The sequence below is a fragment of the Pseudomonas sp. AC255 genome (genome assembly GCF_979258175.1).
Window position 1 is genome coordinate 1251662 of record NZ_OZ409841.1, and the last position, 57671, is coordinate 1309332.

Sequence of the window (57671 nt, forward strand, 5' to 3'; positions counted from 1 at the left end):
CGCAAATCATTTCGCGCACACGTCAGGCCTGTGACGTCGAACTGCCGCTGCGCACCTTGTTCGAGCACAGTGAACTGGGCGATTACGCCGAGCAGATTCGCCTGATCCAGGCCAGCGGCCGCACCAATCAACAGTTGCCGATCGCAAAAATCGACCGCAGCCAAGCGGTGCCGCTGTCCTATTCGCAGCAGCGCATGTGGTTCCTCTGGCAGATGGAGCCGGACAGCCCGGCGTACAACGTCGGGGGCATGGCGCGCTTGCGCGGCGTGCTGCACGTCGAGCATTTCGAGGCGGCGTTGCAGGCGCTGATCCTGCGCCACGAAACCCTGCGCACAACGTTCCCAAGTGTCGACGGTGTCGCCCGCCAGCAAGTGCATGCCGAGACCGGCGTGCGCATGGGCTGGAAAGATTTCTCCAGCCTGCCGGCAGAAGTCCGGGAGCTACAAGTCCAGCAACTGGCCGATGCAGAAGCGCACCAGCCGTTCGATCTGGAAACCGGACCGCTGCTGCGTGCCTGTCTGGTCAAGACCGCCGAGCACGAGCATTACTTCGTCCTGACCTTGCACCACATCGTCACCGAAGGCTGGGCGATGGACATCTTTGCCCGTGAACTCAGCGCGCTGTATGAAGCGTTCGTCGATGAGCGCGCCTCGCCGCTTGAGCCGCTGCCGGTGCAATACCTCGACTACAGCGTCTGGCAGCGCAACTGGCTGGAGTCCGGCGAGCGCCAGCGCCAGCTCGATTACTGGACCGCGCAGCTCGGTCGCGAACATCCGCTCCTCGAACTGCCCGGCGACCGTCCGCGTCCACCGGTGCAGAGCCATCAGGGCGAGCTGTTCCGTTTCGATCTGAGTGACGATCTCGCCGCGCGGGTGCGGGCATTCAATGCGCAAAACGGTCTGACGTTGTTCATGACCATGACCGCCGCGCTCGCCACGTTGCTCTACCGCTATAGCGGCCAGACCGACCTGCGCATCGGCGCGCCGGTGGCCAACCGCATCCGCCCGGAGAGTGAAGGGCTGATCGGGGCGTTTCTCAACACCCAGGTGCTGCGTTGCCGGCTCGACGGGCAGATGTCGGTCGGCGAACTGTTCGAGCAGGTGCGCCACACCGTGATCGAAGGCCAGTCCCATCAGGATCTGCCGTTCGATCATCTGGTCGAAGCCTTGCAGCCGCCACGCAGCGCGGCTTACAACCCGCTGTTCCAGGTGATGTGCAACGTGCAGCGCTGGGAATTCCAGCAGAGCCGCACGCTCGCTGGGATGACTGTCGAGTACCTGGCCAACGATGCGCGGGCGACCAAGTTCGATCTCAATCTGGAAGTCACCGACCTCGACCATCGCCTCGGCTGCTGCCTGACTTACAGCACCGATCTGTTCGACGAACCGACCATCGCGCGCATGGCCAGGCATTGGCGCAACCTGCTTGAAGCGTTGATCGCTGATCCGCAGCAACGCCTTAGTGAACTGCCGCTGCTCGACAACACCGAGCAACAGCACCTGCTCGACAGCCTCGGCATCGAGCCGGGCGAGCATCGTCTCGATCAGTGCATCCATCATCTGTTCGCCGAACAGGCACTGGCGCGCAAAGACGCACCAGCACTGACTTTCGCTGGGCAGACCCTGAGCTACGCCGAACTCGATGCCCGGGCCAATCGTCTGGCCTGGGCGCTGCGTGAACGCGGGGTCGGCCCGCAAGTGCGGGTGGGTCTGGCGCTGGAGCGTTCGCTGGAAATGGTCATCGGGCTGCTGGCGATTCTCAAGTCGGGCGGCGCCTATGTGCCGCTGGATCCGGAATACCCGCTCGACCGCTTGTATTACATGATCGAAGACAGTCGCGTCGGCCTGCTGCTCAGCGATCGGGCGATGTTCGAAGCCCTCGGTGAGTTGCCGCCAAGCGTGGCGCGCTGGTGTCTGGAAGATGACAGCGCCGGGTTGGCCGACTACCCGGCCAGCGAGTTGCCGTTTATCAGCCTGCCGCAACATCAGGCCTACCTGATTTATACCTCTGGCTCGACCGGCAAGCCGAAAGGCGTGGTGGTCTCCCACGGCGAAATCGCCATGCACTGCCAAGCCGTGATCGAACGCTTCGGCATGCGCCCGGACGACTGTGAACTGCATTTCTATTCGATCAACTTCGACGCTGCCACCGAACGTCTACTGGTGCCGCTGCTCAGCGGTGCGCAGGTGGTACTGCGGGCGCAAGGGCAGTGGGACGCGGAAGAAATCTGCGGCTTGATTCGCACGCATCGAATCAACGTCCTCGGTTTCACGCCGAGCTACGGCAGCCAGTTGGCGCAGTTCCTCGCGACCCAAAATGAAGTCCTGCCGGTGCGCATGATCATCACCGGCGGTGAGGCGCTGACCGGCGAGCATCTGCAGCGCATTCGCGCGGCATTCCAACCGGCGCAGTTTTTCAATGCTTACGGCCCGACCGAAACCGTGGTCATGCCGCTGGCCAGTCTGGCGCCGCAGGTGCTGGAAGAGGGCGCCGGCAGTGTGCCGATCGGCAGCGTGATCGGCGCGCGGGTCGCCTACATTCTCGACGCCGATCTGGCCGTGGTGCCGCAAGGCGCGACCGGTGAACTGTTCGTCGGTGGCGCCGGTCTGGCCCAGGCCTATCACGACCGTCCGGGCATCAGCGCCGAGCGTTTCGTCGCTGACCCGTTTGCCGCTGATGGCGGACGCATGTACCGCACCGGCGACCTGGTGCGCCAGCGTGCCGATGGTCTGGTCGAGTATCTGGGGCGGATCGACCATCAAGTGAAAATCCGGGGCTTCCGCATCGAACTGGGCGAAATCGAAACGCGCCTGCTCGATCACCCTTCGGTCCGCGAAGCAGTGGTGCTGGCGCTGGATGCGCCGAGTGGCAAGCAGTTGGTGGGTTACCTCGTTACGGAGGTCGCCGGGCAAGGCGAAGCGCAACAGGCTGAACTGCGCGAAGCGCTCAAGTCGCACCTCAAGGCGCAACTGCCGGATTACATGGTGCCGACTCACCTGCTGCTGCTGGCGAGCATGCCGCTGACCGCCAACGGCAAACTCGACCGCCGCGCCTTGCCGGCGCCGGATCTGGAGCTCAATCGTCAGGACTATGTCGCGCCAAGCAACGAGCTGGAACAGACCCTGGCGCAGATCTGGTGCGATGTGCTTAACGTCAGGCAGGTCGGCCTCAACGACAACTTCTTCGAACTCGGCGGCGACTCGATTCTGTCGATTCAAGTGGTCAGCCGCGCGCGTCAGCAGGGCATTCATTTCAGTCCGCGCGACCTGTTCCAGCATCAGACCGTACAGACGCTCGCCGCCGTTGCCAGTCGCACCCAGCAAGTGACTGCCGAGCAAGGTTTGGTGGTCGGCGAGTCGCGTCTGACGCCGATTCAGCACTGGTTCTTCGATACGGACATTCCCCAGCGTCAGCACTGGAATCAGGCGCTGCTGCTGGAACCGACTGCGCGCCTTGAGCCGCAACGATTGCAGCAAGCTTTGCAGGCGGTGATCGAACAGCACGATGCGCTGCGTCTGCGTTTCACTGAAACCGATGATGCATGGCAAGTGACGCATCAAGCGCTGACGAATGAGGATGTGCTCTGGCAAGTCAGCGTCGATTCGCTGGATCAGTGCGAAGCCCTGTTCGCCGACGCGCAACGCAGTCTGCATCTGCACAACGGCCCGTTACTGCGCGCGGTGCTGGTCGATGTTGCGGATGTTCAGCAACGCCTGTTCATCGCCATCCACCACTTGGTGGTCGACGGCGTTTCCTGGCGCGTGTTGCTGGATGATCTGCAAACCGCCTATCGCCAACTCGACGCTGCGCAGCCGCTGAAACTGCCGGCGAAAACCAGCGCCTTCAAGGACTGGGCCGCGCGTTTGCAGGCCTACGCCGGCAGCGAATCGCTGCGTGAGGAATTGAGCTGGTGGCAGGCGCAACTGGCCGGGCCAAGCGCTGATCTGCCTTGCGAAAACCCGCAGGGCGGCAGGCAGAATCGCCATGCGCAAACCGTCAGCGTACGCCTCGATGCCGAGCGCACCCGGCAGTTGCTGCAACAGGCACCGAGCGCTTACCGCACCCAGGTCAACGACCTGCTACTGACCGCGCTGGCCCGTGTACTGTGCCGCTGGAGCGGCCAGCCCTCGGCACTGATTCAACTGGAAGGCCACGGTCGCGAAACCCTGTTCGATGAGATCGATCTGACCCGCACCGTGGGTTGGTTCACCAGCGCTTATCCGCTGCGCCTGACTCCGCACAATGTCGAAGAGGCCGCCGGGCAGGGCGCTTCGATCAAGGCGATCAAAGAACAATTGCGCGCCGTGCCGCACAAAGGTCTCGGTTATGGCGTGTTGCGTTATCTGGCCGATGACGGCTGCCGCCAGAGCATGGCCGCGCTGCCACAGGCGCCGATCACCTTTAACTACCTCGGCCAGTTCGACCAGAGCTTCGGCGCCGATGCGCTGTTCCGTCCGCTGGATGAAGCGGTCGGTACCGCCCACGATCCGCAGGCGCCGTTGCCCAACGAGGTGAGTGTCGACAGTCAGGTTTACGGTGGTGAATTGCTGCTGCGCTGGACTTTCAGTGCCGAGCGTTACGAGGCGCAAACCATTAACGATGTGGCCGACGCCTACCTCGGTGAGTTGCAAAGCCTGATCGCCCATTGTCTGCAAGACGAGGCCGGCGGCCTGACACCGTCGGACTTCCCGCTGGCGAAACTGACTCAGGCGCAACTCGATGCGCTGCCGGTACCGGCAGCGCACATCGAAGATGTCTACCCGCTGACGCCGATGCAGGAAGGCATGTTGCTGCACACCCTGCTCGAGCCGGGTACCGGCCTGTACTACATGCAGGATCGTTACCGCATCAACAGCGAGCTCGATCCCGAGCGTTTCGCCCAGGCCTGGCAAGCGGTGATCGCCCGTCATGAAGCACTGCGCGCGTCGTTCTGCTGGAACGTCGGCGAAGACATGCTGCAAGTGATTCACACCCCGGGTCGCACGCCGATCGAGTATCTGGACTGGAGCGCCGTCGCCGAACCCGGGCAGGAACCGAAACTGCAAGCGCTGCTGAAAAGCGAGCGCGAGGCCGGCTTCGATCTGCTCAATCAGGCGCCGTTTCACCTGCGCCTGATCAAGGTCGGCGCGGCGCGTTACTGGTTCATGATGAGCAACCACCACATCCTCATCGATGCCTGGTGCCGTTCGCTGCTGATGAACGACTTTTTCGAAATCTACAGCGCCCTCGGTGAAGGTCGTGAAGCGCAGTTGAGCGTGCCGCCGCGTTATCGCGATTACATCGGCTGGCTGCAACGCCAGAGCCTGGCCGAGGCGCGGCAGTGGTGGCAGCAGAATCTGCAAGGCTTCGAGCGCACCACGCCGATCCCGAGCGACCGGCCGTTCCTGCGCGAACATGCCGGTGAAAGCGGCGGCATGATCGTCGGCGACCGCTACACCCGCCTGAATGTCGAGGACGGTGCACGGCTGCGGGAACTGGCGCAGGCCCATCAACTGACCGTCAACACATTCGCCCAGGCTGCGTGGGCTCTGGTTTTGCGGCGTCTGAGCGGCGATCGCGACGTGCTCTTCGGCGTCACCGTGGCCGGGCGTCCGGTGGAGATGCCGGAAATGCAGCGCACTGTCGGCCTGTTCATCAACAGCATCGCCCTGCGGGTGAAGATGCCGGCGGACGATCAGCGCAGCAGCGTGCGCCAGTGGCTCAGCGCTTTGCTCGACAGCAACATGCAACTGCGCGAGTACGAATACCTGCCGCTGGTGAATATCCAGGAACAGAGCGAATTGCCCAAAGGCCAGCCGCTGTTCGACAGCCTCTTCGTCTTCGAAAACGCCCCGGTGGAAGTCTCGGTGCTTGATCGTGCACAGAGCCTGAATGCGAGCTCGGATTCCGGTCGCACCCATACCAACTTCCCGCTGACAGCGGTGTGCTACCCGGGCGATGACCTTGGCTTGCACCTGTCCTATGACCAGCGTTACTTCGACGAGGCGACGGTCGAGCGCATGCTCAATGAGTTCAAGCGCCTGCTGCTGGCACTGGTCGACGGCTTCCATGGCGATATGGCCGATTTGCCGCTGCTGGGCGACGAAGAACGCGATTTCCTGCTGCACGGTTGCAACCAGAGCGGCCACGACTATCCGCTGGAGCAAAGCTACGTGGCGTTGTTCGAAGCGCACGTCGCGGCGCATCCGCAGCGCATCGCCGCCAGTTGCCTCGATCAGCATTTGAGCTATGCCGAACTGAATCACAACGCCAACCGCCTCGGCCATGCCCTGGTCGCCGCCGGGGTGCGAATGGATCAACCGGTGGCGCTGCTGGCCGAGCGTAATCTCGACCTGCTCGGCATGATCATCGGCTGCTTCAAGGCCGGCGCTGGTTATCTGCCGCTGGATCCGGGCCTGCCGAGCCAGCGTCTGAGTCGCATCATTGAGCTCAGCCGCACGCCGTTGCTGGTGTGCAGCGCCGCTTGCCGTGAACAGGCGCAGACCTTGCTCGAGGAGTTTGGCTGTTCGAATCGTCCGCGCCTGCTGGTGTGGGAAGAGGTGCAGGCGTCGGCGGCAGCGACGCACAATCCGGGCATCCACAGTGGCCCGGATAATCTCGCCTATGTGATCTACACCTCGGGTTCGACCGGGCTGCCTAAAGGCGTGATGGTCGAGCAGCGCGGCATGCTCAACAACCAGTTGAGCAAACGTCCGTACCTCGACTTGAGCGAGGCCGATGTGATTGCGCAGACCGCCTCGCAAAGCTTCGACATTTCCGTCTGGCAGTTCCTCGCCGCGCCATTGTTCGGCGCGCGGGTCGACATCGTGCCGAACGCGATTGCCCACGATCCGCAAGGTCTGCTGGCGCATGTGCAGGCGCAGGGCATCACTGTGCTGGAGAGTGTGCCGTCGCTGATTCAGGGCATGCTCGGCTCCGAGCGTCTGAGCCTCGACGGCTTGCGCTGGATGCTGCCGACCGGTGAAGCGATGCCGCCGGAACTGGCCCATCAATGGCTGCTGCGTTACCCGGATATCGGTCTGGTCAATGCTTACGGCCCGGCGGAATGTTCCGACGACGTGGCGTTCTTCCGTGTCGACATGGCCTCGACGCGCGGCAGTTACTTGCCGATCGGCACGCCGACCGACAATAACTTGCTGTATCTGCTCGATGGCGCGCTGGATCTGGTGCCGCTGGGTGCCGTGGGTGAACTGTGCGTGGCCGGCATCGGTGTCGGGCGCGGCTATGTCAGTGATCCGTTGCGAACGGCTCCGGTATTCGTGCCGAATCCGTTCGGCGCGCCGGGCGAGCGCTTGTACCGCACCGGTGACCTGGCGCGGCGCCGCGCGGACGGCGTGCTGGAATACGTCGGCCGCGTCGATCATCAAGTGAAGATTCGCGGTTACCGCATCGAGCTCGGTGAAATCGAAGCGCGCCTGCACGAACAACCGGAAGTGCGCGACGCGGCGGTTGGTGTGCAGGAGGGCGTCAACGGCAAGCATCTGGTCGGTTATCTGGTCGCGGCCGATGCAGCGCTCAATCCGGGCGAACGCCTGGAGCGGATCAAGCAGCGCCTGCGCGCCGAACTCCCCGAATACATGGTGCCGCTGCACTGGCTATGGCTGGAGCAGATGCCGCTCAATGCCAACGGCAAACTCGACCGCAAAGCCTTGCCGGCCTTGGAGATCGGTCAGTTGCAGAGCGAGGATTATCTGGCCCCGCGCAACGAGCTGGAGCAGACCCTGGCTGATATCTGGGCTGAGGTGCTGAAAGTGGAAAAGGTCGGCGTGCGCGACAACTTCTTCGAACTGGGCGGGCATTCGTTGCTGGCTACGCAGATCGCTTCGCGGGTACAGAAAGCCCTGCAACGCAATGTGCCGCTGCGCGCGATGTTCGAATGCAGCACGGTGGAGGAACTCGCCGAATACATCGATGGGCTGGCGGCCAGCGACATTACAGAGGAGAAGGTTGACCGGTTGAATGATCTGATGGCGGAGCTGGAGGGGTTGTAGTTCTCTAGTGTCTGTACTGGCCCCATCGCGAGCAGGCTCGCTCCCACACAGGATCTGTGGTGTTTACAAAACCCCTGTGGGAGCGAGCCTGCTCGCGAATGGCGTCTGTACATTGCCGTACATTTCCATCCTTGACGATCACCAACCGGCAGCTCAGTCTGCCGGTTCTGTTTTTTCTCGCGGAGGTGGTCGATGCCCTTTTTCACGGTTGACGGACAAGCACTGCACTACATTGATCAAGGCACCGGCCCGGCCGTGTTGCTGGCTGGCAGTTATCTCTGGGATCAAGCGATGTGGGCGCCGCAGATCGCCGCGCTGACCCCGCATTATCGCGTCATCGCCCTGGATCTGTGGGGCCATGGCGAGTCCGGCAAGTTACCTGAAGGCACGACATCGCTGGATGACATCGCCCGACAGGCGCAGGCCTTGCTTGATCATCTGGACATCGACCACGTCACCCTCGTCGGGCTTTCGGTCGGCGGCATGTGGGGCGTGCGCCTGGCACTGTCCGCACCGCAACGTCTCAACGGTCTGGTGCTGATGGACACCTACGTCGGCGTCGAGCCGGAACCGACCCGGCAGTATTACTTCTCGTTGTTCAAGCAGATCGAAGACACCGGTACCATCTCCGAACAACTGCTCGACATCGTCGTGCCGATCTTTTTCCGCCCGGGCATCGACCCGCAGTCGCCGCTATATCAGGACTTCCGCGCGAAATTGAAGGGCTACTCGCCCGAGCGTCTGCGCGACAGCATCGTACCGATGGGACGCATCACGTTTGGCCGCAACGACCTGTTGCCACGCCTGGGCGAGCTGAACCCGGCGACGACGCTGGTGCTCTGCGGCGATCAGGACAAACCCCGGCCACCCTCGGAAGCCCGGGAAATGGCTAAGTTGATTGGTTGCCCGTGTGTGCTGGTGCCGGAGGCGGGGCATATCTCCAATCTGGAGAATCCCGGGTTTGTCACTGAGGCACTGCTGGCGTTTCTCCGCGAGCGCAACTGACACACCGAGTGAGCTTCATTCGCGAGCAGGCTCGCTCCCACAATTAATCGCATTCTTGCTGAGGGAATGCAGTCAACTGTGGGAGCGAGCCTGCTCGCGAAGGGGCCTCTCAGGTCACCATGCAATCACGAGTGTGAAACTCATCTATAAAAGCATTTGATAAGAGAATGACGTGCAACAGTTCTGGTGGCGTGACCTCAGGGATCTTGAGGACAAGTGGGTTGGGTTGAGTATTGAGGTCAACCGACCGAAATCAAGCAAACCGCCGCTTCATCTGCAAAGTGGTAACAACGGGCGGATGAAGTTGATGCTCAATGAAAGCCCACTCTTCTGGGCGACCATTGCCACCTCATATTACGGTGCTTGGCTGGTTCGCAATCCGCGGCCCGTTCAACTGGAATCGCCATCCGTGCCCCCCATCGTTTCGGCTGACGTTCAGGAGCACTTTGAATTACCCGTCCAAGAGCGCTTCCCGCGCTGGTGTCGCTATTTCATCAACCAGTTGATGAACAATCAGGCGGACTTTCTCTATCCCGGCCACTGGGTGGCGCGCCCTTTATTGCCAGCAGTTAGCCGATACAAACCCGTTGCCGGTCCGGATGGCTGGTATTTTTCCACCCCGGCCGAGGCGTCCAGCCATCTGCCCAACTGGTACGCGCGCGGCGAGGGCATTCTCGACAACGTGCAACCGCACACCGTGCATTGGCTTGATTGGGATCTGGGGCACTTGATCGGGCTGCACACGGTGGACCCTTTGGCAGGTCGCCTCAAATGGTGGCGCAAAAAAGCCAGGGAGGGCAGCTTGCCGCCGATCCTGCTTTGGTATGTGGGCGGACTGTGTTCTTACGTGGTCATCGATGGACATTACCGATTGCAGGCCGCGCTCGATGAAGGTGTCAAACCTGATTTCATTGTCCTGAGCTCGACCAAAGCCCAGCAAATCAAACCATGCGAAGTAACGCAACAACGCGTGTTCAGTTCGTTGATGTTGCAAAACGCGAGAAACCCCAAGTTCAACGTTCACACATTCAATCAGGCGCTGATCAATACGTTTGACGACCGTCCCTGGCATTGGGCAGGGACGCACGCTTGGGCCGGTATTCTTTCAGACCAAGCGTGGTGCGCTGAGGTGACAAGCTTTCTCACGGAACAGGGAAAAACCGAGCACTTGCAGGACATTATCGAGCGGTGTGAGTACTGACAGACCCGCACCGGCCAGTGCTTGTAAAGGCTATTTCGGCCCGAGAATCTTCACCAGCTTATCCGGCGAAGGCGCGCCTTGCTGTTGCTGCAGTTCACCTTTGTCATCCATATAGAAAATCGCCGGGGTGGCTTGCAGTTCGAGGTCTTCCATCAACTGCATGTTGGCCGCGAGTTTGGTTTGCACGGCGACCGGAATGTCTTTCAAAGCCTTGAGGGCGCTGCTCTTACCGGCGCTCTCATGATCTTGCAGGGCCTTGGCCGGGTCTTTCGCCGCCAGCAGCGCGGCTGATTTGCCCGGGCTGTCTTCGCGGATGATGCCGACCATGATGTGGCGCAGCTGCACTTTGCCGGCCTTGACCCATGGTCGCGCCTGTTCCCAGAACATGTTGCAGTACGGGCAGTTTGGATCGCTGAACAGGTACACCGTGCGCGGTGCATCCTTGTTGCCGTCCTGAATCCAGTTGCTCGCCTCGAACTTGGCCCAGACTTCCTTGGACATCGGCGCGTAGACCAGTTTCTGCAAAGGCTCGCTGCTCAGGTCCTTGCCGTCGGCATCGTACAGATTACCCACCACGACGTGTTTGCCGTCCGGGGTCAGGTACAGCGCCATGCCGCGATTCTGGTATTGCGCGGCGTACCCGCGCAGGCCATCGGGGGCGTCGAACTGGCCAACGATTTTCGCGCCCTTGGCTTCGATCTTTTTGATTGCGGCGGGCAGTTCTTCAGCAGCCTGCACCGACGGCAAGTGCAGCAGGGCAGTGCCCAGAGTCAGCGTCAGCAGGTGGCGGAGGCGGGGCATGGCAGTTTCCTTGCAGAGTTGGCCGGGGCAACGGCCTGATTCGGGCTTGAAGGCGAAGTGTCGAACGTTTCCAGAGCGCGGGCCAGGCTGGCGTTCGACAGTTCACCGAGGTGACTGGTCAGCAAGCGACCGTCCTGGCTATAGAACAGCGTAGTCGGTAACGCCATGGAACCCACGGCCTGACCGAGACGGCCGCTGCGGTCGAACAGCACGTTGTTCAGGCTCAGGCCCTGGGTTTCCAGGAACGTGGCCACGCTTTGCATGCTCTCGGCCTGATTGACGAACAAGAACGTCAGATCCGGGCGCTGTTGCTGGGCATTCTCCAGTACTGGCATTTCTCGCCGGCACGGCGGGCACCAGGTCGCCCAGAGGTTGATCACCAGCGGCCCGCCCTGATACTCACTGAGCTTGATGGTTTCGCCAGCGGCGTTGCGCAGGGATATATCCGGCAGGCGCGTACCCTGTTCGTAGATATTCAGCGACAGGGTGGCAAGCAGCCAGAACGCCACGCCACTGACCACGCCGAAACCCAACGGTCGACGCAAAGCGGGCCGGCGCCAGCCGCGATACAACGCCGCCAGCAGCAGCACGATCACTCCGGGCCAAGCGAGGAAACCGCCGTCGCGCAGATCGATGATCTGCCACGGGTCATTGCGATAGTGCGACCAGTACAGCGCGACAAACGCAATGCGCGCCGCAAGCATGCCCAGCAAAAACAGGCTGAACAGCGCTGACTCGGGGTTCTCGCCGCCGCGCTTGGCCACTCGCCAGCCGACAAACGTCGCCAGTGCCAGAGCACTGATCAGCAGCAGGTGATTGAGCGCGATGGCGAAAGTGCCGAGGGTGAACGTCAGCATCAGTTGGCGTCTCTGGTGGTGGACCAGCGTTGCAGGAAGGTCTCGGCATCGACCTCGCCGGTGATGCGCTGGCTGCGGCGTTCTTCACCGTCGGCGCCGATCCAGATGAACGTCGGCGGCCCCGGCACTTTGTAGCGACTGAGCAGCTCGCGGCTGGCGGCGTTATCGGCGGTCACATCCAGGCGCAGCAGGCGCACATCGCTCAGTGCCTGCATGACTTTGGCTTCACCAAACACCTTCTTCTCCATCACTTTGCACGACACACACCAGTCGGCGTAGTAATCGAGCAACACCCACTGGCCCTGAGCCTTGGCCGCGTCGAGTTCGCGTTGCAGGGCGGTCGGTTCCTTGATGGTGCTGAAGGCATCGTGGCCACTTGGCGCTGCACTGGCTGCACCGCCGGCGCTGTAGACCTGCAATGGCTGATACGGATCATCGCTGCCACCCGCCGCACCGATCACCAACACGCTGCCCCACAAACCGAGCAACAAGGACAGGGCGCCAAACATTTGCGCGACGTGGCCAAAACCTTCGGATTGTTTCCATGAGCTGTAAGCGGCGATCAGCAGCAGAGCGCCACACAGCCCCAGCCACAACGACGGATCCAGCACCGGGCGCAGCATCAACAATGCAGTGGCAAGAAAGAGAAAGCCGAATATGCCCTTGAGCAGATTCATCCACGCGCCGGGCTTGGGCAGGAATCGGTTGCCCACGGTGACCAGCAGCAACAGCGGCACACCAATGCCGATGCCCAGTGCAAACAGAATCAGACCGCCGTGCAACGCGTTACCGCTCTGCGCGATGTACAGCAGCGCGCCGGCCAGTGGCGCGGTCATGCATGGCCCGACCAACAGACCGGACAATGCGCCCAGCACCCCGGCGCCGATCAGGCTGCCGCCGCTGCGGCTGCGCGACGCATGTTCCAGGCGATCACGCAGCGCCACCGGCAGTTGCAGCTCGAAGAAGCCGAACATCGGTAACGCCAGTATCACGAAAATCGCCGCAAACGCACCGAGCAACCACGGATTCTGTAACCACGCCTGCAAGTTCGCACCGAGCAGCGCAGCAATCACGCCCATCGCCGCATACACCAGTGCCATGCAGATCACGTAGCTGCTGGCCAAGGCAAACCCGCGCCGTGGTGTGGCGCCACTGCCGACGATCATCCCGGCGAGAATCGGCAGCATCGGCAGCGAACACGGGGTAAACGCCAACAGCAGGCCAAGTCCGAAAAACACCAGCAGACTCCAGCCCAGCGCCCGTTGTTGCAGACTGCTGGCCAAAGCCTGATCCGGCGCTTCAGCGCCCGTTACTGCTGCGGCTTTGCCACCCAGATCGATCACCCTGGTTTGCGGTGGATAACACAGACCGGCATCGGCGCAGCCCTGATAACTGACCTTGATCTGACCGCTGGCCGCTGCCGGGATTTTCACTTCCAGCCCTTGGCGGTACACCGGCTGCTCGCCGAAGAACTCATCGCTGTGGGATTCGCCTTCAGGCAACACCGGCTGCTGATCGGCGGCCAGTCCATCGAATTTCAGGCGTTTCTGATACAGGTAGTAGCCGTCGGTGATCTGCCAGAACAGCTGGGTTTCGCCTGAATCCAGACGCTCGGAAGTCAACACGAACGCTTGGTCGACCGGCAAGAAGTCCGGTTTCGTATCGAAAGGATTGTTTCCAGCCTGGGCCAGGCCCGAGATCAGTAACGCAAACAAAACAAAAAAATGACGCATGGAGAAGCCTTGTCCCTGTGCAAGTGAGGTGCACAATGGGCAGCGGCGATTAACCGATGATTAACCGCCATGCCCTTGTCGCAGTGACGTTGGGCGCCATAATGTCAGCTTAATCGGCCAACTGCCTAATCCGCTTTTTTCCTGTGGGATTCACCATGCACGTACTGGTTTGCGAAGACGACGAGCTGATTGCCAGCGGCATCGTTGCCGGCCTCACCGCCCAGGGCCTGACCGTCGAGCACGTCAACACCGCGTCCAAGGCGCGGGCGATGCTCAAGGTCGCCGAATTCGATGTGATGGTGCTCGATCTCGGCCTGCCGGACGAAGATGGCCTCAAGTTGCTGCAACAGTTGCGGCAGAGCGGCCTGGAAATTCCGGTTCTCATCCTAACTGCCCGTGACTCGGTGACCGATCGTGTCGATGGTCTGCAGGCCGGCGCCGACGACTATCTGCTCAAGCCTTTCGACCTGCGCGAACTGTTCGCTCGCCTGCAAACCCTGTTGCGCCGGGTGGCCGGGCGCAGTGTCAATCTGATTGAGCACGGCGCGCTGACCTACGACCCGAGCAGCCGCGAAACCCGTCTGGCCGGGCAACCGGTGGACTTGTCGCGCCGTGAGCAGTCGCTGTTGCAGGCGCTGCTGCACAATCGCGGCCGGGTGCTGTCCACCGAGCAACTGAAGGACAGCGTCTACGGCTTCAACGACGAACTGGAAAGCAACGCGCTGAACGTGCATATCCATCATCTGCGCAGCAAGCTTGGCAAAGGCATCGTCGAAACCGTGCGTGGTCTGGGCTATCGCCTCGGCCCCGCCGATGGCGGAGAGCAAGGCAAGTGATGAGTCTGCGCCTGCGCCTGAGCCTGACGCTCGGCGCCGCCTTCACGTTGATCTGGGCGCTGGCGGCGGCGTGGATGCTCAGCGATCTGCGCAATCAGATGATGTTTTCCCTCGACCAGCGTCTGGTGGCCTCGGCGCGCATGGTCGCCGGTTTGCTCGAGCAATTGCCGACGCTGCCGAGCAAGGGCGAGGGCACCCATTTCAGCGCAGAACAGCTGAATATTCCCGGTGGCATGGCTTGTCAGGTCAGCTCATTGCGCGGCGAGATTCTCGCGCGAAGCCACAACAACCCCGAGCAAGCGCTGGAAGCCGAGAAAATGGGCTTCCACGATCAGATGATCGACGGCGCCCCGTGGCGCAGTTTCACCCTGGCCCGCGGCGATGTGCGCATCACTACGGCGGATCGGCAGATCGAGCGCGAAGCCTTGAACATGTCGATTCTGCTCGCTGCTTCGGTGCCGGTCGGCGTGGCCTTGCTGGGTTGCCTGTGCCTGCTGTGGCTGGGCATCGGTCAGGGTCTGGCGCCACTCAATCGACTGCGCGAGGCGCTGATGCGGCGCAATGCCGATTCTCTTGAACCATTGCAGTTGCAGGCGTTTCCCAGCGAATTGAAGCCGTTGCTGGAAACTCAGAATCAGTTGTTTCAACGCATCGGCAAGACCATCGAACGTGAACGTCGTCTGACCGGCGACGCCGCGCATGAACTGCGCAGTCCGCTGACGGCTATCAAGACCCACCTGCAAGTGGCGCGCATGACCGACGGCAGCGCCCGCGATCAGTCGCTCGCGCGCGCCGAGGAGGGCGCCGATCGCTTGCATCGCACCCTTGAGCAATTGCTGTTGCTGGCGCGGGTCGAAGGCAGTCTGTCGTTTGATGACGGCTCGCAATGCAGCGCCGAGCAAGTGGCCAGACTGGCGATCCAGGACGCCACCGGCGGCGAGCGGCTGCGGATCAAACTGCACGTGCCGGACGACCTATCCGCCGCGCCGCTGCAAATGCCTGCCGTGCTGGCGATTGCTGCACTGCGCAACCTGCTCGACAACGCCTTGCGCCACACGTCTGAAGATTGTGCGGTCGAGGTTAGCCTGGAGAGCATCGGCAATCGTGTGCGTTTTGTCGTGCGCGACCATGGCCCGGGCATTGCGCCGGATGACTTGCAACATCTGACCCAGCGCTTCTGGCGCAACGGGCAGAGCACCGGTTGCGGGCTGGGGCTGGCGATTGTCCAGGCGATTGTTCAGCGCTGTGATTGTGCGCTGCATTTCGACAGCCGCCCGGACGGCTTGCGGGTCGAACTGACCATGCCGTTGCAAGCCCTCTGATCTCACCTCGGATCCCCTGTGGGAGCGAGCCTGCTCGCGAATGCGGTAAGTCATACAACATCGACGTTGACTTGTCCGACGCTTTCGCGAGCAGGCTCGCTCCCACAAAAACATGTTCTGGCACATCAAATGTAACTTCTCGGCGTTCGCCATCCGCCAGTGACGGGGCTAAGGTCAACGCAGCTTTGACTCAAAGGATTGAGGGAACTGCGCCATGGAAGCACCCGTCTGCGTTCGTTCGGCCACTCTGGCCGACACCGGCATCATCAACCGTATTGTCGAGCGCTCGATCCGTATCGGATGTGCACTCGATCACCGCAACCATCCACTTCTGGTCAGCGACTGGCTCAACCGTTCTCCCGCCGATTTCATCAGTAGCCGGCTCGCCGACCCACACTTTAATCTCTGTATCGCTTCGTTCGAAGACAAACCGGTCGGTGTCGGCATGGCCCGGGTCAGTGGCGAAATCCTGCTGTGTTACGTCCAGCCTGAATCCTTTCGCCGGGGCGTCGGCAGGGCGCTGATGCACAATCTCGAGGGCTGGTTGCGCATTCGTGGTGTGCAGCATGTGCACCTCAACAGCACCCGCACCGCCGAGGCGTTCTATCGGCACCTGGGTTACCAACAGGCAGCGCCACCGGGCCTCTCCACCGGCTTGCAAACCGTGCCGCTGCACAAACCTTTGTCCTCACCGGCCTGACAACTCGATCAAGGGTGTAAATCCGCACCGCGCTGAAGCGTTTCCAGAACAGGAAAACCTGCAAGTGCGCCCCGCGACCGGAACGCGCACCTGTCGGTGTGCTGTTCTGGTCACTATCCATAGCGAATTGAGGGGTCGAGAGATGTCAGTCGCCACCAGTCTTATCGAAGCGTCGTCGGCCCGGGTCGCCTCGGCGCCAGCGGAGACGTTGTACGAATTCCACGAATCACCGTTACTGGCGCGCCAGAGTCGCCAGGAATCCAATGCGCGCAGCTATCCACGCCGCATTCCGCTGGCGCTCAAGCGTGCCAAGGGCCTGTATGTCGAGGATGTCGAAGGGCGTACCTTCATCGACTGCCTGGCTGGGGCCGGCACGTTGGCGCTGGGGCACAACCACCCGGTAGTGATTGAGGCGATCCAGCAGGTGCTGGCCGATGAGTTGCCGCTGCACACCCTCGACCTGACCACGCCGGTCAAGGATCAATTCGTCCAGGACCTGTTCGGCTTGCTGCCGACGGAACTGGCGGCGCAGGCGAAGATCCAGTTCTGTGGCCCGACCGGCACCGACGCCGTGGAAGCCGCGCTGAAACTGGTGCGCACCGCAACCGGGCGCAGCACCGTGCTGTCATTTTCCGGCGGTTATCACGGCATGAGTCAGGGGGCGCTGAGTCTGATGGGCAGCCTGGGGCCGAAAAAGCCACTCGGTGCTTTGCTCAGCAACGGCGTGCAGTTCATGCCTTTCCCCTACGATTACCGCTGCCCGTTCGGTCTCGGCGGCGCAGCGGGCGTCAACGCCAATCTGAGTTATCTGGAAAGCCTGCTCAACGATCCCGAGGCTGGCGTGCAATTGCCGGCGGCGGTGATCGTCGAGGCGGTGCAGGGCGAGGGCGGCGTGATACCGGCGGACATCGAGTGGTTGCGCGGCTTGCGCCGGATCACCGAGAAGGCTGGTGTGGCGCTGATCGTTGATGAGATCCAGAGCGGGTTCGCCCGCACCGGCAAGATGTTTGCCTTTGAACATGCGGGCATCGTTCCGGATGTGGTGGTGTTGTCCAAAGCCATCGGTGGCAGCCTGCCCTTGGCGGTGGTGGTGTACCGCGACTGGCTCGACACCTGGCAACCGGGCGCCCACGCCGGCACGTTCCGTGGCAATCAGATGGCCATGGCCGCCGGTTCAGCGGTGATGCGTTATCTGGTAGAGCACAAGGTCTGTGAACACGCCGCTGCCATGGGTGATCGGCTCAGCGAACATCTACACATTCTGCAGCGCGACTTCCCGCAACTGGGCGATATCCGTGGTCGAGGCCTGATGCTCGGCGTCGAACTGGTCGACCCGAACGGCGCGCCCGATGCGCTCGGTCATCCGCCGGCATTCGCGCGTCTGGCGCCGCTGGTCCAGCGTGAATGCCTCAAGCGTGGCCTGATTCTGGAACTGGGCGGCCGCCATGGCGCGGTCGTGCGCTTCCTGCCGCCGCTGGTGATCAGCGCAGCGGAAATCGATCGGGTGGCCGAGATCTTTGGTCGCGCATTGGCCGCTGCCACCGCCGCGCTGTAAATTTTTCCGCGCGGCGAACGTTCTTTCTACATACCCCGGCTGCATCCGTTGTGCAGCTGACCTTACAACGATGGAGAACCAGCATGACGTCAGTATTCGACCGCGAGGACATCCTCTTTCAGGTCGTGGTCAACCACGAAGAGCAATACTCGATCTGGCCCGATTACAAAGCTGTGCCGCAAGGCTGGCGTACCGTGGGCAAGAGCGGCCTGAAAAAGGAATGCCTGACCTACATCGAAGAAGTCTGGACCGACATGCGTCCGTTGAGCCTGCGCCAGAAGATGGATGCGCAAGTCGCGGCGCAATAAGCGACCGGGCATAAAAAACCCGCTGGACCAGTGAGGGTCAGCGGGTTTTTTCATGTCTTGAATTTGTATTGCCTGCACAGCCTCATCGCTGGCAAGCCAGCTCCCACAGGTATTGTGGTTGATCACAAATGTGTGTTCGCCGAAAGCTCTGTGGGAGCTGGCTTGCCAGCGATGAACGATGACTCGGTATCAGCCTGACTACGCTCCGCTCAACCCCTTGAGCAGCAAATCCACATTCCCCTCCAGCTCAGCCAGCGGATCCGCCGCGTCGGTACTCAACACCACCAGACGGCTGCCGGATTCGGCAATCGCCGCTTTCACCGGCTCCGCTGGCTGGCGATGGTGCAGCACCACCGCCACGTCATTGTCCTTCAGCGTCGCTGTCAGCTTCTTCAATTCATCTGGCGTCCACTCGGCATCAGGCCGCGCGTCCTGTCCGGCCAGTTCAAGGTTGAGGCTGCCAATCAGATAGCCGAAGTGATCGCTCAAGCTCATCACACTCAGGTTGTCCGCCTCGGCCAGGCGCGCTTCGGTGTCTGCGCTGAGTTTCAGCAGACGCTGTTTCAACGCCGCCAGGTTGGCTTCGATCGCAGGCTTGGCGCTCGGCGCCAGGCGCACCAGGTCTGCGGCCATCACATCGGCCATGCGCCCCATATTGTTGCTCGCCAGCCATGGCTGACTGTTCAGGCCATCAACCAGCAGGCCCGGTTGCACGGCAATGCCGGGCAGGGCGCCGTCGACCGGGCGCGCTGCGTCGACCTCGACGATACGAATATTGCTGCGCCGCGCGATCGGGTACAGCGGGTCATCGGCCCACAATGAGCGCAGACCGATCACCGCGTCCGCGTCGGTGGCCAGTTTGCTCAGCGCCGGAGCGCCACGGCCGGTGAAATAGGCGGTCTGGCGGCTGCCGGGCAGGTTGGCCGGCGCTGCGCGTTCGAGGTTGACGTCGGTGCCCTTGAGCAATGCTTCGCCCAATCCATAGGTGATCGGCAACGAGGCCAGGACGCGCAAGGGTTTCGCGCTTTCAGCCGCCAGCAGCGGGGTGCAGACCATGCCACACAGGGCCATGGCCAGAGTCAGGTTACGCAGTGAAAAAGCCATTTATCCAAGATTCCCTTTCAGGCTGGGGACGACGCCGCGCGCGATGGCGGCGAGGGCAAAAGCGATGCCGGCGACCAGAATGATCGCGGCGCCGGACGGGATCGGCAGGTCGAAGACGATCGGCGCGAGAATCCCGCACAGCGTACTGACGGTAGCGATCAGCACCGAACACCAGAAAAAACCTTTGAGCGACTGGCTAAGCAAGCGCGCCGCTGCCGCCGGAATCACCAGCAAGGCACCGACCAGAATCGCGCCAATCACCTTCACGGCGGCGACGGTGATCAGGGTCACCAGAATCACGAACAGGTAATCCAGGGTCTTGACCGCTACGCCACGCACCGCCGCCAATTGCGGATTGAAACTGGCGAGCATGATGCGGTTGTACAGCGGCAGGGCCAGGGTCATGACCAGCGAACCGACGATGGCCAGCACCGCCAGATCATTGCCATTGACGGTCAATACCGAACCGAACAACACGTTTTCCAGAATGTGCACGTTGATCTTGCCGGCGAGGATCAACAGCAGGCTCGCGCCCAAGGCCAGCGACACCGAGAGAAACACGCCGATCAGCGTATCCGGTGCCAGCCCGGTGCGGTTGCGCAGGTAATTGAGCAGGATGCCGAACAGCAGGCAGTAGCCGAACAGGCTGCCGTACGGGCCGGTGTAGGGTTCGCCGAGCAGAATACCGATGGCGACACCGGTCAACGCGGCATGGCCGACTGCTTCGGAAAAGAATGCAAAGCGCTTGACCACCACCAGCGTGCCGAGCCCGCCCAGCACCGGGCCGATCAGCAGGCCGGCGAGCAGGGCGTTGACGACAAAACCGTAGGCCAGCGCTTCCGGCAGATAACCGGAAGACGCCCAACCCTGGACCATCAAACGAAAGGCTTCGTAACTCATCAGACCGCGCTCTGTGGATGGGTGGAAAACAGCGTCAGCAGACGCTCCGGAGTCAGTGCCTGTTGCGGTGTGGCATCGAACAGCACGCGGCGGTTGAGACCGGTGACCCGATCGGCCAGCCGACCCACCGCTTCCAGGTCATGCTCGATCCACAGCACGGTGATACCCGCCGCGCGCCAGTCAGTCAGCAGACGTTCGAACACCTGAATCCCGGCCTCATCGAGGGCCGACATCGGCTCGTCGAGCACCAGCAATTGCGGCGCCGGGATCAAGCCCTGCGCGAGCAGTACCCGCTGCCGCTCACCACCGGACAGCGCGCCCATGCGCCGCTTGCGCTTGTCCTGCATGCCGACGCGCTCCAGCGCCTCGCCGATGGCGCCGGCGTAGTGTTTGCTCAAACCGAGAAAGGCCGGACGGCGCTGACACATGGCGGCCATGAAATCGTCGACGGTCATCGGCAAGCCGCGATCGAACTCCAGCGCCTGCGGGACGTAACCAATGATGCCGGGCTCGCCGGGCCAGTGCAGGCTGAGCCGGCCCTGATGCGGCATCTGCCCGAGCAGGGTCTTGATCAGCGAACTTTTACCACCGCCGTTGGGGCCGACCAGCGCATGCACGCTGCCGGGCTGCACTTGGAAGCTGACCTTGTCGAGAATCGTCGTGCGCCCCAAGGTCAGGCTGATATCCGCAAACTCCAGCGCCGGCCCGGTTATCCCCTGTGGGAGCGAGCCTGCTCGCGAATGCGGTGTGTCATTCAACGAAGATGTTGCCTGATCCGGCGCCTTCGCGAGCAGGCTCGCTCCCACCGGGTTATTGGTGTTGTCAGGGATCAGGGTTTCTTTCGACGTCATGCCCCCGACTCCTGAATCGCCCGAACCACGGTGTTGAGGTTGCCGGTCATTTCCTTTTCGTACTTGTCGGCGGTGTATTCGCCGTAGGAAATGTGCGACAGCGGGTACAGCTTCACCCCGGATTCACGCTGGATGGTGTCGACGTAGCTGGACGGGAAATCCATCTCCGAGAAGATCACTTTGACGTCGAGTTCACGCAACTGGTCGATGGTCTTTTTCAGCTGACTCGGGCTTGGCTCGATGCCGTGGGCGGGCTCGACCACGGCCGTCACTTCCAGACCGAATTCACGCAACAGATAGTCGTAAGCCGCGTGCACCGTGGCCACGCGCAGTTCTGCGTTCGGTGCCTGGGTCAGTTTGGCCAAAGCGTCGGCGCGCATCTGCCGCAGGCGTTTGCCATAGGCACGCGCGTTCTGGGTGTAGGTCTTGGCGTTGTCCGGATCGATCTTGCCCAGCTCGCGGGCGATGTTGTTGACCTGGGCGATGGAGGCGCTTATCGACAGGAACGTGTGCGGATTGACCACTTTGCCGGCGCCGCGCGCAGCGACACCGGTGGCCGCCAGCAATGGCACGTTTTCGTTGGCTTCGATGGTTTTGACATTGGGCGTTTCGCTGGCGGCGATCATCCGGTCGGCGAAGTCGTCATGGCCGACGCCGTTGAGCACGATCACGTCCAGTCCGCTGATGCGCTTGATGTCTTCGGCGCGCGGTTCGTAGGCGTGCGGATTGAAGCCCGCAGGAATCAGCGGCACCACTTCGGCCTTGTCGCCGACGATGTTGGCGACATAGCTGTAATACGGATGCAGAGTGATGCCGATACGCAGGCGTTTGCCTTGCTCGGCGCTGGCCAACGGGCTCAACAGGCAGGCGCACAGGCCAAGCAGAAACAGGCGTAACAATGGACGGCGAGGAGATGAAATGGACATGGGCAAGCAGTCTTCTCTCGGATAAAGGCGAGGAATCAATGGCGATGTTCGCGGGTAACCCCGGCATCGAATTGCGCGACGATCTGTTTCCAGCCAGCGGCGGACAGCGCCGCGTCGGACAGATCCTCCGCAGGCGCGAGGTCGGCGCTGCGGTTCAGCCAGATGTCCGTCGCCGCGTTGGCGTCAGTGCCGACACGCATCAAAAACGAACCGGCGACATCAGGCGTCGCACTCCGACCGAAATAGGCACGATCGGCGAACATCTGCCATGCGTGACCGCCACGGCTGACCGAACTGGCATCCTGCGCGAACGGCGCAAAGCCTTCTTCGGCGAGCATTTGTGGTGTCGGCAGGGCTTGTTGCTCTTCGCGCAGCAAGCGGATTTCGTCGAGGGTCACGCGCAGGTCGGCATAGATGCCTTGCTCGGCGGCGCTGAGATCGCGGCGAGCGTCGTACTGGTTGCTGGCGACCGGCTCCGGTTCATGGGAAACCCCGCGCCACGCCACCACCGAGCCGGCGACCGCGAGGATCAGCAGGCACAACAGCAGCACATTGAGGGTTTCATGACCGGCGCCGGCCGGGCGTACCACTTGCGTCGTCGGGCTACTCATGGGGCTTCGATATCCGCCTGGTCGATTTCCACAACGTGGCCGGGGCCAGCGTCGAACAGCACATAGAACTCGCTGCCGGGCTTCTTGAACGTCAGGGTCGAGTCATCACCCAATTTGCCCGGCACCAGAATGGTTTCGTCATAGCCGATCACATCGAGGGTCACCCCCGGCGCGCCGCTGCCGTCGGAGAAACCGCCGGTGCATTTGATCTGTTCGGCATCGATGGCTTTGCATTCGCACATCGGGTTGTGCGCCAGGGCGCTGGCGCTGAAACCGGCGCTCAGCAGCAGCGCGGCGCTGGCGAGCAAACGGGTATGAAGGGGTGAGCGAGTCATGGTTTGGCTCCTTGTTTGTTCAGCCAGGCAACGGTGGCGGGGGAGGCTTGGCTCAGGGGAATCGCGGCTTGGTGCATGCTGCCGTCCCAGCCTTCCATGGTGATCCACAGCTCGGCGTCAGGTTTGGTCTTTGCCGGGATCGGCATCTGCGTGCCCATGCGGTAAGGGGTGCCGAAGAAGATTGTGCCAGCGGCGCGCAGACTGCGCGGTTTGCCGATGCGCAGGTAAGTGGCCTTGACCTGTTCGACGCAGGTATCACAAACGGCGGCAGTGAAATCCTTCATGTAGCCGGCCGGGCCGCTCAGGTGCGGCGCCTCTTCGCGTAACTCGGCCAGACGCAGGCTCCACGGGCCAACCTGAACGGTGCCTATTTCACGCTGGCCCAGGCCGCTGTCGCCGCGAAACAGCGAGGCATCGGCAAAATATTTAGGCATGAAGCCCAGCGGGATCAGCAACAGCAGGACATTGATGTGGAAACGCCACTTGTGCCAGAAACGCGACAGGCGCGACGGCGGTGTGACCGAGATGGCTTTGTTCACAGGCTCGCCTCCGAAGTTTCACGGCGCAGCGCCGGTTGGGCGGTGACGCGGTTTTTCTTGTCCTCGCGTTTCAGCGCATTGGCGGTGGCCAACGCGGTGCGCTTGGTCCAGATCAGCAGGCCGCTGAGGATCATCATGCTCAGCAACAGACCGAAGAAGAACCAGATCAACTTGATCCAGATTCCACCGAAGTCACCGGTGTGCAGCGGGCGCATGGATTCGGTGACGAATTCCAGCGAGGACCGATCGGACAGCAAGCGTGAGGAAGCCATTTCGCCGTTGTACGGGTTGAGAGTCGCGGTCTGATACATCAGCGGATACCAGCCACGGCCGCTGACGCTCATGTGCGAGTAGGCATTGCCCGGCAGGTTGACGTAACTGGCCTCCAGCCCCGGAATCTTCTGCTGGGCGATTTCTATTGCGCGATCCAGGCTGATGCGCGGCGGCGGGGTGCCGGCTGCCGAGATCGGCACACTTTCGCGGGACATCGCCGGGATGATCGGCTCGCTGGAAATGGAAATCTGGTTATCGAACAGGATCGCTTTGATCAGGAACCAGATGCCGGTGATGGAAATCACCGCGATGAACCAGATCGACCAGATGCCGCACAGGCGATGGAAGTCGCCCCAGAAGATCCGCGCACCATGGCGTACACGCAGGGTCGGGCGCAAAAAACCTTTCCAGAAGCGCTTGTAGACCACCAGCCCGGTAATCAGCGACACCAGCATCGGCACGCCGAGCAATGACACCAGATACCAGCCCCAGCTGTAGCCGTTGGTGAACGGCACTAGCCACCAGCCGTGCAGGGCGCGGGTGAACGCCTTGAAATCGAACGCCGGCGCGGTGCCCTGAATGACGCCGGTGTACGGATTGACATAGACCGTCAACGAGCGCCCGTCGGGGTAGCTGACTTCGACGTCGAGGGCAAAGTGCGACTCGTCCGGACGATTGATGCTCTGCACCAGGGTTTGCGGCTCGGCCTGTTTGATCGCGGCGAGGATCTGGTCGTAGCTCAGTCGCGGCGCGTCGTCCGACGGCTGACTGGCGCGCATTTGCGGGTTGGCCAGCCAGACAATCTCCTGGCTGACCACCGCCAGCGTGCCGGTGACACAGACGATCAGCACAAAGAACCAGATCGGCAACGCCAGCCAGCTATGCACCAGGAACCACAGTTTGGAACGGGATTTCTTCGACATGATTGCGCGTCTTGATTGCGGTGGAAGGGGCCGGGCTACGGGCTTCGCAGCACGGAACTCCCCGGGAGACCGTTCGTGGCTTTTGCCTACGCGAACGGCCTGCATTCCTATAAGACGGATGAGCGAAGAAAATCCCGAAAGCGGATATGAAAGTAAATGTTTCGCAATTACATCGGCAGTGTATTTCTGCCGGTTGATCCGAGGTAAAAAAACCTCAACCTTGGTTAAACATCTCCGTCGCCCGCTGGCGAATCTGCTCTTCGCTCAGATCCTCTTTGTGCGTGGCGAGAAACCACAGATGGCCGAACGGATCTCTCAGCGTGCCGCTGCGATCACCATAAAACTGGTCTTTGACCTCGGAGACGCTTTGCGCCCCGGCATCCAGCGCCTGTTGAAAGGATTGGTCGACATCGGTGACATACAGGTGCAAGCCGATCGACACCGCCTGCTGCGGATTGCTCAACGGCCCCTGATCACAAGGGGTGCCAAGCATGATCGCGCTGTCGCCGATGCGCAGTTCGGCGTGGCCGATATTGCCGTCGGGCATGGTCAGGCGCATGACTTCGCTGGCGTTGAAGGCTTTTTTGTAGAACTCGATGGCCTCGGCAGCCTGTTGGATGCCGAGATACGGGGTAATGCTGTGATACCCCTCGGGAATGGGTTTGACGCTCATGACGTTCTCCCTGTTTTTGTTTTCAACAGATGTGGTTACACCGGACTTACCCGGAGCAATCACTATAGAACCGTCCTTACTGCACAGATTTTCCGCCGACGAGCAGCAATCATCATTCATCGCGAAAGTGCGGGCCTGGGCCTCGGTCAGCGAGCATGTCGCCTTTATTGCGTAACGGACACGCTTCCATGGACAGACAGCCGCAGCCGATGCACCCGGTGAGCTGATCGCGCATCAGCGTCAATTGCCTGATTCGTTCGTCGAGCTCGCGCTGCCATTGTTCAGACAGCATTTTCCAGTCCGCCGCCGATGGCGCGCGATCCTGCGGAAGGATCTTCAGCGCTTCGCCGATTTCCGCCAGCGGTATCCCCAGCCGTTGCGCGACTTTGATCAACGCCACCCGGCGCAGGACGGCGCGCGGATAGCGGCGCTGATTGCCGGCATTGCGCTCACTCTTGATCAAACCTTTGGCTTCATAAAAATGCAGCGCCGTGACCGCGACGCCACTGCGCGCCGCAACCTCGCCCACGGTGAGAGGCTTGTGCACCTGGTCCTTGCTGATCATGCGGAAAATACCTTGACCTTGACTTAACTAGAGGTTTTACCCTGCAGCTCTTCGGGTCGCAAGGCTCGCTTCAAGATGAGTGGGGGCTTTCCATGAGCAATCGCAGCTTTACCCAATTGATCGAATTCGAAATCGAACCCCGCCAGCAAGCGGCGCTGGTCTCGGCACTGGCGACGCAGACCGAGGGGCTGGCCCAGCGTTACGACGGGTTTCTCAGCGCCAGCGTGCAAGCCAGCGACGACGGCCGTCGCGTGTTGAGCTTTTGCAGTGGCAAAGTCGCGAAGCGGGCGAGGCGGCATTTCGCAGTTTCGAACGCGGCGAAGAGGATTTCTGGCAGTTGATCCGTACGCATCGGGCGAAAACCGTGACCTTCAACTCGTTCCAGGTGCACAGCAGCATTGCCCGCAGCCACGACGATGCGCTGCACTGCCGTCTGCCGGTCAGCCAGTATTAGTGCCAACCTGATAGCCACTATTGAGAGCGTTGATTTCTGCGCGAGCGTGCCCGGGCGTAGCCTTTCTCCATCGACCCCACATTGCTCGCCAGGACGCTCCCATGAACCGATTACTGACTGTTTCGCTGATGCTCGCTGTTTCCGTACTCGCCGGCTGTGCCAGCCACGTTTCGCCAGAGCTGCGCCCTTATACCGCTGAAGAATCCCGCGAACTGGCGCTGGAAGCGCTGAACCGCAGCGGCTTGTCGTTCGACGAATACCACGCGAAAAAAGCCCGATTGCTCGGTCAGCCGCAGAAGACTTTCGGCTTCGATCAGCAGGGTGAGATGAGCGCCGAACGTGCCATACAGCTGCACGGTCGTCCGAGCTGAAAGCAAACTGTACTGCTTGAAGTTTTCCCTAACTGTCCGTGGGTTTGCCGGGCGGTGTGGGATAGGGTCAACAGCTGAATGACCCTGGATGGACTGCCTCGATGAACCTCTCGCTTGATCTGCTGTTGGCCTTTGCCCTGTTTGCCCTTGTCACCTCGATCACACCGGGGCCGAACAACACCATGTTGCTGGCTTCCGGAGTGAATTTCGGTTTCAACCGCACCATTCCGCACATGCTCGGCATCAGCTGCGGCTTCTTTCTATTGGTGGTAGCGGTGGGCTTCGGCCTTGGCGCGGTGTTTCAGGCCTACCCGATTCTGTATACGGTGCTGCGTTATGTCGGCGCGGCGTATTTGTTGTATCTGGCGTGGAAAATCGCCCACTCCGGCCCGGTCGGCGACAGTGCCCACGGCGAGGCGAAACCGATCAGCTATCTGGGCGCCGCAGCGTTCCAGTGGGTCAATCCCAAAGCGTGGATCATGGCAATCGGTGCCATCAGCACGTACACGCCGATGCAGGGTTATTTCTATAACGTCGTGATCATCGCGGCGGTGTTCGCCATCATCAATCTGCCCAGTGTCGGCCTGTGGGCGGCGTGCGGCACGCTGTTGCGCAATGTGCTGAAAGATCCGCGCTGGTTGCGCGTGTTCAATTGGGGCATGGCAGCGCTGTTGGTGATCTCGCTGTATCCGTTACTTCTGGAAAGCTTTCACTGACGCATTGCTTCAATCGCCGGCCCGATGCCTGTTAAGCTCGGTTTCAGGAGCGTTCCTACGCACTTTTAAATGAAGCCCTACTTCTTTAACGGCATCCGATCAGGTATTGATGACGCTCTCGAACCCATGCACAGCTCACGAGGCTGTGCATTGTCGTTTGCAGACACGAGCCTCCTGATCCCGGAACACGCTCTGCGAGTCCTTTATGAACACACGTCCGTTGTATTTCGATTACGCCGCCACCACTCCGGTGGACGAGCGGGTCATCCAGGTGATGATCGAATGTCTGGGTTTTCACGGTAACTTCGGTAACCCGGCGTCCAGCTCCCACGCTTTCGGCCAGCAGGCCCGGCAGACGGTCGAGCAGGCGCGTCGGCAAGTAGCCGATCTGGTCGGCGCGCAGCCTGAGCAGATTGTCTGGACCTCCGGTGCCACCGAGTCCAACAACCTCGCCCTCAAAGGCGTCTCCCAGGCCCGTGGCATTTCCGGCGGGCACATCATTACCAGTCAGATCGAACACAAGGCCATTCTCGACACCGCGCGGCAATTGCAGGACTCAGGCATTGCCGTGACCTATCTGGTACCGGACGACCAAGGCTTGATCACGCCGCAAGCGGTCAGCGAAGCGATGCGTGACGACACCTTTCTGGTCTCGCTGATGCTGGTCAACAACGAGTTGGGCACGGTCAACGATGTCGAGGCAATTGGCGAGGTGGTGCGCGGTCGGCAGGCCCTGTTTCATGTCGATGCTGCGCAAGGCGCCGGCAAAGTCGCGATCGACCTGAGCCGCTGGCCGGTGGATCTGATGTCGTTTTCCGCACACAAACTCTACGGCCCCAAGGGCATCGGCGCTTTGTATGTCGGCCTGCAGGCGCAGCAACGCTTGCAGGCGCAGATTCACGGTGGTGGTCATGAAGGTGGCCTGCGCTCCGGAACCTTGGCGACTCATCAGATTGCCGGGATGGGCGCTGCTTTCGCTTTGGCCGCCGACGCATTCGATGAAGAGAAAAAGTCCATCATCGCTTTGCGCGAACGCTTGCTCGAACAGCTTTTGAAGTTGCCCGGCGTGCGCCTCAATGGCAGTGAATCGCAACGAATCCCGCACACCTTAAGCCTGACCTTCAGCGAGGGCGAGTTCAACAGCGCCGCGTTGAACCATTCGATCGCGTTTTCCGCGACGTCGGCGTGTAATTCCGCGAGCAACGCACCGTCCCACGTGCTGCTCGCGCTCGGGCACGATGCGCGGCTGGCAGGGCGCACCATTCGCTTGAGCCTCGGGCGGTTTACCACCGTCGAGGATGTCGACAAGGCCGTTGACCTGATCACAACTGCCTGCGCCAGTGCCCCGGCATTCTGGGCGACAGGGCTTTAAACAGACGCTTTCCATGGCCGCGAAGGCTACGAACAATAACGATGACGCGATTAGCAGGAGACATGATGAGTTCCCACACCTTGACCGAAGGATCGGTGCCTCAGCGCTTGGCGCATACCCGTGAACTGATGCGCCGCGAAGGCATCCATGCGCTGCTGGTGCCGTCCGCCGACCCGCATCTTTCGGAATACCTGCCGGGTTACTGGCAGGGCCGGCAATGGCTGTCGGGTTTCCACGGTTCGGTCGGTACGCTGATCGTCACTGCGGATTTCGCCGGTGTGTGGGCCGACAGTCGTTACTGGGAACAGGCGACGAAAGAGCTCAACGGCAGCGGCATCGAACTGGTCAAGCTGCAACCGGGGCAACCGAGCCCGCTGGACTGGCTGGCGGAGCAGACACCCGAGGGCGGCGTGGTTGCGGTCGACGGCGCGGTAATGGCGGTGGCTTCGGCGCGCACACTGAGCAGCAAGCTCGAGGCACGCGGTGCTCGCCTGCGCACCGATATCGACCTGTTGCAGGAAGTCTGGCGTGATCGCCCGAGCCTGCCGAACGCGCCGATCTATCAGCATCTGCCGCCGCAAGCGACTATCAGCCGTGGCGAGAAACTCGCGAAATTGCGCGAAACCTTGCAAGAACGTGGTGCCGACTGGCACTTCATCGCCACCCTGGATGACATCGCCTGGCTGTTCAACCTGCGCGGCGGTGATGTCTCGTTCAATCCGGTGTTTGTTTCGTTCGCCTTGATCAATCAGCAACAGGCCACGCTGTTTGTGGCGCTGAGCAAGGTCGATGCCGATCTGCGTGCCGTGCTCGAACAGGATGGCGTAACGCTGCGTGATTACAGCGAAGTGGCCGATGCGTTGCGGTCTGTGCCGGGTGGCGGCAGCCTTCTGGTCGATCCGGCGCGAGTGACCACGGGGTTGCTGGATAACCTCGACAGTGGCGTGAAACTGGTCGAGGGCCTCAACCCGACTACGTTGGCCAAATCGCAGAAAAGCGAAGCCGACGCTCAACACATCCGTAAAGCGATGGAGCAGGATGGCGCGGCGTTGTGCGAATTCTTTGCCTGGCTGGAATCGGCGTGGGGGCGCGAGCGCATCACCGAACTGACCATCGACGAGAAACTTACCGCTGCCCGTGAACGTCGTCCCGATTACGTTTCGCTGAGCTTCAACACGATTGCCGCGTTCAACGCCAATGGCGCGATGCCGCACTATCACGCTACCGAAGAAGAGCATGCGCTGATCGAGGGCGATGGTCTGTTGCTCATCGATTCCGGTGGCCAATACCTCGGCGGTACCACTGACATCACGCGGATGGTCCCGGTGGGCACGCCGACGCAAGAGCAGAAACAGGATTGCACGCGCGTGCTGAAAGGCGTGATTGCTTTGTCGCGGGCACGTTTCCCGAAAGGCATTCTGTCGCCGCTGCTCGACGCCATCGCTCGTGCGCCGATCTGGGCTGACAACGTCGACTACGGTCACGGCACCGGTCATGGCGTGGGCTATTTCCTCAACGTTCACGAAGGTCCGCAAGTGATCGCTTATCAGGCGGCACCGGCGCCACAAACGGCAATGCAGCCGGGGATGATCACCTCGATCGAACCCGGCACTTATCGCCCGGGCCGCTGGGGTGTGCGCATCGAAAACCTGGCGATGAACCGTGAGGCCGGCAGCAGCGAATTCGGCGACTTCCTCAAGTTCGAAACCCTGACGCTGTGCCCGATCGATACCCGCTGCCTGATTGCTGACCTGCTGACCCACGAAGAAAAGCAGTGGCTGAACGACTACCACCGCGAAGTGCGTGAGCGACTGAGTCCATTGCTGGATGGCGCGGCGTTGAGCTGGTTGAACGAGCGCACTGTGGCCATTTGATCGATTTACCCAAGGCACCGCTCGCGGTGCCTTGGGGCTCGGCTTCAATCCTGGCGCAATGCCTCTTCCACGAAGTCGAGTCGATCCTGACCGAAGAACAACTGATCGCCGATAAACATGCTGGGGGCACCGAAAACGCCGCGCTTGATCGCGGCTTCGGTGTTTTCCTTGAGTGCGGCTTTTACTGATTCATCGTTGGTCAGCGCGATTATCTCTTGGGGATCGAAGCCGTTTTCAGTCAGCACGGCGGCAATGGTTTGCGGATCGTTGAGGTTACGACCTTCTACCCAAAGCGCCCTGAACAGGCAGTCGACGAACTCCGCGAAACGCTGCGGCTGGTGCATCTGCATGCCAGTGACGGCACGCATCAATATCAGTGTGTTGATTGGAAAGTGCGGATTGAATCTGAGCTGGACGCCGTAGCGTTTGGCGAAGCGATCGAGGTCCTGAAACATGTAGCGGCCCTTGGCCGGAATCACTGCCGGCGACGCGTTGCCGGTGGCTTTGAACACACCTCCCAACAGCATCGGGATGTAGATCAGTTCACTTTGGGTATCGGCGCAGATTTGCGGTAGCTGGGTGTGCGCCAGGTAGGTGGTGGGGCTGCCGAGGTCGAAATAGAATTCCACGGTTTTCGTCATGATCAAATTGCTCTCTTATTGTTGTAATGAGGGGGAGGGCTTACCAGCGTTCGTTCCAGGGCCGAAGGTCCAGCTCAAAAGTCCAGGCATCCCGTGGCTGACTGTGCAGATACCAATAGTTTTCAGCGATGTGCTCGGGATTGAGAATGCCGTCCTGATCCTTGGTCGCGTATTTCTCGGGAAAGCTGTTGCGGATGAAGTCGGTGTCGATCGCACCATCAACCACGACGTGGGCGACATGAATGTTCATCGGCCCCAACTCTCTCGCCATGCTTTGCGCCAGTGCGCGGATGCCATGTTTGGCTCCAGCGAAAGCGGCAAATCCAGAAGCGCCGCGCAGCCCGGCCGTGGCACCAGTGAACAGAATCGTACCGCGCTGCCGAGTGACCATGCGCTTGGCCACTTCACGGGCATTGAGAAAACCGGAGAAGCAGGCCATCTCCCAGATCTTGAAATATTTGCGCGCGGTTTCTTCGAGAATGCTGCAGGGCACGTTGGCGCCGATGTTGAAAACAAAGGCTTCGATCGGGCCGACGCGGGTTTCGATGTCTTCGATCAAGGCGATGACGTCTTCTTCCTTGCGCGCATCGCAGGCAAAACCATGGGCCTCACCGCCCTCAGCGATGATTGCGTCAACCAGTGGCTGCAGCTTGTCGGCGCTGCGCCGGGTCACACAGGCTGTAAATCCCTCACTGGCAAAGCGCTTGGCAATGGCCCCGCCCGTGGCATCACCAGCGCCGACAACCAACACGACCTTCTTGTTATTCATGGGTGAATCCCTTTGGGTTAACGATCGTTTAGTTAACGAACGTTATGCTAGGATTCGGGCAGCGTCAAGGCGACCTACTTCAGGAGATGACATGCGTTATTCGGCCGGACACAAATCGGAAACCCGCGAACGATTGCTGCAAAGCAGCGCGCTGTCGGCGAAGAAATCGGGGTTTTCCACGGTGGGCGTGGATGGCCTGATGAAAGCCATCGGTTTGAGTGGCGCCGCGTTCTACAGCCACTTTTCATCCAAGGATGCGTTGTTCGCTGCCATCGTCGAGCGAGAGTTGAGTGAAAGTCTTGAGCGCCTTGGTGGCCAGGGCGGTGCAGATAGGCAGCGGCTGGAGCGTTGTCTGAAGCAGTACCTGAGCATGGCCCACGTCGAGCAACCAGAGTCCGGTTGCGCGCTGCCGACATTGGGCGCAGAGGTTGCCCGTGCCGATATGCAGGTGCGTGAGCAGGCTGAACAGTGGATCTGCCGTCTTCAGCAGGGCTGGGCTGAGATACTGGAAAGCGAGAGTCTGGCCTGGTCGGTGCTGTCTCAATGTGTGGGTGCGTTGGTGGTCGCGCGAATGCTGGCAACACCGGACGTGCAGCGAACGGTGTTGCGCTCGAGTCATGAGCAAATCACTCGTCAGCTCGCTTTGCCACGAGCCGAGTAGTTATTTGCAGATGACGATCATGCTGCGGCTGGTATAACCGGCGGGGTTCAGGCCGAACGGATAATCGCCAGGTTCCTCGACGGCATCCCCGGATTTGGCGATCACCTTGTAACCCTTGGGGGCGCAGGAGTTGGCTGCGCTGGTGTAGCACTTGTCCCATGAGGATGAAAGACCGGAACAGTTGATGTGCAGTCCCTTCTTGCCGCGTTTGACCTGGGTTTCCGAAGTCGCCGCGCAACTCGCGATCGCCAGTAGGGCGATCATTAGCAAAATTCGTTTCATTACCATCCTTAATAGCGGCCGCGAGTCTGGTGCTCGGGTCTGCCTGTATTCGCTCGCGTTTGCAGCGTGGTGCCGTCCTTTGCGAAAAAATCCATGCCTGGCGATGGGTTACGCAGCTAAACATGGCCTAAATGAGCGCCAATTACCAGAGCCACTTTCGCTACGCTTCAGTCAGCCGCGACAGCAGGCTTTGCTCCACTGCCCATCGTCAATGTTGCGCCCACCGAAGCCAGAATAATGCACAGGATGGCCAGCCATTGTGACAATGAAAGGTATTCCTGGAGAAAAAGCAGGCCTGACAGCGCGCCGAAGGCCGGCTCGATACTCATGAGCGTGCCGAAGGTGCGCGCGGGCATACGCGTCAGCGCGACCATCTCCAAGGTGTAGGGCAGGGCGGTGGACAGAATGGCGACGCCGATAGCGATCGGAATCAGTGATGGTGTAAGCAGCGCAGCGCCGGCATGAACGATTCCGATCGGTGCCACGAACAGCGCTGCGATCATTACGCCGAGGGCTGCCGTCGTCACCCCGTTATCGGCGCCGGCCTTTTGCCCGAACAAAATGTACAGCGCCCAGCAGACCCCGGCGCCCAGCGCATAGCCCGCTCCGACGAGGTCAATGCCAGCAGTGGTTGCCCCAGTAGGTATTAATAGGAGCAAACCGACTGCAGCGAGCGCGATCCAGACAAAATCGATGGCGCGGCGGGAGGCATATATAGCTACCGCCAATGGGCCGGTGAATTCCAGCGCAACGGCGATGCCCAGCGGCACTGTGCGCAGCGACATATAAAAGAGGAAGTTCATTCCTCCCAGTGCCATCCCATAGACGATGACGGTACGAAGGGATTTGGCGGTCAACTTTGCGCGCCATGGGCGGAGCAACAGCAGCATGATGACGCTGGCAAAGATCAGGCGCAGCGTGGTTGTTCCTTGTGCGCCGATAATGGGGAACATGCTTTTGGCCAGAGAAGCGCCCGACTGGATGGACGCCATGGCTATCATGAGCAGGCAAACCGGAAACAATGTGGAAGCAAGGGAGCGAGGTTGATCATTCATTGCGCGGCAGCATCCAAGGCAAAAACACAGTATTGTTGTGGTAGTGGGCAATATACTGCGCATTGGATGGGGTCGCGTCTATATATAGAAAGCGTTTTTGCTGATTTGAAAGAAAAGCGAAATTAACGGTTGACGGCAGATTCCAGAGGTCTATAATTCGCCCCACTTCCGGCGCAGTCGAAACGGAAAACTCCTTGAGATTCAAAGAGTTACGCAGTTTTCGATAGCGGCTTGCTTCAGATCATCGAGGCCTGGGAGGAGTTGAAAGAGCAGCGATGTGTAGCTCTTTTAACGGTTCGATCTTCTCGGTCGAAAGCGGAGAAAAAGAGGTGTTGACAGCAGCGATTAACGCTGTAGAATTCGCCTCCCGCTAACGAGAGATCGGAAGCGCAAGTGGTTGAAGTTGTTGAAGAATTCTTCGAAAACTTCTGAAAATAATCACTTGACAGCAAATGAGGCTGCTGTAGAATGCGCGCCTCGGTTGAGACGAAAGATCTTAACCAACCGCTCTTTAACAACTGAATCAAGCAATTCGTGTGGGTGCTTGTGCAGTCAGACTGATAGTCAACAAGATTATCAGCATCACAAGTTACTCCGCGAGAAATCAAAGATGTAACCAACGATTGCTGAGCCAAGTTTAGGGTTTCTTAAAAACCCAAAGATGTTTGAACTGAAGAGTTTGATCATGGCTCAGATTGAACGCTGGCGGCAGGCCTAACACATGCAAGTCGAGCGGATGAAAGGAGCTTGCTCCTGGATTCAGCGGCGGACGGGTGAGTAATGCCTAGGAATCTGCCTGGTAGTGGGGGACAACGTTTCGAAAGGAACGCTAATACCGCATACGTCCTACGGGAGAAAGCAGGGGACCTTCGGGCCTTGCGCTATCAGATGAGCCTAGGTCGGATTAGCTAGTTGGTGAGGTAATGGCTCACCAAGGCGACGATCCGTAACTGGTCTGAGAGGATGATCAGTCACACTGGAACTGAGACACGGTCCAGACTCCTACGGGAGGCAGCAGTGGGGAATATTGGACAATGGGCGAAAGCCTGATCCAGCCATGCCGCGTGTGTGAAGAAGGTCTTCGGATTGTAAAGCACTTTAAGTTGGGAGGAAGGGTTGTAGATTAATACTCTGCAATTTTGACGTTACCGACAGAATAAGCACCGGCTAACTCTGTGCCAGCAGCCGCGGTAATACAGAGGGTGCAAGCGTTAATCGGAATTACTGGGCGTAAAGCGCGCGTAGGTGGTTTGTTAAGTTGGATGTGAAATCCCCGGGCTCAACCTGGGAACTGCATCCAAAACTGGCAAGCTAGAGTATGGTAGAGGGTGGTGGAATTTCCTGTGTAGCGGTGAAATGCGTAGATATAGGAAGGAACACCAGTGGCGAAGGCGACCACCTGGACTGATACTGACACTGAGGTGCGAAAGCGTGGGGAGCAAACAGGATTAGATACCCTGGTAGTCCACGCCGTAAACGATGTCAACTAGCCGTTGGGAGCCTTGAGCTCTTAGTGGCGCAGCTAACGCATTAAGTTGACCGCCTGGGGAGTACGGCCGCAAGGTTAAAACTCAAATGAATTGACGGGGGCCCGCACAAGCGGTGGAGCATGTGGTTTAATTCGAAGCAACGCGAAGAACCTTACCAGGCCTTGACATCCAATGAACTTTCCAGAGATGGATTGGTGCCTTCGGGAACATTGAGACAGGTGCTGCATGGCTGTCGTCAGCTCGTGTCGTGAGATGTTGGGTTAAGTCCCGTAACGAGCGCAACCCTTGTCCTTAGTTACCAGCACGTAATGGTGGGCACTCTAAGGAGACTGCCGGTGACAAACCGGAGGAAGGTGGGGATGACGTCAAGTCATCATGGCCCTTACGGCCTGGGCTACACACGTGCTACAATGGTCGGTACAAAGGGTTGCCAAGCCGCGAGGTGGAGCTAATCCCATAAAACCGATCGTAGTCCGGATCGCAGTCTGCAACTCGACTGCGTGAAGTCGGAATCGCTAGTAATCGCGAATCAGAATGTCGCGGTGAATACGTTCCCGGGCCTTGTACACACCGCCCGTCACACCATGGGAGTGGGTTGCACCAGAAGTAGCTAGTCTAACCTTCGGGAGGACGGTTACCACGGTGTGATTCATGACTGGGGTGAAGTCGTAACAAGGTAGCCGTAGGGGAACCTGCGGCTGGATCACCTCCTTAATCGACGACATCAGCTGCTGCATGAGCTCCCACACGAATTGCTTGATTCATTGAAGAAGACGATAGAAGCAGCCCGAAATTGGGTCTGTAGCTCAGTTGGTTAGAGCGCACCCCTGATAAGGGTGAGGTCGGCAGTTCGAATCTGCCCAGACCCACCAATTTTGTGTGGGAAACGCCTGTAGAAATACGGGGCCATAGCTCAGCTGGGAGAGCGCCTGCCTTGCACGCAGGAGGTCAGCGGTTCGATCCCGCTTGGCTCCACCACTACTGCTTCTGAAGTTTGAAAGCTTAGAAATGAGCATTCCACCGGTACGGTGATGAATGTTGATTTCTAGTCTTTGACTAGATCGTTCTTTAAAAATTTGGGTATGTGATAGAAAGATAGACTGAACGTTACTTTCACTGGTAACGGATCAGGCTAAGGTAAAATTTGTGAGTTCTCTTAGTTGAGAAATTCGAATTTTCGGCGAATGTCGTCTTCACAGTATAACCAGATTGCTTGGGGTTATATGGTCAAGTGAAGAAGCGCATACGGTGGATGCCTTGGCAGTCAGAGGCGATGAAAGACGTGGTAGCCTGCGAAAAGCTTCGGGGAGTCGGCAAACAGACTTTGATCCGGAGATCTCTGAATGGGGGAACCCAGCCATCATAAGATGGTTATCTTGTACTGAATACATAGGTGCAAGAGGCGAACCAGGGGAACTGAAACATCTAAGTACCCTGAGGAAAAGAAATCAACCGAGATTCCCTTAGTAGTGGCGAGCGAACGGGGACTAGCCCTTAAGTGGCTTTGAGATTAGCGGAACGCTCTGGAAAGTGCGGCCATAGTGGGTGATAGCCCTGTACGCGAAAATCTCTTGGTCATGAAATCGAGTAGGACGGAGCACGAGAAACTTTGTCTGAATATGGGGGGACCATCCTCCAAGGCTAAATACTACTGACTGACCGATAGTGAACTAGTACCGTGAGGGAAAGGCGAAAAGAACCCCGGAGAGGGGAGTGAAATAGATCCTGAAACCGTATGCGTACAAGCAGTGGGAGCAGACTTTGTTCTGTGACTGCGTACCTTTTGTATAATGGGTCAGCGACTTATTTTCAGTGGCGAGCTTAACCGAATAGGGGAGGCGTAGCGAAAGCGAGTCTTAATAGGGCGTCTAGTCGCTGGGAATAGACCCGAAACCGGGCGATCTATCCATGGGCAGGTTGAAGGTTAGGTAACACTGACTGGAGGACCGAACCGACTACCGTTGAAAAGTTAGCGGATGACCTGTGGATCGGAGTGAAAGGCTAATCAAGCTCGGAGATAGCTGGTTCTCCTCGAAAGCTATTTAGGTAGCGCCTCATGTATCACTGTAGGGGGTAGAGCACTGTTTCGGCTAGGGGGTCATCCCGACTTACCAAACCGATGCAAACTCCGAATACCTACAAGTGCCGAGCATGGGAGACACACGGCGGGTGCTAACGTCCGTCGTGAAAAGGGAAACAACCCAGACCGTCAGCTAAGGTCCCAAAGTTATGGTTAAGTGGGAAACGATGTGGGAAGGCTTAGACAGCTAGGAGGTTGGCTTAGAAGCAGCCACCCTTTAAAGAAAGCGTAATAGCTCACTAGTCGAGTCGGCCTGCGCGGAAGATGTAACGGGGCTCAAACCATACACCGAAGCTACGGGTATCATCTTCGGATGATGCGGTAGAGGAGCGTTCTGTAAGCCTGTGAAGGTGAGTTGAGAAGCTTGCTGGAGGTATCAGAAGTGCGAATGCTGACATGAGTAACGACAATGGGTGTGAAAAACACCCACGCCGAAAGACCAAGGTTTCCTGCGCAACGTTAATCGACGCAGGGTTAGTCGGTCCCTAAGGCGAGGCTGAAAAGCGTAGTCGATGGAAAACAGGTTAATATTCCTGTACTTCTGGTTATTGCGATGGAGGGACGGAGAAGGCTAGGCCAGCTTGGCGTTGGTTGTCCAAGTTTAAGGTGGTAGGCTGAGATCTTAGGTAAATCCGGGATCTTAAGGCCGAGAGCTGATGACGAGTTACCCTTTGGGTGACGAAGTGGTTGATGCCATGCTTCCAAGAAAAGCTTCTAAGCTTCAGGTAACCAGGAACCGTACCCCAAACCGACACAGGTGGTTGGGTAGAGAATACCAAGGCGCTTGAGAGAACTCGGGTGAAGGAACTAGGCAAAATGGCACCGTAACTTCGGGAGAAGGTGCGCCGGTGAGGGTGAAGGACTTGCTCCGTAAGCTCATGCCGGTCGAAGATACCAGGCCGCTGCGACTGTTTATTAAAAACACAGCACTCTGCAAACACGAAAGTGGACGTATAGGGTGTGACGCCTGCCCGGTGCCGGAAGGTTAATTGATGGGGTTAGCTAACGCGAAGCTCTTGATCGAAGCCCCGGTAAACGGCGGCCGTAACTATAACGGTCCTAAGGTAGCGAAATTCCTTGTCGGGTAAGTTCCGACCTGCACGAATGGCGTAACGATGGCGGCGCTGTCTCCACCCGAGACTCAGTGAAATTGAAATCGCTGTGAAGATGCAGTGTATCCGCGGCTAGACGGAAAGACCCCGTGAACCTTTACTATAGCTTTGCACTGGACTTTGAATTTGCTTGTGTAGGATAGGTGGGAGGCTTTGAAGCGTGGACGCCAGTTCGCGTGGAGCCATCCTTGAAATACCACCCTGGCAACTTTGAGGTTCTAACTCAGGTCCGTTATCCGGATCGAGGACAGTGTATGGTGGGTAGTTTGACTGGGGCGGTCTCCTCCTAAAGAGTAACGGAGGAGTACGAAGGTGCGCTCAGACCGGTCGGAAATCGGTCGTAGAGTATAAAGGCAAAAGCGCGCTTGACTGCGAGACAGACACGTCGAGCAGGTACGAAAGTAGGTCTTAGTGATCCGGTGGTTCTGTATGGAAGGGCCATCGCTCAACGGATAAAAGGTACTCCGGGGATAACAGGCTGATACCGCCCAAGAGTTCATATCGACGGCGGTGTTTGGCACCTCGATGTCGGCTCATCACATCCTGGGGCTGAAGCCGGTCCCAAGGGTATGGCTGTTCGCCATTTAAAGTGGTACGCGAGCTGGGTTTAGAACGTCGTGAGACAGTTCGGTCCCTATCTGCCGTGGACGTTTGAGATTTGAGAGGGGCTGCTCCTAGTACGAGAGGACCGGAGTGGACGAACCTCTGGTGTTCCGGTTGTCACGCCAGTGGCATTGCCGGGTAGCTATGTTCGGGAAAGATAACCGCTGAAAGCATCTAAGCGGGAAACTTGCCTCAAGATGAGATCTCACTGGAACCTTGAGTTCCCTGAAGGGCCGTCGAAGACTACGACGTTGATAGGTTGGGTGTGTAAGCGCTGTGAGGCGTTGAGCTAACCAATACTAATTGCCCGTGAGGCTTGACCATATAACACCCAAGCAATTTGCTGACCTGAAAAGGCACCAGATTGCGGTGTGTGAAGACGAAACGAACCGAAAGTTCGAAGTTCACAAACACCAGCTGTCACATACCCAATTTGCTGAAGCGAGGCCGTCTGGTCCCGAGTCAGTACCCGAATTTCTTGACGACCATAGAGCGTTGGAACCACCTGATCCCATCCCGAACTCAGCAGTGAAACGATGCATCGCCGATGGTAGTGTGGGGTTTCCCCATGTGAGAGTAGGTCATCGTCAAGATTAAATTCCGAAACCCCAATTGCGAAAGCAGTTGGGGTTTTGTTTTGCCTGCGAGAAAGTTTTTAGCCTGCCACCGGGGAAATTCATCCTGAAGTGGATGGCGAGTTTTGGTATGGTGCAGCTCGTTTTTTAACGGACTGATGTCCTGCCCACGGATCGGCACTCATTTACGTCTAAGAGTTGCTGTAGAAATGCCTGAACCAATCCCGATCAAGGACCATGAAAAAGAGACGAGGCTGGTCAACAAACGCTTGATTGCCTGTGCTCTGTTCGTGTTCGCCATCAGCTGCGCTTTGGTGGTGCGGCTGTACATTCTCCAGGTCGTGGAATTCGATTACCACTCGACCATCTCCGAAAACAACCGTGTCCATGTCCTGCCGATACCGCCGACGCGGGGATTGATCTACGACCGCAACGGCGTATTACTCGCCGACAACCGTCCCAGCTACAACCTGACCATCACCCGTGAGCGTGCAACCGACGTCAATCAAGAATTGGACGAAGTCATCAACTTGCTGCACTTGCCTGCTGAAGACCGTACGGTATTCGACAAGGCGATGAAGCAATCCCGGCATCCATTCACACCGGTCACACTGTTTTATGAGCTGACGGAAGAGCAGATCGCCGTCCTGGCGGTGAACGAATTTCGCCTGCCGGGGATTGATGTCGAACCGCAGTTTGTCCGGCACTATCCTCTCGGCGCACATTTCGCTCATTCGATCGGTTATGTCGGTCGGATCAATGAAAAGGAAGCTAAAACCCTCGACTCCGTGGAGTACCGAGGTACGCAGTCCATTGGTAAAACCGGTATCGAGCGTTTCTATGAGGCGCAGTTACACGGCCATGTCGGTTACGAAGAAGTCGAGACCAATGCTCAAGGCCGCGTGCTGCGGGTGCTCAAACATACCGATCCGGTGCCAGGTAAAAACATCGTCCTCAGTCTTGACGTCAAACTGCAGGAAGCCGCCGAAGCTGCTTTGGGTGACCGTCGTGGTTCAGTGGTAGCTCTCGACCCGTCCACCGGAGAAGTGCTGGCGATGGTCAGCAATCCGAGTTTCGATCCGAATCTGTTCGTCACCGGGATCAGTTCGAAGGAATATTCAGCGCTGCGGGATTCCATCGATCGGCCATTGTTCAACCGCGTGTTGCGTGGTCTGTACGCCCCGGGCTCGACGATCAAGCCGGAAGTCGCTATCGCTGGTCTGGACGCCGGCGTCGTGACCCCGCAGACCCGCGTATTCGATCCCGGCTATTACCAATTACCGGACTTCGACCACAAGTATCGCAACTGGAACCACAGCGGTGATGGCTGGGTGGACATGGACGCGGCGATCATGCGTTCCAACGACACCTACTTCTACGACCTGGCGCACAAGCTTGGCATCGATCGTCTGCACGACTACATGGCGATGTTCGGCCTTGGTGAAAAAGTCTCGCTGGACATGTTTGAAGAGTCCCCCGGTCTGATGCCGTCGCAGGCGTGGAAACGCGCTACACGGCGACAGGCCTGGTATCCCGGCGAGACGGTTATTCTCGGCATCGGCCAGGGATACATGCAGGTCACACCGCTGCAATTGGCCCAGGCCACTGCCCTGATCGCCAATAAGGGGATATGGAACCGGCCGCACTTGGCCAAGTCGGTCGACGGTGTAGCACCGGTCGACGAGCATCCAATGCCCAATATCCTGCTCAAGGACCCGCGCGATTGGGAACAGGTCAACCACGGTATGCAGATGGTCATGCACGATGCTCGAGGTATTGCCCGAGCGGCCGCTGCGGGGGCGCAATATCGCATCGCCGGCAAGAGTGGTACGGCGCAGGTGGTGGCGATCAAGCAGGGTGAGCGTTACAACCGCGAGAAAACCCTCGAGCGCCACCGTGACAACGCCCTGTTTGTAGGATTCGCACCGGCCGAACATCCGAAGATCGCCATCTCGGTAATGATCGAGAACGGCGAGGCGGGTGGTCGTGTTGCCGGTCCAGTCGTGCGGCAGATCATGGACGCCTGGTTACTCGATCAGGATGGCCGCCTTAAACCTCAATACGCTGCGCCGAGCAAAGCACCGGGCGATCCTCACGTCTGAGGCGTAACGGTTCACAGCACAGGCTCCGTAAGCGGAGCCTGTGATTAGGCACCCGGTACCGGGCAGCTCATATCACCTTCCTCACATTTCAAATACTGCTTGAGGGTTTCTACTCTGGCCTTGGTTACGTCTGTAAGACAACTACTGTAAACCAATGGATACACACTCCCGCCTGCCACCCCAGAAGCCGAAAACTTGCACTCGGCATCCCGAAAGCTGACCCACGCCCGCTGCGCGTTGACCAGCAGCTTCTTTCCGTCCGGGTTGTCCTTCAGGCGTCCGGTGATCTGCTGATAGAGCGTATTCAGTTCCTTGTCTGCCGCTTTGAAGGCTTGCCCCGCGCATTGATTCATCGTCGCCTGATCGCTGGCGTTGGCGCAATCAACGGCGGCATGGGCGAAAGGGGCAAACAAAAAGGGCGCAGAGGCCAGAAGCAGACGCACTGACATAAGGTTCTCGCTGTATCGAGTGGAAAGAGTGTATCGAGTGTTATGTACGTAGCCGGGAGGCCTCAAGCAAGCGATCCGCAGTGGCGGTGATTTCCTCGCCTTCATGCAACTGCTCCAGCCAGTGCTCGGGAATTGCCCGAGCGCCGTAGTAAGTACCGGCCAACTGACCCACGATAGCAGCTGTGGTATCCGCATCATCACCGAGATTGGCTGCTTTCAGTATCGCGTCAGCGTACGTTTGCGTGTGATGGAAGCACCACAAAGCGGCTTCCAATGATTGCACGCTATAGCCGCTGCCCTTGATTTCGTTTTCTTTTTTGCCGAGATACTCACCCCGCGCGATCGCAACCACCTTGGGTTGGGAATACTCTGCAAGTAGCGATTGGCGCAGTTGCGTTTTGTCGGCTCCCTCAAGCGCTCGTGCGATCAGATCAGCCAGCAATTGGCAGCACTCGATTGCCTCCGGCGCCGCATGGGTTGTGCGCGAACTGTCGGCGGCGTGGATCTGGATCTGTCTAGCGTCGGGAAAATAAAACAGTACGACAGGAGCCAATCGCATCAGCGACCCGTTGCCAGCAGTCAATGGATCAGTCGACCCCACGAAAGGCTTCCCGGTTCGCTGAAACTGTTCCAGCGCCTGGCTAACGGTCATGCCGATGTCGAAACATTCCCCGGTGGAGCTCAGGTATCCCCATTTCCACCAATTGAGATAGCGGCCCATCTGATCAGCCGCGTCGAAACCGTTTTTGCGCAGCAGGCTCTCGGCCAGGCAGAGTGCCATTGAGGTGTCATCGGTCCATTGCCCGGGCTTGAGCTGGAACGGGCCACCGCCGACCATGTCGCTCAGCGGCTGGAATGATCCTCGCGGCTGGAACTCAACTGTTGTGCCGACCGCATCGCCGCAAGCCAGGCCGAGGAGGGCGCCGCGATACCGATCGGCAAGAGAGGGCTGCATGATTCGTCCTTGTTTCTGCGGATTCGCTGGAAAGATAACAGGTCAAGCGGCGCCGATCACAGAGCGCAAACTACCGCAGGATGTGTCCGCTCGAATCGATGCCTGCAGCGCCTGGATACAACTTCGCATTGGACATGTGGTCATACAAGCCTAGTGTTCAGAACAGGAGGTGACGTATGAAACCAGTACCTAACAGTTTCGAACGCAAGATCACGCTCAAGGCGTCGCGTTCCCATGTCTGGCGCGCATTGGTCGATGCAGAGGCGTTCGGCCAGTGGTTTGGCGTGGCACTTGAGGGCCGGCGCTTCATTGCCGGTGAGTGGACGCAGGGCCAGGTCACGTACCCCGGTTATGAACACGTATTGTGGAATGTGCTGATCGAGCGGGTCGAGCCGCAGCAGTTGTTTTCTTTCCGCTGGCACCCGTATGCGGTCAACCCGAAGATCGACTACTCACAAGAGCCGACCACGCTGGTCAAGTTCGAATTGCAGGACTTCGAGGACGGCACTCTACTCAAGGTCTCGGAGTCCGGCTTCGCGCACATCCCTGATATCCGTCAGAAAGAGGCGTATTACATGGACAGTCGCGGCTGGGAGGAGCAGTTGAGCAGGCTTGAACAGTTTCTCGCCGAAAGCGCCAGGGCTCGTGAAAGCGGCGGTGCCTGACGGACCTAGGGGTTTTCGGAAGTGTTTGTATGGCGAATGTCTTACACGCGTTGGTAGCTTTTACGACTATTGCTGATTGGATCCACTGGGTAATCTACACACATCAACTGAGACACAGGGAGTGTTTCAGGATCATGGACGATCGACCATCGCAAGGATCGCTGCCGACAGGGAGTCGATAATGGTCTTGGGAAAAACCCGCTTCGGCGGGTTTTTTTTCGCCTGAATGTAGGAGCCGCCGAAGGCTGCGATCTTTTGATCCTGCTTTTAAAAGCCAGGTCAAAAAGATCACAGCCTGGGCGGATGTCATCCCGTCACGAAGCAATCAACTGCCGCAACACATAATGCAGGATCCCCCGGATTTGAAGTACTCGACCTCATTCAGCGTATCAATGCGGCACAAGACTTCGATTCTCTCCTGACGCCCATCCTCCCGAGTGATAACCAGCGGCAGGTTCATCCGCGGCCTCAGCTCGACGCCGGTCAATCCCAGAATCTCGAACGTCTCTTTGCCGGTCAGATTGAGACTCTTGCGATTCTGATCAAGCTTGAACTGCAACGGCAGCACACCCATGCCGACCAGATTAGAGCGGTGAATACGTTCGAAGCTCTCCGCAATCACCGCTTTGACGCCCAGCAGATTGGTGCCTTTCGCGGCCCAGTCACGGCTCGACCCGGTGCCGTACTCCTGACCGGCAATCACCACCAACGGCGTACCCGAAGCCTGATATTTCATCGCTGCGTCATAGATCGCCATTTTTTCCCCGGTGGGAATGTAAAGGGTGTTGCCACCTTCCTCGCCACCCAGCATCTCGTTGCGAATACGGATGTTGGCAAACGTGCCGCGCATCATCACTTCATGATTGCCGCGACGGGAACCGTAGGAGTTGAAGTCGCGCGGCTCCACGCCTTTTTCCTGCAGGTATCGCCCGGCCGGGCTGTCGATCTTGATGTTGCCGGCGGGGGAGATGTGGTCGGTGGTCACTGAATCGCCTAGCAAGGCCAAGACCCGCGCGCCTTTGACGTCTTTGACTTCCGGCAGAGGGCCGGAAATGTCGTCGAAGAAAGGTGGATGCTGAATGTAGGTCGAATCGTCCTGCCACACGTAAGTCGCCGCTTGCGGCACCTCGATGGCCTGCCATTGCTCATCACCGGCAAACACTTCGGCGTATTCCTTGTGGAACATCGCCGTGTTGACCTGATTCACCGCTTCGGCGATTTCCCGGCTGCTCGGCCAGATATCGCGCAGGTATACCGGATTGCCCTGCTGATCCTCACCCAGCGGTTCGCTGCTGATGTCGGTGCGCACGCTGCCAGCCAGTGCGTAGGCGACGACCAGCGGAGGCGAGGCCAGCCAGTTGGTTTTCACCAGTGGGTGCACACGGCCTTCGAAATTGCGGTTGCCGGACAGGACTGATGCGACGGTCAGATCGGCCTTCTGAATGGCTTTCTCGATCGGCTCCGGCAGTGGCCCGGAGTTGCCGATGCAGGTGGTGCAGCCATAGCCGACCAACGAAAAACCGAGCTGATCAAGGTACTGAGTCAGCCCGGCAGCCTTGTAATAGTCGGTGACGACTTTCGAACCAGGGGCCAGTGAGCTTTTGACCCAAGGCTTGCGCGTCAGACCTTTCTCGACAGCTTTTTTCGCCAGCAGTCCAGCGGCCATCATCACGCTCGGGTTGGAAGTGTTGGTGCAGGAAGTGATCGCGGCGATGACCACTGCACCGTTTTTCAGGCGATAGGTCTTGCCCTCGTATTCGTAGTCCGCTTCGCCCACCAGATCGGCGTTGCCCACTGCTACGCCGCCGCCACCCTCGCTTTCAAGGCGTCCTTCTTCCTTGCTGGTGGGTTTGAATTGCAGGTCGATGAAATCACTGAAGGCCTGCGCGACGTTCGGCAGCGAGACTCGATCCTGCGGACGTTTCGGTCCGGCCAGGCTGGCCTCTACGCTGCCCATGTCCAAGGCCAGGCTGTCGGTGAACACCGGCTCCTGACCCGGCAGACGCCACAGGCCTTGAGCCTTGGTATACGCCTCGACCAGTTTCACCACTTCCGGCGGCCGGCCGGAGAGGCGCAGGTATTCCAGCGTGACATCGTCGACCGGGAAGAAGCCGCACGTCGCCCCGTATTCCGGGGCCATGTTGGCGATGGTTGCGCGGTCGGCCAGTGGCAGATCGGCGAGACCATCGCCATAGAACTCGACGAATTTGCCGACTACGCCTTTCTTGCGCAGCATCTGCGTTACGGTCAGCACCAGATCGGTGGCGGTGATGCCTTCCTTGAGTTTGCCGGTAAGTTTGAAGCCGATCACTTCTGGAATCAGCATCGATACCGGTTGCCCAAGCATCGCCGCTTCCGCTTCGATCCCGCCCACGCCCCAGCCGAGTACGCCGAGGCCGTTGATCATGGTGGTGTGGGAGTCGGTGCCGACCAGCGTATCGGGAAACGCGTAGGTGCGGCCATCCTCGTTTTTGGTCCAGACGGTGCGGCCGAGGTACTCAAGGTTGACCTGGTGGCAGATGCCGGTACCCGGCGGGACCACGCTGAAGTTATCGAACGCACTCTGGCCCCAGCGCAGAAAGGCATAGCGCTCGCCGTTGCGTTGCATTTCGATGTCGACGTTCTGTTCAAACGCACTGGCGCTACCAAACTTGTCGACCATCACCGAGTGGTCGATCACCAGGTCCACCGGCGACAACGGATTGATCCGCTGCGGATCGCCGCCGGCCTTGGCCATTGCCGCGCGCATTGCGGCGAGATCGACGACGGCGGGGACACCAGTAAAATCCTGCATCAATACACGGGCAGGGCGGTACTGGATTTCGCGATCGGAGCGGCGCTCCTTGAGCCAGGCGGCGATGGCTTTGAGGTCAGCGCCGGTGACAGTTTTTTCGTCCTCCCAGCGCAGCAGATTTTCCAGCAGTACCTTCAACGACATCGGCAGCTTGTCGAGGTCGCCCAGGCTTTTGGCGGCTTCCGGCAGGCTGAAATAATGGTAGGTCGTGGCATCGATTTGTAGGGTTTTCAGTGACTTCAGACTATCGAGGGACGGCATTACGATCACTCCTTTGAGTCCGCACGGCTACGGACTGAGGGGACGGGCAGAGCATTAAACCTAGCCCTGTTTTGAGTAGCTGGCTAATAACTGGACTCTATCGGCGCAACCATGGTTCCGACTTCAGCTATCATGCGCCGGTTTTCGTGACAGGCATTGCGGCAACGCAAGGCTTGAGCATCGCGCAACGGTCGAATGATCGACCGTTGCCCAGGAGTAAGAATGAACACCCTATTCATGCATTGCCGGCCCGGCTTCGAAGGCGAAGTCTGTTCGGAGATTTCCGATCTCGCCGCCCGTCTCAATGTCGCCGGTTACGCCAAAGCCAAAACCGCCACGGCCTGCGCCGAGTTTGTCTGCACTGAAGCCGACGGCGCCGAACGCCTGATGCGCGGTCAGCGTTTCGCCGAATTGATTTTCCCTCGGCAGTGGGCGCGGGGCTTTTTCATTGATCTGCCGGAAAACGATCGCATCAGCGTGATCCTCGCGCACATGGCCGATTTCCCGGTGTTTGGCAGTCTGTGGCTGGAAGTGGTCGATACCAATGACGGCAAGGAACTGTCGAATTTCTGCAAAAAATTCGAAGGCCCGCTGCGCAAGGCGCTGACCGCCGCTGGCAAACTGGTGGAAGACGCCAGCAAGCCGCGATTGTTGCTGACCTTCAAAAGCGGACGCGAAGTGTTCCTCGGCATGGCCGATGCCGGCAATTCGGCAATGTGGCCGATGGGCATTCCGCGCCTGAAGTTTCCTCGCGAGGCACCCAGCCGTTCGACCTTGAAGCTGGAAGAGGCGTGGCACCACTTCATTCCACGTGATCAGTGGGAAGACCGCCTGCACAGCGACATGACCGGCGTCGACCTCGGCGCCGCGCCGGGCGGCTGGACCTGGCAACTGGTCAACCGGGGCATGCTGGTGACGGCGATCGACAACGGCCCGATGGCTGAAAGCCTGATGGAAACCGGGCTGGTCCAGCATCTGATGGCCGACGGTTTTACCTTCAAACCGAAGCAGCCGGTGGACTGGATGGTTTGCGACATCGTCGAGAAACCGGCGCGCAACGCGGCGATGCTGGAAGAGTGGATCGGCGAGGGGCATTGCCGCGAGGCGGTGGTCAACCTGAAGCTGCCGATGAAACAGCGTTATGCCGAAGTGAAACGTCTGCTCGAGCGCATTGCCGATGGTTTCAAGGCACGTGGGATCAAGGTTGATATCGGCTGCAAGCAGCTATATCACGACCGCGAGGAAGTAACCTGCCACTTGCGCCGCCACGACAGCAAAAAGCCCAAGTCCCGCTGACACAACACTGAACCTGTGGGAGCGAGCCTGCTCGCGAAAGCGGTGGGGCAGCCAGCGATGTGTTCACTGACGGATTGCCTTCGCGAGCAGGCTCGCTCCCACATGGGTTGGACGATATCCCAAGCAATGCGCGACAATGCCGGCCAGTTTCTGGAGTGAACCATGAGTGAAATGATCGATACCCCGGTCGACGGCACCCTCGACGCCACCGGCCTCAATTGCCCGGAGCCGGTGATGATGTTGCACCAGCACATTCGCGATCTGGTACCCGGCGGCCTGCTCAAGGTGATCGCCACCGATCCCTCGACCAAGCGCGATATCCCCAAGTTCTGCGTGTTTCTTGACCATGAGCTAGTCAGCCAGCACGAAGAGGCCGGCACCTATCTGTACTGGATTCGCAAGAAGTCCTGACTCAGGGCAAAAAAGACCTGCAAATGCAGGTCTTTTTTTATGGGTGATCAACCCGCCGAACGACTGATTCGAATCCGCTTGCGCGCACTGCGTGTCAGACGAATCGACAGCATCAACGCTGCGCAGCTCAAGCCGACAATCAAACCCTGCCACAAACCGCTCGGACCGCGTGGCTCGCCGAGCCAGTCGGTCAGGCCCAGCGCATAACCGACCGGCAAACCAATGCCCCAGTAGGCGAACAGGGTCAGGATCATCGTCACCCGGGTGTCCTGATAGCCACGCAGTGCACCGGCCGCAGTCACCTGGATTGCATCGGAAAACTGGAACAGCGCCGAATAAACAATCAGCATCGCGGCAATATGAATCACCGTTGGATCAGCGGTATAGATCGCCGCAATCGGCTCGCGTAGCGCCAGCATCAGGCTCGCCGACAGGCAGGCGTAGGCCAGCGCCGTGCCCATGCCGACTCCGGCGGCAAAGCGCGCTTCACGCGGTTCTTCGCGCCCAAGCGCCTGACCGACACGCACGGTGACCGCCATGCCCAGTGAGTACGGGATCATGAACACCAGCGAGCTGACGTTCAGCGCGATCTGATGCCCGGCCACCACCGTCGCGCCGAGGCTGCCAATCAGCAGGGCGATTACGGCAAAAATACTCGACTCGGCAAACACCGCGATGCCGATCGGCAAACCAATCGACAGCAGACGTTTGATCACCGCCCACTGCGGCCAGTCGAAGCGGCTGAACAATTCGCTTGAGCGATAGGCCGGTGCCCAGCGTTCATACCCGGCCAGGCCCAGCGCCATTACCCACATCACGATCGCCGTGGCCCAACCGCAGCCGACGCCGCCCATGGCCGGCACGCCGAAGTGGCCGTAGATGAAGATGTAGTTCAGCGGGATGTTCAGCGCCAGACCACAGAGGCCCAGCACCATGGCCGGGCGGGTGCGGCCGATGCCGTCGCTGGTGCAGCGCAGCACGTGATAGAAGGCCACCGCCGGCAAGCCGCTGGCGATGCCGTGCAGATATTGCATGCACGGGCCGATCAGCTCGGGATCGACCTTCATCAGATGCAGCACCGGTTCGGCGGCGACCAGCATGGAGGTGGCGATCAATCCGACTACCAATGCCAGCCACAACGCCTGACGCACGATCGGGCCGATCTCGCTGTGCTTGCCCGCGCCGAAACGCTGGGCGACTTTTGGTGTGGTGGCCAGCAGGGTGCCGGTCATCAATAGAAACACCGGAACCCAGATCGAGTTGCCCAGCGCCACTGCCGCCAGGTCCTTGGGGCCGACGCGCCCGGCCATCACCGCATCGACGAAGCCCATGGCCGTGGTCGCCAGTTGCGCGATGATGATCGGCAGGGCCAGGGCGAGCAGGTTTTTCAACTCCAGGCGAATCCGCGCAGGGCGGCTCAGCGAGACGGCGACAGGTTGGTCAGTTACAGGGTTCACAGGCAAAGCGTCCAGAAAGTATTGATGCGCAGAGCGGCGCATTCTACGCCGCTGACGCCTCGGTCAGGAAATATCCTCTGTTGCGTATTTGTAAGCGCAAACCCTGCTGGCTGATCGACGCGTCAGCACCTAAACTGCCGATCCGCCCAAGGAGCCCGCCATGCTGATTGTTGCCGACGAAAATATCCCGCTGCTCGATGCCTTTTTCGCCGGTTTCGGCGACATCCGCCGAGTGCCGGGCCGCTCCATTGACCGCGCGACGGTTGAGCAGGCCGATGTGTTGCTGGTGCGCTCGGTGACTAACGTCAATCGCGCGCTGCTCGAAGGCAGCAAGGTGCGCTTTGTCGGCACCTGCACCATCGGCACCGATCATCTGGATCTCGATTACTTCAACGAGGCCGGGATCTGCTGGTCGAGCGCGCCGGGTTGCAATGCTCGTGGTGTTGTCGACTACGTGCTGGGCAGTCTGATGACACTGGCCGAAATCGAAGGGGTTGATCTGACGCAGCGTACTTACGGCGTCGTCGGCGCCGGTGAAGTGGGGGCGCTTGATCAAGGTTCTCAAGGGCTTGGGCTGGAACGTCAAGGTTTGCGATCCGCCGCGTCAGGCTGCCGAGGGCGGCGATTATGTCAGCCTTGAGCAGATCATCGAGCAGTGCGACGTAATCAGTCTGCATACGCCATTGACCCGCAGCGGCGACTCTGCAACCTGGCACCTGTTCGATCAACAGCGTTTGCAGCAACTCAAGCAGGGTGCATGGCTGATCAACGCGGCGCGTGGCCCTGTAGTGGACAATGCAGCGCTGCGTGAGGTGCTGCTGGAGCGCGAGGACCTGCAAGCGGTGCTCGACGTCTGGGAAAAAGAGCCGGAAGTCGACCCTGCGTTGGCCGAACTCTGCGTATTGGCCACGCCACATATTGCCGGTTACAGCCTCGATGGCAAGCAACGCGGGACCGCGCAGATTTATCAGGCCTACTGCGCTTTCAGCGGCCAACCTGCAGCTATCCAGCTCAGCGATCTGCTGCCAGCAACCTGGTTGTCGGAAGTTTCCCTGCACGGTGACAGCGATCCGGCGTGGGCGCTGGCGATGTTGTGCCGGGGCGTGTATGACCCGCGCCGCGATGATGCGGATTTCCGCCGCAGCCTGGTGGGAAATGTCGCTGAGCAGCGCTCGGCGTTTGACGCGTTGCGCAAGCAATATCCGGTGCGACGCGAGATCGAAGGGCTGAAGGTGCGGATTGAAGGGGAGTCGCCGTTGTTGCGGCAGATTGTGGCGGCGCTGGGGGCAACCCGTGTCCTGTAGGAGCTGTCGAGTGAAACGAGGCTGCGATCTCTTGATCCTGCTTTTTGAAGATCAAAAGATCGCAGCCTTCGGCAGCTCACGATTCGCAGGTAAATTACAGATATAAAAAACCCGGCCAATCAGGGCCGGGTCAGGAAGACGGTGGCTACATCACTCTTGTTCGGCAGGCTTGACCAATCGCTTCTCCAGTTCGCGGCAAGCGTCCTGGATCATGTCTTCAGTGATCGGTACTTCGCGGCCCTGCTCATCGATAATCGAGCAACCCAGAGACTGGTCGGGTTTGGTGCGGATCACTTCAATCTTGTCTTCGCTGCTGTGTTGCAAGGACATGGCCTGTCTCCTCATCAGGTTGTGTGCCTAAGTTAAAACCGCCACGTGACCAGGCTGTGACAACTCCCTGCGGTCTGTCGGCGGGCGGCATCTCTACTCAAACAGAAATGACCGCTCGTCTCAACCGCAACCTTAGACCAATCGTTTCTAGCATCCGGACATCCCGGGCATATTTAACCTGACTCATTGTGATTTACAGAGTTCCACCCCATCTGAGTCTGTAGGCTGGCCTTATTCATCTGCGCAGACGTGAACTCCATGATCTCCATGCTTTCTTCCCGACACCGGCGCGCCCTGCGCCTGACCAGTCATTTTCTCCTGCCGTACCGCTGGCATGCCTTCGGCGCACTGCTCGCACTGATCGTCACCGCCGGCATTACCCTGTCGATGGGGCAGGGCATCAAATTGTTGGTCGATCAGGGCTTCATGACCCGATCGCCGCATCTGCTCAATCAGTCGATCGGAATTTTCATGCTGCTGGTGCTCGGGCTGGCGCTGGGCACCTTTGCCCGTTTCTATCTGGTGTCGTGGATAGGCGAGCGGGTGGTCGCCGACATTCGCCGCCAAGTGTTCAATCACTTGGTGTATCTGCATCCGGGCTTTTATGAGGACAACCGCAGCTCGGAAATCCAGTCGCGTCTGACCGCTGACACCACGTTGTTGCAATCGGTGATCGGTTCGTCACTCTCGCTGTTCCTGCGCAATCTGCTGATGGTCATCGGTGGTGTGGTGCTGCTGTTCATCACCAATCCGAAGTTGACCAGCATTGTCGTGATTGCACTGCCGCTGGTAATCGCGCCGATCCTGATTTTCGGCCGCCGCGTGCGCAATCTGTCGCGCCAGAGCCAGGACCGCATCGCCGACATTGGCAGCTATGTGTCGGAAACCCTTGGTCAGATCAAAACCGTGCAGGCCTACAACCATCAAGTGCAGGACGAGCAGCGTTTCGCTTCTACCGTCGAGCAGGCGTTCGAAACCGCGCGTAAGAGGATCTTCCAGCGTGCGTGGCTGATCACTCTGGTGATCGTGCTGGTGCTTGGCGCGGTGGCGGTGATGTTGTGGGTCGGCGGCATGGATGTGATGGCGGGGCGGATTTCGGCTGGGGAACTGGCGGCGTTCGTTTTCTACAGCCTGATTGTCGGCAGTGCGTTCGGCACGCTGAGCGAAGTGATCGGCGAGCTGCAGCGCGCTGCTGGCGCAGCGGAGCGGATCGCAGAATTGCTGCGTTCGGAAAACATCATCCAGCCACCGTTGACCGGACTGGTCACTCTGCCAGCGCGAGTCAAAGGTGAACTTGAGCTGCGCGAGGTGCGCTTTTCCTACCCCTCGCGTCCGGAAAGCTACGCCGTCGATGGCTTGAATCTGACGGTGAGGGCGGGTGAGACCTTGGCATTGGTGGGGCCGTCGGGCGCGGGCAAGTCCACGGTTTACGACTTGTTGCTGCGCTTCTACGATCCACGCGAGGGGCAGATTTTCCTCGATGGCGTGCCGCTGACCAGCCTTGACCCGCTGGATCTGCGCCGCTGTTTCGCCCTGGTCTCGCAAACCCCCGCGTTGTTTTTCGGCAGCGTGGAGGACAACATTCGCTACGGCTGCCCGACGGCCACGCTTGAACAGGTCAAGGAAGCTGCGCGAATTGCCCACGCCCACGACTTCATCGAACAAATGCCGGACGGCTATCAAACTCATCTCGGCGACGGCGGCCTCGGGTTGTCCGGCGGTCAGCGCCAACGTCTGGCCATTGCCCGCGCCTTGCTAGTGGACGCGCCGATCCTGCTCCTTGACGAAGCCACCAGCGCCCTCGACGCACAGAGCGAACATCTGATCCAGCAGGCCCTGCCAACGCTGATGGAAAACCGCACCACGCTGGTGATCGCTCACAGGCTGGCCACGGTGAAGAACGCTGACCGGATTGCGGTGATGGATCAAGGCAAGCTAGTAGCGGTGGGGACACATCAGGAGTTGATCGCCAGCAATCCGCTGTACGCACGGCTGGCGGCGTTGCAGTTCAATGATGGTCGATCTGTCACAGCAGACTGAGCAATCGACCAAGTAACCGACCAAAAAAATGCCCGCATCTCACGATACGGGCATTTTTCATGATCCGGCGTCAGCCTGGTGATTACTGATCGTCAAAATACCGCTCATGCCAATCCACCAGCGGTTGCGGCGAGTTGAGTTTTTGCCCGTAGATCACCGAGTAGGACAACACGTTCTGCACGTATTGACGGGTTTCGTCGAACGGGATGCTTTCCACCCAGACGTCGAAACTCAGGTGATCAGCGCCGCGCAGCCACTGACGCACGCGGCCTGGCCCGGCGTTATAAGCGGCGGAGGCGAGCACGCGGTTGCCGTTGAACTGGCTGTGCACCTGGCTGAGGTAAGCGGCGCCGAGCTGAATGTTCTTGTCTGGATTGAGCACTTGCTGCGGCGAAGCCAGGGGGATGCTGAATTTGCGTGCGGTTTCCTTGGCGGTGGCTGGCATCAGTTGCATCAGACCGCTGGCGCCGACGCCGGAGCGCGCGTCGTCCATGAACGCGCTTTCCTGCCGGGTGATGGCGAACACCCAGCTCGAATGCAGGCCGCGAACCTTGGCTTCACGCACGAGGGTATCGCGGTGAGCCATCGGGAAGCGGATGTCCAGGTCGTCCCAGTACTGTGCCTGACTGATGGTGCGAATCGCCGGAAAGTACCATTTCAGGTCGTAGGCCAGTTTGGCCTGGGCGACCATTTCATCGCGATTGAAATGACGGCTGACGTGATACCACTCGCGACGCCCGTCGACGATCTGCCCGCGTGCATGAAACTCCAGCGCGCGCCGCACGCCGGGGGTGTTACGAACCTTGTTGATCAACGCTTGGCTGAGCACCAGCGGCTTGTTGTTCAGCGAGTAAGGCGATTGTGAACGGTCTGCGGCGAGGAAGCCGTAGAAGTCTCGTTCCCGCGCCAGATTCTTGTACAGGGTCAGCGCTTGCGGGTTTTGTGGCTCGGCCAGTTCCAGACTGCGCGCCTGCCAATAGCGCCAACGGTTGGTGGCGGCCAGGTCTTGCGGCAGACGCTTGGTCAATTCGTAGGCATCGTTCCAGCGTGCCAGACGCAGCAGCAGGCGCAGGCGCCATTCCGAGACGGTGTTGTCGCGCAGCTCCGGATCGTATTTGGTCATCACGTCCAGCGCGCGGCTGTCGAAGCGGCGCGCGAGGGTCAGGCCGATCTCGCGAGCGATCGCGACTTTCTCATCGCGAGAGAAATGCATGCTGCTGGCGTAACCGTCGAGCAGGGCCATGGCCTTGTCCGGATCCTGCCTGGCGAGGCGGCGCAAGCCGAGGCTGACGACGTCTGACATCGGCTCGTCGGCCGGGGTGAAGCGCGACGGCTGGTTGAGCAGTTCGGGTTTCTGCGCCACGTCGACCAGCAAACGCCCGCGCGGGGCTAGGGTGGTCAGGCCGTTGATCAGGCTGTTGGCCAGCGGATAGTTGCGTGCCTGCGCAGCAAGTTTGGTGCGCTCCCAACGTTTCTGCTCGGTAAGCTGGCCGTCGGCAGCCCAGATGCCGAACAGCGCGTCACAGGCGGCGGGTTGCGATTTGCCGGTCAGCCAGAGTTTTTCTGCGTTCGCATAGCCTTCAGCCTTCTTGTCGTGGCTGATTTGGTACTGCGCGTTGAGGCAGTCGAGCTCAGTGAAATTCAGCTTCGGATCGTAATATTTGACGAAGGTCGCCCAGTCGCCACGGTCGGCAAGCCAGCGCAACCAGCGCAGCTTCATCCAGTTGGCCTGCGGCAGGTCACTGTGTTCGGCGAGGAATTTCTCGATTTCTGCGTTGCTCGCGGTCTTCAGACGCGCGGTCAGTTCGTCATAGGCCAGATACGGTTCCAGCGGATAATCGGCCAGCGCCTGGCTGTAACGGAAATACGGGCCGGTATCACCCTTGGCCAAGGCGCGCTTGGCTTCATCGTAATACTGGCGTTGGGTGGATAAGTCCACCGCCTGGACGGATTGAGCGGCAGCGGCGGTAAGAAACAAGCAGGACAAAACACTGAAAAGGCGACTGCGCATGAGACATCCGGGCAGAGAAATCATGACAAGTGCCGATCGGAATCCGCACTGAATTGACTGTAGCTTAGCCTTTTGCCAGCAAGCGGCGAAAGCTTTGCGAGCCTCGCTGCACAAGTTCGCAACAAATGTTGTGCAGAGTGCTTCGACAGACAAATTGCCGGCCTGTTGAAGCCTCAAGTCAGGTAGAATGCGCGCCCGGTTTTTGGAGAAGCTCATGACCCTGCTCAAATTCAGCGATGTGTCCCTTGCGTTCGGCGCTATGCCGTTGTTGGACAAGGTGTCCTGGCAGATCGCCCGTGGTGAGCGGGTGTGCATCATCGGCCGCAATGGCACTGGCAAGTCCAGCATGATGAAACTGGTCAAGGGCGACCAGAAGCCCGATGACGGCTCGGTGTGGCGTGCCCCCGGTCTGAAAATCGGCGAATTGCCGCAAGAATTGCCAGTTGCCGACGACCGGACGGTATTCGACGTGGTGGCTGAAGGCCTCGATGGTGTTGGCGCCTTGCTCGCCGAATATCATCACCTGAGCCAGAACATCGTCACCGACGCCGATCTGGACAAGCTGATGCACGTTCAGCACGACCTCGAAGCCCGTGACGGCTGGCGCCTGCAGACGCTGGTCGACAGCACCCTCAGCCGTCTGCAACTGCCGGCCGACAAGACCCTCGCCGAACTCTCCGGCGGCTGGCGTCGTCGCGTGCTGCTGGCGCAGGCGCTGGTGTCCGAGCCCGATCTGTTGCTGCTCGACGAACCGACCAACCACCTGGACATCGGTGCGATTGCCTGGCTCGAAGAAGCGTTGAAAGATTTCCAGGGCGCCGTGTTGTTCATCACGCACGACCGTTCCTTTTTGCAAAACCTCGCCACGCGCATCCTCGAACTGGATCGCGGTGGGCTGATCGATTGGAACGGCGACTACGCCAGTTTCCTCGTGCACAAAGAAGCTGCGCTGGCCGCTGAAGAAACCGCCAACGCGCTGTTCGACAAGCGTCTGGCTCAGGAAGAAGTCTGGATCCGTCAGGGCATCAAGGCCCGCCGCACTCGTAACGAAGGTCGCGTGCGCGCCCTGAAAGCCCTGCGCGTTGAGCGCAGTGAGCGTCGCGAGCGTACCGGCAAGGCCAACATCCAGCTGGAAACCGCGGACAAATCCGGCAAGCAGGTGATGGTCCTCGAGAACGTGAGCTTCGCGCATCCGGGCGGGCCGTTCCTGATCAAGGATTTCTCCATGGTCCTGCAGCGCGGCGACCGTATCGGTCTGCTCGGCGCCAACGGTACCGGCAAGACCACCCTGTTGAAACTGATGCTCAGCGGTCTGCAACCGACCAGCGGCAAAGTGGAAGAGGGCACCCGGATCGACGTGGCGTACTTCGACCAGTTGCGCCATCAGCTGGATCTGGAAAAAACCGTGATCGACAACGTCGCCGAAGGTCGCGACTTCATCGACATCGACGGGCAGAGCCGTCACGTGCTGAGCTATCTCGGCGACTTCCTGTTCAGCCCGCAGCGTGCACGCACGCCGGTCAAGGCGTTGT

41 protein-coding genes, 2 tRNA genes, 3 rRNA genes and 3 pseudogenes (2 of these 49 running past the window's edge) are annotated in these 57671 nt (G+C 59.6%); 26 read left to right on the forward strand and 23 right to left on the reverse strand.

What is annotated here, in order from left to right:
- The 3 genes from ACZZ0K_RS05910 to ACZZ0K_RS05920 form a co-directional block, all read left to right on the forward strand.
- On the forward strand, positions 1-7991 hold the 3' portion of the coding sequence (locus ACZZ0K_RS05910) for a non-ribosomal peptide synthetase (protein WP_258707011.1). The gene continues 5008 nt to the left of window position 1, outside the view; only the last 7991 of its 12999 coding nucleotides appear in the window; its start codon lies off the left edge, out of view; it ends in the stop codon at positions 7989-7991.
- Between the two features lie 192 nt (positions 7992-8183).
- Positions 8184-8996, forward strand: a complete 813-nt coding sequence (locus tag ACZZ0K_RS05915) for an alpha/beta fold hydrolase (RefSeq protein WP_252882431.1) — start codon at positions 8184-8186, stop codon at positions 8994-8996.
- A 172-nt stretch (positions 8997-9168) separates the two neighbouring features.
- Positions 9169-10197 carry a ParB/Srx family N-terminal domain-containing protein gene (locus ACZZ0K_RS05920; RefSeq protein WP_258707010.1) on the forward strand — a complete coding sequence of 343 codons (1029 nt, stop codon included), beginning with the start codon at positions 9169-9171 and terminating at the stop codon, positions 10195-10197.
- Positions 10198-10227: 30 nt separating this feature from the next.
- On the opposite strand, the gene dsbG is transcribed toward ACZZ0K_RS05920, so the two are convergent.
- The 3 genes from dsbG to dsbD are packed head-to-tail and all read right to left on the reverse strand — an operon-like array spanning position 10228 to position 13588.
- Positions 10228-10998 carry a thiol:disulfide interchange protein DsbG gene (gene dsbG / locus ACZZ0K_RS05925; RefSeq protein WP_041478461.1) on the reverse strand — a complete coding sequence of 257 codons (771 nt, stop codon included), beginning with the start codon at positions 10996-10998 and terminating at the stop codon, positions 10228-10230.
- Complete coding sequence (locus tag ACZZ0K_RS05930; protein ID WP_258707009.1) at positions 10974-11855, reverse strand: TlpA disulfide reductase family protein; 882 nt, start codon at positions 11853-11855, stop codon at positions 10974-10976. Before ACZZ0K_RS05930 ends, dsbG begins: the two co-directional genes overlap by 25 nt.
- A complete protein-coding gene (dsbD, locus tag ACZZ0K_RS05935) occupies positions 11855-13588 on the reverse strand; it encodes a protein-disulfide reductase DsbD (protein WP_258707008.1) in 1734 nt (577 codons plus the stop codon). Before dsbD ends, ACZZ0K_RS05930 begins: the two co-directional genes overlap by 1 nt.
- 155 nt (positions 13589-13743) lie before the next feature.
- Here dsbD and ACZZ0K_RS05940 point away from each other — a divergent pair, with 155 nt between their 5' ends.
- The 5 genes from ACZZ0K_RS05940 to ACZZ0K_RS05960 all read left to right on the forward strand — a co-directional run bounded on the left by ACZZ0K_RS05940 (position 13744) and on the right by ACZZ0K_RS05960 (position 18309).
- Complete coding sequence (locus ACZZ0K_RS05940; protein WP_042607836.1) at positions 13744-14424, forward strand: response regulator; 681 nt, start codon at positions 13744-13746, stop codon at positions 14422-14424.
- Positions 14424-15746 (forward strand): ATP-binding protein, encoded by a 1323-nt coding sequence (locus ACZZ0K_RS05945; RefSeq protein WP_258707007.1) that lies wholly within the window; start codon positions 14424-14426, stop codon positions 15744-15746. Before ACZZ0K_RS05940 ends, ACZZ0K_RS05945 begins: the two co-directional genes overlap by 1 nt.
- Positions 15747-15960: 214 nt before the next feature.
- Complete coding sequence (locus tag ACZZ0K_RS05950; RefSeq protein WP_258707006.1) at positions 15961-16446, forward strand: GNAT family N-acetyltransferase; 486 nt, start codon at positions 15961-15963, stop codon at positions 16444-16446.
- A gap of 142 nt (positions 16447-16588) precedes the next feature.
- Positions 16589-18001, forward strand: coding sequence for an aspartate aminotransferase family protein (locus ACZZ0K_RS05955; RefSeq protein ID WP_150742486.1), 1413 nt, complete (start codon positions 16589-16591; stop codon positions 17999-18001).
- Between the two features lie 83 nt (positions 18002-18084).
- Positions 18085-18309 (forward strand): MbtH family protein, encoded by a 225-nt coding sequence (locus ACZZ0K_RS05960; protein WP_258707005.1) that lies wholly within the window; start codon positions 18085-18087, stop codon positions 18307-18309.
- 198 nt (positions 18310-18507) lie between these two features.
- On the opposite strand, the gene ACZZ0K_RS05965 is transcribed toward ACZZ0K_RS05960, so the two are convergent.
- The 10 genes from ACZZ0K_RS05965 to soxR all read right to left on the reverse strand — a co-directional run bounded on the left by ACZZ0K_RS05965 (position 18508) and on the right by soxR (position 26009).
- Complete coding sequence (locus tag ACZZ0K_RS05965) at positions 18508-19413, reverse strand: metal ABC transporter substrate-binding protein (RefSeq protein WP_252886579.1); 906 nt, start codon at positions 19411-19413, stop codon at positions 18508-18510.
- Entirely contained in the window at positions 19414-20313 is a 900-nt protein-coding gene (locus ACZZ0K_RS05970) for a metal ABC transporter permease (RefSeq protein ID WP_150742484.1), read from the reverse strand.
- Positions 20313-21164, reverse strand: coding sequence for a metal ABC transporter ATP-binding protein (locus ACZZ0K_RS05975; RefSeq protein WP_258707004.1), 852 nt, complete (start codon positions 21162-21164; stop codon positions 20313-20315). Before ACZZ0K_RS05975 ends, ACZZ0K_RS05970 begins: the two co-directional genes overlap by 1 nt.
- Complete coding sequence (locus ACZZ0K_RS05980) at positions 21161-22090, reverse strand: metal ABC transporter substrate-binding protein (protein ID WP_056788579.1); 930 nt, start codon at positions 22088-22090, stop codon at positions 21161-21163. Before ACZZ0K_RS05980 ends, ACZZ0K_RS05975 begins: the two co-directional genes overlap by 4 nt.
- 35 nt (positions 22091-22125) lie before the next feature.
- The gene (locus tag ACZZ0K_RS05985; protein WP_258707003.1) at positions 22126-22701 is read right to left on the reverse strand and encodes a DUF6162 family protein; all 576 of its coding nucleotides are present in this window, start codon (positions 22699-22701) and stop codon (positions 22126-22128) included.
- Entirely contained in the window at positions 22698-23036 is a 339-nt protein-coding gene (locus ACZZ0K_RS05990) for a hypothetical protein (RefSeq protein ID WP_101155631.1), read from the reverse strand. Before ACZZ0K_RS05990 ends, ACZZ0K_RS05985 begins: the two co-directional genes overlap by 4 nt.
- Positions 23033-23575, reverse strand: a complete 543-nt coding sequence (locus ACZZ0K_RS05995) for a hypothetical protein (RefSeq protein ID WP_064361579.1) — start codon at positions 23573-23575, stop codon at positions 23033-23035. The genes ACZZ0K_RS05990 and ACZZ0K_RS05995 overlap by 4 nt, the downstream gene beginning before the upstream one ends.
- A complete protein-coding gene (locus ACZZ0K_RS06000) occupies positions 23572-24771 on the reverse strand; it encodes a PepSY-associated TM helix domain-containing protein (protein ID WP_041478473.1) in 1200 nt (399 codons plus the stop codon). The genes ACZZ0K_RS05995 and ACZZ0K_RS06000 overlap by 4 nt, the downstream gene beginning before the upstream one ends.
- 214 nt (positions 24772-24985) lie before the next feature.
- Positions 24986-25444: a VOC family protein gene (locus ACZZ0K_RS06005; RefSeq protein ID WP_258707002.1), complete on the reverse strand. Its 459-nt coding sequence runs from the start codon at positions 25442-25444 to the stop codon at positions 24986-24988.
- Between the two features lie 112 nt (positions 25445-25556).
- Positions 25557-26009, reverse strand: coding sequence for a redox-sensitive transcriptional activator SoxR (gene soxR / locus ACZZ0K_RS06010; protein ID WP_150742479.1), 453 nt, complete (start codon positions 26007-26009; stop codon positions 25557-25559).
- A 92-nt stretch (positions 26010-26101) separates the two neighbouring features.
- On the opposite strand from soxR, the pseudogene ACZZ0K_RS06015 reads away from it, so the two are divergent.
- The 5 genes and pseudogenes from ACZZ0K_RS06015 to ACZZ0K_RS06035 all read left to right on the forward strand — a co-directional run bounded on the left by ACZZ0K_RS06015 (position 26102) and on the right by ACZZ0K_RS06035 (position 30796).
- Positions 26102-26463: pseudogene (locus tag ACZZ0K_RS06015) on the forward strand (antibiotic biosynthesis monooxygenase).
- 101 nt (positions 26464-26564) lie between these two features.
- Complete coding sequence (locus tag ACZZ0K_RS06020) at positions 26565-26834, forward strand: hypothetical protein (protein WP_150742478.1); 270 nt, start codon at positions 26565-26567, stop codon at positions 26832-26834.
- A 101-nt stretch (positions 26835-26935) separates the two neighbouring features.
- Positions 26936-27550 carry a LysE family translocator gene (locus tag ACZZ0K_RS06025; protein WP_076563682.1) on the forward strand — a complete coding sequence of 205 codons (615 nt, stop codon included), beginning with the start codon at positions 26936-26938 and terminating at the stop codon, positions 27548-27550.
- A 205-nt stretch (positions 27551-27755) separates the two neighbouring features.
- Entirely contained in the window at positions 27756-28922 is a 1167-nt protein-coding gene (locus tag ACZZ0K_RS06030; protein WP_258707001.1) for an aminotransferase class V-fold PLP-dependent enzyme, read from the forward strand.
- Between the two features lie 65 nt (positions 28923-28987).
- The gene (locus ACZZ0K_RS06035; protein WP_252878621.1) at positions 28988-30796 is read left to right on the forward strand and encodes an aminopeptidase P family protein; all 1809 of its coding nucleotides are present in this window, start codon (positions 28988-28990) and stop codon (positions 30794-30796) included.
- A 44-nt stretch (positions 30797-30840) separates the two neighbouring features.
- Here the strand turns inward: ACZZ0K_RS06035 and ACZZ0K_RS06040 are convergent, their stop codons facing one another.
- On the reverse strand, positions 30841-31437 hold the full coding sequence (locus ACZZ0K_RS06040) for a 2-hydroxychromene-2-carboxylate isomerase (RefSeq protein ID WP_252868018.1): 597 nt from the start codon (positions 31435-31437) through the stop codon (positions 30841-30843).
- Between the two features lie 40 nt (positions 31438-31477).
- Positions 31478-32206 (reverse strand): SDR family oxidoreductase, encoded by a 729-nt coding sequence (locus ACZZ0K_RS06045; protein ID WP_252882419.1) that lies wholly within the window; start codon positions 32204-32206, stop codon positions 31478-31480.
- 91 nt (positions 32207-32297) lie between these two features.
- On the opposite strand from ACZZ0K_RS06045, the gene ACZZ0K_RS06050 reads away from it, so the two are divergent.
- Complete coding sequence (locus tag ACZZ0K_RS06050) at positions 32298-32867, forward strand: TetR/AcrR family transcriptional regulator (RefSeq protein ID WP_150742473.1); 570 nt, start codon at positions 32298-32300, stop codon at positions 32865-32867.
- Here the strand turns inward: ACZZ0K_RS06050 and ACZZ0K_RS06055 are convergent, their stop codons facing one another.
- Both ACZZ0K_RS06055 and rhtA read right to left on the reverse strand, forming a co-directional pair.
- A complete protein-coding gene (locus tag ACZZ0K_RS06055; protein WP_041478482.1) occupies positions 32868-33149 on the reverse strand; it encodes a hypothetical protein in 282 nt (93 codons plus the stop codon).
- A 167-nt stretch (positions 33150-33316) separates the two neighbouring features.
- Positions 33317-34204, reverse strand: a complete 888-nt coding sequence (rhtA, locus tag ACZZ0K_RS06060; protein ID WP_056788612.1) for a threonine/homoserine exporter RhtA — start codon at positions 34202-34204, stop codon at positions 33317-33319.
- A gap of 667 nt (positions 34205-34871) precedes the next feature.
- On the opposite strand from rhtA, the gene ACZZ0K_RS06065 reads away from it, so the two are divergent.
- The 6 genes from ACZZ0K_RS06065 to mrdA all read left to right on the forward strand — a co-directional run bounded on the left by ACZZ0K_RS06065 (position 34872) and on the right by mrdA (position 42166).
- Positions 34872-36408, forward strand: a 16S ribosomal RNA gene (locus tag ACZZ0K_RS06065).
- An 81-nt stretch (positions 36409-36489) separates the two neighbouring features.
- Positions 36490-36566 (forward strand) — tRNA-Ile (locus ACZZ0K_RS06070).
- Positions 36567-36596: 30 nt separating this feature from the next.
- Positions 36597-36672 (forward strand) — tRNA-Ala (locus tag ACZZ0K_RS06075).
- A 247-nt stretch (positions 36673-36919) separates the two neighbouring features.
- Positions 36920-39813, forward strand: a 23S ribosomal RNA gene (locus tag ACZZ0K_RS06080).
- Between the two features lie 153 nt (positions 39814-39966).
- Positions 39967-40082: ribosomal RNA gene (gene rrf / locus ACZZ0K_RS06085) — 5S ribosomal RNA — on the forward strand.
- The 16S, 23S and 5S rRNA genes sit together here with 2 tRNA genes alongside, the layout of an rRNA operon.
- 191 nt (positions 40083-40273) lie before the next feature.
- Positions 40274-42166 carry a penicillin-binding protein 2 gene (gene mrdA, locus ACZZ0K_RS06090; RefSeq protein WP_258707000.1) on the forward strand — a complete coding sequence of 631 codons (1893 nt, stop codon included), beginning with the start codon at positions 40274-40276 and terminating at the stop codon, positions 42164-42166.
- A 44-nt stretch (positions 42167-42210) separates the two neighbouring features.
- On the opposite strand, the gene ACZZ0K_RS06095 is transcribed toward mrdA, so the two are convergent.
- Both ACZZ0K_RS06095 and ACZZ0K_RS06100 read right to left on the reverse strand, forming a co-directional pair.
- Entirely contained in the window at positions 42211-42615 is a 405-nt protein-coding gene (locus ACZZ0K_RS06095; protein ID WP_056791550.1) for a lysozyme inhibitor LprI family protein, read from the reverse strand.
- 40 nt (positions 42616-42655) lie between these two features.
- A complete protein-coding gene (locus ACZZ0K_RS06100; RefSeq protein ID WP_258706999.1) occupies positions 42656-43570 on the reverse strand; it encodes an ADP-ribosylglycohydrolase family protein in 915 nt (304 codons plus the stop codon).
- Between the two features lie 176 nt (positions 43571-43746).
- On the opposite strand from ACZZ0K_RS06100, the gene ACZZ0K_RS06105 reads away from it, so the two are divergent.
- Positions 43747-44235: an SRPBCC family protein gene (locus ACZZ0K_RS06105; protein WP_016775506.1), complete on the forward strand. Its 489-nt coding sequence runs from the start codon at positions 43747-43749 to the stop codon at positions 44233-44235.
- Between the two features lie 314 nt (positions 44236-44549).
- Here the strand turns inward: ACZZ0K_RS06105 and acnA are convergent.
- Positions 44550-47290: pseudogene (gene acnA, locus ACZZ0K_RS06110) on the reverse strand (aconitate hydratase AcnA).
- A 222-nt stretch (positions 47291-47512) separates the two neighbouring features.
- Here acnA and rlmM point away from each other — a divergent pair.
- Positions 47513-48586, forward strand: coding sequence for a 23S rRNA (cytidine(2498)-2'-O)-methyltransferase RlmM (gene rlmM, locus ACZZ0K_RS06115; RefSeq protein ID WP_122746895.1), 1074 nt, complete (start codon positions 47513-47515; stop codon positions 48584-48586).
- Positions 48587-48748: 162 nt separating this feature from the next.
- Positions 48749-48997 carry a sulfurtransferase TusA gene (tusA, locus tag ACZZ0K_RS06120; RefSeq protein WP_016775503.1) on the forward strand — a complete coding sequence of 83 codons (249 nt, stop codon included), beginning with the start codon at positions 48749-48751 and terminating at the stop codon, positions 48995-48997.
- Positions 48998-49044: 47 nt separating this feature from the next.
- On the opposite strand, the gene ACZZ0K_RS06125 is transcribed toward tusA, so the two are convergent.
- Positions 49045-50454 carry an MATE family efflux transporter gene (locus tag ACZZ0K_RS06125; RefSeq protein WP_038862250.1) on the reverse strand — a complete coding sequence of 470 codons (1410 nt, stop codon included), beginning with the start codon at positions 50452-50454 and terminating at the stop codon, positions 49045-49047.
- A 160-nt stretch (positions 50455-50614) separates the two neighbouring features.
- On the opposite strand from ACZZ0K_RS06125, the pseudogene pdxB reads away from it, so the two are divergent.
- Positions 50615-51758: pseudogene (gene pdxB, locus ACZZ0K_RS06130) on the forward strand (4-phosphoerythronate dehydrogenase PdxB).
- A gap of 150 nt (positions 51759-51908) precedes the next feature.
- Here pdxB and ACZZ0K_RS06135 read toward each other — a convergent pair.
- Positions 51909-52088 (reverse strand): PA1571 family protein, encoded by a 180-nt coding sequence (locus ACZZ0K_RS06135; protein ID WP_024013646.1) that lies wholly within the window; start codon positions 52086-52088, stop codon positions 51909-51911.
- A 258-nt stretch (positions 52089-52346) separates the two neighbouring features.
- Here ACZZ0K_RS06135 and ACZZ0K_RS06140 point away from each other — a divergent pair, with 258 nt between their 5' ends.
- Positions 52347-54128, forward strand: a complete 1782-nt coding sequence (locus ACZZ0K_RS06140) for an ABC transporter transmembrane domain-containing protein (RefSeq protein WP_258706996.1) — start codon at positions 52347-52349, stop codon at positions 54126-54128.
- An 82-nt stretch (positions 54129-54210) separates the two neighbouring features.
- Here ACZZ0K_RS06140 and ACZZ0K_RS06145 read toward each other — a convergent pair whose 3' ends face one another.
- Positions 54211-56139, reverse strand: coding sequence for a transglycosylase SLT domain-containing protein (locus ACZZ0K_RS06145; RefSeq protein WP_258706995.1), 1929 nt, complete (start codon positions 56137-56139; stop codon positions 54211-54213).
- A 214-nt stretch (positions 56140-56353) separates the two neighbouring features.
- Here ACZZ0K_RS06145 and ACZZ0K_RS06150 point away from each other — a divergent pair, with 214 nt between their 5' ends.
- Positions 56354-57671, forward strand: partial view of an ATP-binding cassette domain-containing protein gene (locus ACZZ0K_RS06150; protein WP_016775499.1) — the 5' portion only. Its footprint extends 605 nt past the window's final position; only the first 1318 of its 1923 coding nucleotides appear in the window; it begins with the start codon at positions 56354-56356; the stop codon falls past the right edge of the window.

What these genes read in the sequence shown, in the direction of transcription:
- ACZZ0K_RS05915 (WP_252882431.1), top strand. Translation starts at nt 8,184, where the DNA reads ATGCCCTTTTTCACGGTTGACGGACAAGCACTGCACTACATTGATCAA.
- dsbG (WP_041478461.1), bottom strand. Translation starts at nt 10,998, where the DNA reads ATGCCCCGCCTCCGCCACCTGCTGACGCTGACTCTGGGCACTGCCCTG.
- ACZZ0K_RS05930 (WP_258707009.1), bottom strand. Translation starts at nt 11,855, where the DNA reads ATGCTGACGTTCACCCTCGGCACTTTCGCCATCGCGCTCAATCACCTG.
- dsbD (WP_258707008.1), bottom strand. Translation starts at nt 13,588, where the DNA reads ATGCGTCATTTTTTTGTTTTGTTTGCGTTACTGATCTCGGGCCTGGCC.
- ACZZ0K_RS05940 (WP_042607836.1), top strand. Translation starts at nt 13,744, where the DNA reads ATGCACGTACTGGTTTGCGAAGACGACGAGCTGATTGCCAGCGGCATC.
- ACZZ0K_RS05945 (WP_258707007.1), top strand. Translation starts at nt 14,424, where the DNA reads ATGAGTCTGCGCCTGCGCCTGAGCCTGACGCTCGGCGCCGCCTTCACG.
- ACZZ0K_RS05950 (WP_258707006.1), top strand. Translation starts at nt 15,961, where the DNA reads ATGGAAGCACCCGTCTGCGTTCGTTCGGCCACTCTGGCCGACACCGGC.
- ACZZ0K_RS05955 (WP_150742486.1), top strand. Translation starts at nt 16,589, where the DNA reads ATGTCAGTCGCCACCAGTCTTATCGAAGCGTCGTCGGCCCGGGTCGCC.
- ACZZ0K_RS05960 (WP_258707005.1), top strand. Translation starts at nt 18,085, where the DNA reads ATGACGTCAGTATTCGACCGCGAGGACATCCTCTTTCAGGTCGTGGTC.
- ACZZ0K_RS05965 (WP_252886579.1), bottom strand. Translation starts at nt 19,413, where the DNA reads ATGGCTTTTTCACTGCGTAACCTGACTCTGGCCATGGCCCTGTGTGGC.
- ACZZ0K_RS05970 (WP_150742484.1), bottom strand. Translation starts at nt 20,313, where the DNA reads ATGAGTTACGAAGCCTTTCGTTTGATGGTCCAGGGTTGGGCGTCTTCC.
- ACZZ0K_RS05975 (WP_258707004.1), bottom strand. Translation starts at nt 21,164, where the DNA reads ATGACGTCGAAAGAAACCCTGATCCCTGACAACACCAATAACCCGGTG.
- ACZZ0K_RS05980 (WP_056788579.1), bottom strand. Translation starts at nt 22,090, where the DNA reads ATGTCCATTTCATCTCCTCGCCGTCCATTGTTACGCCTGTTTCTGCTT.
- ACZZ0K_RS05985 (WP_258707003.1), bottom strand. Translation starts at nt 22,701, where the DNA reads ATGAGTAGCCCGACGACGCAAGTGGTACGCCCGGCCGGCGCCGGTCAT.
- ACZZ0K_RS05990 (WP_101155631.1), bottom strand. Translation starts at nt 23,036, where the DNA reads ATGACTCGCTCACCCCTTCATACCCGTTTGCTCGCCAGCGCCGCGCTG.
- ACZZ0K_RS06000 (WP_041478473.1), bottom strand. Translation starts at nt 24,771, where the DNA reads ATGTCGAAGAAATCCCGTTCCAAACTGTGGTTCCTGGTGCATAGCTGG.
- ACZZ0K_RS06005 (WP_258707002.1), bottom strand. Translation starts at nt 25,444, where the DNA reads ATGAGCGTCAAACCCATTCCCGAGGGGTATCACAGCATTACCCCGTAT.
- soxR (WP_150742479.1), bottom strand. Translation starts at nt 26,009, where the DNA reads ATGATCAGCAAGGACCAGGTGCACAAGCCTCTCACCGTGGGCGAGGTT.
- ACZZ0K_RS06020 (WP_150742478.1), top strand. Translation starts at nt 26,565, where the DNA reads ATGAACCGATTACTGACTGTTTCGCTGATGCTCGCTGTTTCCGTACTC.
- ACZZ0K_RS06025 (WP_076563682.1), top strand. Translation starts at nt 26,936, where the DNA reads ATGAACCTCTCGCTTGATCTGCTGTTGGCCTTTGCCCTGTTTGCCCTT.
- ACZZ0K_RS06030 (WP_258707001.1), top strand. Translation starts at nt 27,756, where the DNA reads ATGAACACACGTCCGTTGTATTTCGATTACGCCGCCACCACTCCGGTG.
- ACZZ0K_RS06035 (WP_252878621.1), top strand. Translation starts at nt 28,988, where the DNA reads ATGAGTTCCCACACCTTGACCGAAGGATCGGTGCCTCAGCGCTTGGCG.
- ACZZ0K_RS06040 (WP_252868018.1), bottom strand. Translation starts at nt 31,437, where the DNA reads ATGACGAAAACCGTGGAATTCTATTTCGACCTCGGCAGCCCCACCACC.
- ACZZ0K_RS06045 (WP_252882419.1), bottom strand. Translation starts at nt 32,206, where the DNA reads ATGAATAACAAGAAGGTCGTGTTGGTTGTCGGCGCTGGTGATGCCACG.
- ACZZ0K_RS06050 (WP_150742473.1), top strand. Translation starts at nt 32,298, where the DNA reads ATGCGTTATTCGGCCGGACACAAATCGGAAACCCGCGAACGATTGCTG.
- ACZZ0K_RS06055 (WP_041478482.1), bottom strand. Translation starts at nt 33,149, where the DNA reads ATGAAACGAATTTTGCTAATGATCGCCCTACTGGCGATCGCGAGTTGC.
- rhtA (WP_056788612.1), bottom strand. Translation starts at nt 34,204, where the DNA reads ATGAATGATCAACCTCGCTCCCTTGCTTCCACATTGTTTCCGGTTTGC.
- mrdA (WP_258707000.1), top strand. Translation starts at nt 40,274, where the DNA reads ATGCCTGAACCAATCCCGATCAAGGACCATGAAAAAGAGACGAGGCTG.
- ACZZ0K_RS06095 (WP_056791550.1), bottom strand. Translation starts at nt 42,615, where the DNA reads ATGTCAGTGCGTCTGCTTCTGGCCTCTGCGCCCTTTTTGTTTGCCCCT.
- ACZZ0K_RS06100 (WP_258706999.1), bottom strand. Translation starts at nt 43,570, where the DNA reads ATGCAGCCCTCTCTTGCCGATCGGTATCGCGGCGCCCTCCTCGGCCTG.
- ACZZ0K_RS06105 (WP_016775506.1), top strand. Translation starts at nt 43,747, where the DNA reads ATGAAACCAGTACCTAACAGTTTCGAACGCAAGATCACGCTCAAGGCG.
- rlmM (WP_122746895.1), top strand. Translation starts at nt 47,513, where the DNA reads ATGAACACCCTATTCATGCATTGCCGGCCCGGCTTCGAAGGCGAAGTC.
- tusA (WP_016775503.1), top strand. Translation starts at nt 48,749, where the DNA reads ATGAGTGAAATGATCGATACCCCGGTCGACGGCACCCTCGACGCCACC.
- ACZZ0K_RS06135 (WP_024013646.1), bottom strand. Translation starts at nt 52,088, where the DNA reads ATGTCCTTGCAACACAGCAGCGAAGACAAGATTGAAGTGATCCGCACC.
- ACZZ0K_RS06140 (WP_258706996.1), top strand. Translation starts at nt 52,347, where the DNA reads ATGATCTCCATGCTTTCTTCCCGACACCGGCGCGCCCTGCGCCTGACC.
- ACZZ0K_RS06145 (WP_258706995.1), bottom strand. Translation starts at nt 56,139, where the DNA reads ATGCGCAGTCGCCTTTTCAGTGTTTTGTCCTGCTTGTTTCTTACCGCC.